This window comes from Fictibacillus phosphorivorans, from assembly GCF_023715845.1.
In the GTDB taxonomy this organism is placed as follows: Bacteria; Bacillota; Bacilli; order Bacillales; family Fictibacillaceae; genus Fictibacillus; species Fictibacillus phosphorivorans_D.
The window spans coordinates 57,672-114,617 of sequence record NZ_JAMBOR010000012.1; the positions used below are offsets into that span (position 1 = coordinate 57,672).

General features: G+C 39.4%; 66 protein-coding genes (1 of these 66 cut by a window edge). 8 read left to right on the forward strand and 58 right to left on the reverse strand.

All coding sequences use genetic code 11. The annotated features are described in order from the left end of the window. Positions 1-1,197, reverse strand: the 5' portion of a protein-coding gene (locus tag M3206_RS10725) for a DEAD/DEAH box helicase (protein WP_251312520.1). 1,086 nt of this gene lie to the left of the window's left edge; 1,197 of the gene's 2,283 nt are visible here — the first part of the coding sequence; it begins with the start codon at positions 1,195-1,197; the stop codon falls past the left edge of the window. A 185-nt stretch (positions 1,198-1,382) separates the two neighbouring features. On the opposite strand from M3206_RS10725, the gene M3206_RS10730 reads away from it, so the two are divergent. Next, positions 1,383-1,808: a VOC family protein gene (locus tag M3206_RS10730; RefSeq protein WP_251312521.1), complete on the forward strand. Its 426-nt coding sequence runs from the start codon at positions 1,383-1,385 to the stop codon at positions 1,806-1,808. A 91-nt stretch (positions 1,809-1,899) separates the two neighbouring features. On the opposite strand, the gene mutM is transcribed toward M3206_RS10730, so the two are convergent. Further along, complete coding sequence (gene mutM / locus M3206_RS10735) at positions 1,900-2,703, reverse strand: DNA-formamidopyrimidine glycosylase (protein WP_251312522.1); 804 nt, start codon at positions 2,701-2,703, stop codon at positions 1,900-1,902. A 100-nt stretch (positions 2,704-2,803) separates the two neighbouring features. Beyond that, positions 2,804-3,634, reverse strand: coding sequence for a tryptophan 2,3-dioxygenase (gene kynA, locus M3206_RS10740; protein ID WP_251312596.1), 831 nt, complete (start codon positions 3,632-3,634; stop codon positions 2,804-2,806). A 204-nt stretch (positions 3,635-3,838) separates the two neighbouring features. Here kynA and M3206_RS10745 point away from each other — a divergent pair, with 204 nt between their 5' ends. Next, on the forward strand, positions 3,839-5,119 hold the full coding sequence (locus M3206_RS10745) for an aminotransferase class I/II-fold pyridoxal phosphate-dependent enzyme (protein WP_251312523.1): 1,281 nt from the start codon (positions 3,839-3,841) through the stop codon (positions 5,117-5,119). Between the two features lie 78 nt (positions 5,120-5,197). Here the strand turns inward: M3206_RS10745 and M3206_RS10750 are convergent, their stop codons facing one another. From M3206_RS10750 to M3206_RS10760, 3 genes are all read right to left on the reverse strand, one after another. Beyond that, positions 5,198-5,386, reverse strand: a complete 189-nt coding sequence (locus tag M3206_RS10750) for an alpha/beta-type small acid-soluble spore protein (RefSeq protein ID WP_251312524.1) — start codon at positions 5,384-5,386, stop codon at positions 5,198-5,200. A 133-nt stretch (positions 5,387-5,519) separates the two neighbouring features. Next, positions 5,520-5,708: a hypothetical protein gene (locus M3206_RS10755; protein ID WP_251312525.1), complete on the reverse strand. Its 189-nt coding sequence runs from the start codon at positions 5,706-5,708 to the stop codon at positions 5,520-5,522. 100 nt (positions 5,709-5,808) lie between these two features. Beyond that, positions 5,809-6,726, reverse strand: a complete 918-nt coding sequence (locus tag M3206_RS10760; protein ID WP_251312526.1) for a rhodanese-related sulfurtransferase — start codon at positions 6,724-6,726, stop codon at positions 5,809-5,811. A gap of 229 nt (positions 6,727-6,955) precedes the next feature. Between M3206_RS10760 and M3206_RS10765 the strand changes: the two genes are divergently transcribed. Then, a complete protein-coding gene (locus M3206_RS10765) occupies positions 6,956-7,726 on the forward strand; it encodes a LysM peptidoglycan-binding domain-containing protein (protein ID WP_251312527.1) in 771 nt (256 codons plus the stop codon). A 179-nt stretch (positions 7,727-7,905) separates the two neighbouring features. On the opposite strand, the gene M3206_RS10770 is transcribed toward M3206_RS10765, so the two are convergent. From M3206_RS10770 to racA, 4 genes are all read right to left on the reverse strand, one after another. Further along, a complete protein-coding gene (locus tag M3206_RS10770) occupies positions 7,906-9,096 on the reverse strand; it encodes a DEAD/DEAH box helicase (protein WP_425590729.1) in 1,191 nt (396 codons plus the stop codon). Between the two features lie 5 nt (positions 9,097-9,101). Next, positions 9,102-9,641 (reverse strand): hypothetical protein, encoded by a 540-nt coding sequence (locus M3206_RS10775; protein ID WP_251312529.1) that lies wholly within the window; start codon positions 9,639-9,641, stop codon positions 9,102-9,104. Between the two features lie 52 nt (positions 9,642-9,693). After that, the gene (locus tag M3206_RS10780; protein ID WP_251312530.1) at positions 9,694-10,059 is read right to left on the reverse strand and encodes a YppE family protein; all 366 of its coding nucleotides are present in this window, start codon (positions 10,057-10,059) and stop codon (positions 9,694-9,696) included. 66 nt (positions 10,060-10,125) lie between these two features. Continuing rightward, the gene (gene racA, locus M3206_RS10785) at positions 10,126-10,635 is read right to left on the reverse strand and encodes a chromosome-anchoring protein RacA (RefSeq protein ID WP_251312531.1); all 510 of its coding nucleotides are present in this window, start codon (positions 10,633-10,635) and stop codon (positions 10,126-10,128) included. A gap of 215 nt (positions 10,636-10,850) precedes the next feature. Between racA and M3206_RS19000 the strand changes: the two genes are divergently transcribed. Continuing rightward, complete coding sequence (locus M3206_RS19000; protein WP_285876912.1) at positions 10,851-10,985, forward strand: hypothetical protein; 135 nt, start codon at positions 10,851-10,853, stop codon at positions 10,983-10,985. A 44-nt stretch (positions 10,986-11,029) separates the two neighbouring features. Here the strand turns inward: M3206_RS19000 and M3206_RS10790 are convergent, their stop codons facing one another. Beyond that, entirely contained in the window at positions 11,030-11,986 is a 957-nt protein-coding gene (locus M3206_RS10790; protein ID WP_251312532.1) for a DUF2515 family protein, read from the reverse strand. Between the two features lie 131 nt (positions 11,987-12,117). Between M3206_RS10790 and M3206_RS10795 the strand changes: the two genes are divergently transcribed. The 3 genes from M3206_RS10795 to M3206_RS10805 all read left to right on the forward strand — a co-directional run bounded on the left by M3206_RS10795 (position 12,118) and on the right by M3206_RS10805 (position 15,741). Further along, entirely contained in the window at positions 12,118-12,363 is a 246-nt protein-coding gene (locus M3206_RS10795; RefSeq protein WP_251312533.1) for a glutaredoxin family protein, read from the forward strand. Between the two features lie 71 nt (positions 12,364-12,434). Further along, positions 12,435-13,067 (forward strand): Holliday junction resolvase RecU, encoded by a 633-nt coding sequence (recU, locus tag M3206_RS10800; protein ID WP_251312534.1) that lies wholly within the window; start codon positions 12,435-12,437, stop codon positions 13,065-13,067. Between the two features lie 67 nt (positions 13,068-13,134). Continuing rightward, positions 13,135-15,741, forward strand: a complete 2,607-nt coding sequence (locus tag M3206_RS10805) for a transglycosylase domain-containing protein (RefSeq protein WP_251312535.1) — start codon at positions 13,135-13,137, stop codon at positions 15,739-15,741. 45 nt (positions 15,742-15,786) lie between these two features. Here the strand turns inward: M3206_RS10805 and M3206_RS10810 are convergent, their stop codons facing one another. From M3206_RS10810 to M3206_RS10900, 19 genes are all read right to left on the reverse strand, one after another. Next, positions 15,787-17,052, reverse strand: a complete 1,266-nt coding sequence (locus M3206_RS10810; RefSeq protein WP_251312536.1) for a glycosyl hydrolase family 18 protein — start codon at positions 17,050-17,052, stop codon at positions 15,787-15,789. A gap of 55 nt (positions 17,053-17,107) precedes the next feature. Beyond that, positions 17,108-17,464: a YpoC family protein gene (locus M3206_RS10815; protein WP_251312537.1), complete on the reverse strand. Its 357-nt coding sequence runs from the start codon at positions 17,462-17,464 to the stop codon at positions 17,108-17,110. A 162-nt stretch (positions 17,465-17,626) separates the two neighbouring features. Continuing rightward, positions 17,627-18,286, reverse strand: coding sequence for an endonuclease III (gene nth / locus M3206_RS10820; RefSeq protein ID WP_251312538.1), 660 nt, complete (start codon positions 18,284-18,286; stop codon positions 17,627-17,629). A gap of 63 nt (positions 18,287-18,349) precedes the next feature. Then, positions 18,350-19,063 carry a DnaD domain-containing protein gene (locus tag M3206_RS10825; protein WP_251312539.1) on the reverse strand — a complete coding sequence of 238 codons (714 nt, stop codon included), beginning with the start codon at positions 19,061-19,063 and terminating at the stop codon, positions 18,350-18,352. A 100-nt stretch (positions 19,064-19,163) separates the two neighbouring features. Next, positions 19,164-20,456: an asparagine--tRNA ligase gene (gene asnS, locus M3206_RS10830; protein WP_251312540.1), complete on the reverse strand. Its 1,293-nt coding sequence runs from the start codon at positions 20,454-20,456 to the stop codon at positions 19,164-19,166. 68 nt (positions 20,457-20,524) lie between these two features. Beyond that, the gene (locus tag M3206_RS10835; protein ID WP_251312541.1) at positions 20,525-21,715 is read right to left on the reverse strand and encodes a pyridoxal phosphate-dependent aminotransferase; all 1,191 of its coding nucleotides are present in this window, start codon (positions 21,713-21,715) and stop codon (positions 20,525-20,527) included. Between the two features lie 18 nt (positions 21,716-21,733). Further along, positions 21,734-22,219, reverse strand: a complete 486-nt coding sequence (locus tag M3206_RS10840; protein WP_251312542.1) for a DUF5590 domain-containing protein — start codon at positions 22,217-22,219, stop codon at positions 21,734-21,736. A gap of 12 nt (positions 22,220-22,231) precedes the next feature. Continuing rightward, positions 22,232-22,402 carry a YpmA family protein gene (locus tag M3206_RS10845; protein WP_077364085.1) on the reverse strand — a complete coding sequence of 57 codons (171 nt, stop codon included), beginning with the start codon at positions 22,400-22,402 and terminating at the stop codon, positions 22,232-22,234. A 711-nt stretch (positions 22,403-23,113) separates the two neighbouring features. Then, complete coding sequence (dinG, locus tag M3206_RS10850) at positions 23,114-25,924, reverse strand: ATP-dependent DNA helicase DinG (RefSeq protein WP_251312543.1); 2,811 nt, start codon at positions 25,922-25,924, stop codon at positions 23,114-23,116. Between the two features lie 50 nt (positions 25,925-25,974). Continuing rightward, positions 25,975-26,358, reverse strand: coding sequence for an aspartate 1-decarboxylase (gene panD, locus M3206_RS10855; RefSeq protein ID WP_251312544.1), 384 nt, complete (start codon positions 26,356-26,358; stop codon positions 25,975-25,977). Then, a complete protein-coding gene (gene panC / locus M3206_RS10860) occupies positions 26,343-27,227 on the reverse strand; it encodes a pantoate--beta-alanine ligase (protein WP_251312545.1) in 885 nt (294 codons plus the stop codon). Before panC ends, panD begins: the two co-directional genes overlap by 16 nt. After that, positions 27,224-28,063: a 3-methyl-2-oxobutanoate hydroxymethyltransferase gene (gene panB, locus M3206_RS10865; protein WP_251312546.1), complete on the reverse strand. Its 840-nt coding sequence runs from the start codon at positions 28,061-28,063 to the stop codon at positions 27,224-27,226. The genes panC and panB overlap by 4 nt, the downstream gene beginning before the upstream one ends. A 230-nt stretch (positions 28,064-28,293) precedes the next feature. Further along, positions 28,294-29,280, reverse strand: a complete 987-nt coding sequence (locus M3206_RS10870; RefSeq protein WP_251312597.1) for a biotin--[acetyl-CoA-carboxylase] ligase — start codon at positions 29,278-29,280, stop codon at positions 28,294-28,296. Continuing rightward, positions 29,265-30,449, reverse strand: a complete 1,185-nt coding sequence (locus tag M3206_RS10875; RefSeq protein ID WP_251312547.1) for a CCA tRNA nucleotidyltransferase — start codon at positions 30,447-30,449, stop codon at positions 29,265-29,267. Before M3206_RS10875 ends, M3206_RS10870 begins: the two co-directional genes overlap by 16 nt. 7 nt (positions 30,450-30,456) lie before the next feature. Further along, on the reverse strand, positions 30,457-31,587 hold the full coding sequence (bshA, locus tag M3206_RS10880) for an N-acetyl-alpha-D-glucosaminyl L-malate synthase BshA (protein WP_251312548.1): 1,131 nt from the start codon (positions 31,585-31,587) through the stop codon (positions 30,457-30,459). Between the two features lie 10 nt (positions 31,588-31,597). Continuing rightward, entirely contained in the window at positions 31,598-32,290 is a 693-nt protein-coding gene (gene bshB1, locus M3206_RS10885) for a bacillithiol biosynthesis deacetylase BshB1 (RefSeq protein WP_251312549.1), read from the reverse strand. After that, a complete protein-coding gene (gene mgsA / locus M3206_RS10890; protein WP_251312550.1) occupies positions 32,287-32,703 on the reverse strand; it encodes a methylglyoxal synthase in 417 nt (138 codons plus the stop codon). Before mgsA ends, bshB1 begins: the two co-directional genes overlap by 4 nt. An 11-nt stretch (positions 32,704-32,714) precedes the next feature. Next, positions 32,715-33,518 carry a 4-hydroxy-tetrahydrodipicolinate reductase gene (gene dapB / locus M3206_RS10895; protein ID WP_251312551.1) on the reverse strand — a complete coding sequence of 268 codons (804 nt, stop codon included), beginning with the start codon at positions 33,516-33,518 and terminating at the stop codon, positions 32,715-32,717. Continuing rightward, on the reverse strand, positions 33,511-33,858 hold the full coding sequence (locus M3206_RS10900) for a nucleotide pyrophosphohydrolase (protein WP_251312552.1): 348 nt from the start codon (positions 33,856-33,858) through the stop codon (positions 33,511-33,513). The genes dapB and M3206_RS10900 overlap by 8 nt, the downstream gene beginning before the upstream one ends. 233 nt (positions 33,859-34,091) lie before the next feature. On the opposite strand from M3206_RS10900, the gene M3206_RS10905 reads away from it, so the two are divergent. Continuing rightward, positions 34,092-34,964, forward strand: coding sequence for a YitT family protein (locus tag M3206_RS10905; RefSeq protein WP_251312553.1), 873 nt, complete (start codon positions 34,092-34,094; stop codon positions 34,962-34,964). 33 nt (positions 34,965-34,997) lie between these two features. Here the strand turns inward: M3206_RS10905 and M3206_RS10910 are convergent, their stop codons facing one another. The 28 genes from M3206_RS10910 to M3206_RS11045 form a co-directional block, all read right to left on the reverse strand. Then, on the reverse strand, positions 34,998-35,678 hold the full coding sequence (locus M3206_RS10910) for a zinc metallopeptidase (protein WP_251312554.1): 681 nt from the start codon (positions 35,676-35,678) through the stop codon (positions 34,998-35,000). Between the two features lie 79 nt (positions 35,679-35,757). Further along, positions 35,758-36,552, reverse strand: coding sequence for a sporulation protein YpjB (locus tag M3206_RS10915; protein WP_251312555.1), 795 nt, complete (start codon positions 36,550-36,552; stop codon positions 35,758-35,760). An 82-nt stretch (positions 36,553-36,634) separates the two neighbouring features. Continuing rightward, positions 36,635-37,201 carry a DUF1405 domain-containing protein gene (locus M3206_RS10920; RefSeq protein WP_251312556.1) on the reverse strand — a complete coding sequence of 189 codons (567 nt, stop codon included), beginning with the start codon at positions 37,199-37,201 and terminating at the stop codon, positions 36,635-36,637. 58 nt (positions 37,202-37,259) lie between these two features. Then, positions 37,260-38,027, reverse strand: coding sequence for a menaquinol-cytochrome c reductase cytochrome b/c subunit (locus M3206_RS10925; RefSeq protein ID WP_251312557.1), 768 nt, complete (start codon positions 38,025-38,027; stop codon positions 37,260-37,262). A 40-nt stretch (positions 38,028-38,067) separates the two neighbouring features. Beyond that, positions 38,068-38,739 carry a menaquinol-cytochrome c reductase cytochrome b subunit gene (gene qcrB / locus M3206_RS10930; protein WP_251312558.1) on the reverse strand — a complete coding sequence of 224 codons (672 nt, stop codon included), beginning with the start codon at positions 38,737-38,739 and terminating at the stop codon, positions 38,068-38,070. A gap of 3 nt (positions 38,740-38,742) precedes the next feature. Then, positions 38,743-39,246, reverse strand: a complete 504-nt coding sequence (locus M3206_RS10935) for a ubiquinol-cytochrome c reductase iron-sulfur subunit (protein WP_251312559.1) — start codon at positions 39,244-39,246, stop codon at positions 38,743-38,745. A gap of 120 nt (positions 39,247-39,366) precedes the next feature. Beyond that, positions 39,367-39,831, reverse strand: a complete 465-nt coding sequence (locus M3206_RS10940; RefSeq protein WP_251312560.1) for a YpiF family protein — start codon at positions 39,829-39,831, stop codon at positions 39,367-39,369. 132 nt (positions 39,832-39,963) lie between these two features. Then, positions 39,964-40,515, reverse strand: coding sequence for a ReoY family proteolytic degradation factor (locus M3206_RS10945; protein WP_251312561.1), 552 nt, complete (start codon positions 40,513-40,515; stop codon positions 39,964-39,966). Positions 40,516-40,701: 186 nt separating this feature from the next. Continuing rightward, positions 40,702-41,955 carry a tetratricopeptide repeat protein gene (locus M3206_RS10950; protein WP_251312562.1) on the reverse strand — a complete coding sequence of 418 codons (1,254 nt, stop codon included), beginning with the start codon at positions 41,953-41,955 and terminating at the stop codon, positions 40,702-40,704. Positions 41,956-41,993: 38 nt separating this feature from the next. Next, positions 41,994-42,287, reverse strand: a complete 294-nt coding sequence (locus M3206_RS10955) for a hypothetical protein (protein ID WP_251312563.1) — start codon at positions 42,285-42,287, stop codon at positions 41,994-41,996. A 40-nt stretch (positions 42,288-42,327) separates the two neighbouring features. Beyond that, positions 42,328-42,822 (reverse strand): hypothetical protein, encoded by a 495-nt coding sequence (locus M3206_RS10960; protein ID WP_251312564.1) that lies wholly within the window; start codon positions 42,820-42,822, stop codon positions 42,328-42,330. A gap of 371 nt (positions 42,823-43,193) precedes the next feature. Next, complete coding sequence (gene hisC, locus M3206_RS10965; RefSeq protein ID WP_251312565.1) at positions 43,194-44,297, reverse strand: histidinol-phosphate transaminase; 1,104 nt, start codon at positions 44,295-44,297, stop codon at positions 43,194-43,196. 15 nt (positions 44,298-44,312) lie between these two features. Then, positions 44,313-45,119, reverse strand: coding sequence for a tryptophan synthase subunit alpha (gene trpA, locus M3206_RS10970; RefSeq protein WP_251312566.1), 807 nt, complete (start codon positions 45,117-45,119; stop codon positions 44,313-44,315). Then, positions 45,112-46,320 (reverse strand): tryptophan synthase subunit beta, encoded by a 1,209-nt coding sequence (gene trpB, locus M3206_RS10975; RefSeq protein ID WP_251312567.1) that lies wholly within the window; start codon positions 46,318-46,320, stop codon positions 45,112-45,114. Before trpB ends, trpA begins: the two co-directional genes overlap by 8 nt. After that, positions 46,298-46,942 (reverse strand): phosphoribosylanthranilate isomerase, encoded by a 645-nt coding sequence (locus M3206_RS10980; RefSeq protein WP_251312568.1) that lies wholly within the window; start codon positions 46,940-46,942, stop codon positions 46,298-46,300. Before M3206_RS10980 ends, trpB begins: the two co-directional genes overlap by 23 nt. Further along, complete coding sequence (gene trpC, locus M3206_RS10985) at positions 46,932-47,705, reverse strand: indole-3-glycerol phosphate synthase TrpC (RefSeq protein ID WP_251312569.1); 774 nt, start codon at positions 47,703-47,705, stop codon at positions 46,932-46,934. The genes M3206_RS10980 and trpC overlap by 11 nt, the downstream gene beginning before the upstream one ends. Next, entirely contained in the window at positions 47,695-48,723 is a 1,029-nt protein-coding gene (trpD, locus tag M3206_RS10990) for an anthranilate phosphoribosyltransferase (RefSeq protein WP_251312570.1), read from the reverse strand. Before trpD ends, trpC begins: the two co-directional genes overlap by 11 nt. A 358-nt stretch (positions 48,724-49,081) precedes the next feature. Further along, a complete protein-coding gene (locus tag M3206_RS10995) occupies positions 49,082-49,861 on the reverse strand; it encodes a CheR family methyltransferase (protein ID WP_251312571.1) in 780 nt (259 codons plus the stop codon). Positions 49,862-50,034: 173 nt separating this feature from the next. After that, a complete protein-coding gene (ndk, locus tag M3206_RS11000; protein ID WP_251312572.1) occupies positions 50,035-50,478 on the reverse strand; it encodes a nucleoside-diphosphate kinase in 444 nt (147 codons plus the stop codon). 89 nt (positions 50,479-50,567) lie between these two features. Continuing rightward, a complete protein-coding gene (locus M3206_RS11005) occupies positions 50,568-51,533 on the reverse strand; it encodes a polyprenyl synthetase family protein (RefSeq protein ID WP_251312573.1) in 966 nt (321 codons plus the stop codon). A gap of 22 nt (positions 51,534-51,555) precedes the next feature. Continuing rightward, positions 51,556-52,383: a menaquinone biosynthetic enzyme MqnA/MqnD family protein gene (locus M3206_RS11010; RefSeq protein ID WP_251312574.1), complete on the reverse strand. Its 828-nt coding sequence runs from the start codon at positions 52,381-52,383 to the stop codon at positions 51,556-51,558. 6 nt (positions 52,384-52,389) lie between these two features. Continuing rightward, positions 52,390-52,980 carry a UbiX family flavin prenyltransferase gene (locus M3206_RS11015; RefSeq protein WP_251312575.1) on the reverse strand — a complete coding sequence of 197 codons (591 nt, stop codon included), beginning with the start codon at positions 52,978-52,980 and terminating at the stop codon, positions 52,390-52,392. Next, positions 52,977-53,810: a UbiA-like polyprenyltransferase gene (locus tag M3206_RS11020; protein ID WP_285876928.1), complete on the reverse strand. Its 834-nt coding sequence runs from the start codon at positions 53,808-53,810 to the stop codon at positions 52,977-52,979. The genes M3206_RS11015 and M3206_RS11020 overlap by 4 nt, the downstream gene beginning before the upstream one ends. A gap of 46 nt (positions 53,811-53,856) precedes the next feature. Next, positions 53,857-54,561: a demethylmenaquinone methyltransferase gene (locus tag M3206_RS11025; protein ID WP_251312577.1), complete on the reverse strand. Its 705-nt coding sequence runs from the start codon at positions 54,559-54,561 to the stop codon at positions 53,857-53,859. A gap of 4 nt (positions 54,562-54,565) precedes the next feature. After that, on the reverse strand, positions 54,566-55,267 hold the full coding sequence (locus tag M3206_RS11030; RefSeq protein WP_251312578.1) for a heptaprenyl diphosphate synthase component 1: 702 nt from the start codon (positions 55,265-55,267) through the stop codon (positions 54,566-54,568). 182 nt (positions 55,268-55,449) lie between these two features. Next, positions 55,450-55,668, reverse strand: a complete 219-nt coding sequence (mtrB, locus tag M3206_RS11035) for a trp RNA-binding attenuation protein MtrB (RefSeq protein WP_066241872.1) — start codon at positions 55,666-55,668, stop codon at positions 55,450-55,452. 14 nt (positions 55,669-55,682) lie between these two features. After that, positions 55,683-56,249, reverse strand: a complete 567-nt coding sequence (folE, locus tag M3206_RS11040) for a GTP cyclohydrolase I FolE (RefSeq protein ID WP_251312579.1) — start codon at positions 56,247-56,249, stop codon at positions 55,683-55,685. A 196-nt stretch (positions 56,250-56,445) separates the two neighbouring features. Beyond that, positions 56,446-56,718: an HU family DNA-binding protein gene (locus M3206_RS11045; RefSeq protein ID WP_188402037.1), complete on the reverse strand. Its 273-nt coding sequence runs from the start codon at positions 56,716-56,718 to the stop codon at positions 56,446-56,448. Positions 56,719-56,946: the final 228 nt, after the last annotated feature.

The window sequence follows — 56,946 nt, forward strand, 5'->3', positions numbered from 1 at the left end:
TATAACAACACTCTCATCCTGCCTTCTTCCAGCTCTTCCAGCCTGCTGCCATGCACTGGCGATCGATCCAGGATACCCCGTTAGAATACAAGCATGGAGCTGACCAATATCTACCCCAAGTTCAAGCGCATTTGTTGAAACAACTCCCATGATTTCTCCATTTCGAAGTCCTTTTTCAATAGCACGGCGCTGTTTTGGGAGATAGCCACCCCGATACCCTTGTATTGACTTGTTGCCAAATTCTTTTTTAACCAGTTCTTGCAGATAGGTAAGCAAGATTTCAACTCTAACCCGACTTCTCGCAAATACGATGGTTTGAATGTGATTTTCTAAGAACAGCTTAGCCAAATTCCGTGCTTCCAGAGTGGCACTCCTTCTTACATTAAGCGGTTTGTTAACAACCGGAGGATTATAAAATAAAAAATGTTTCCTTCCTGATGGTGCCCCGTTGTTGTTAATCAATGTTATTTGATTACCTGTAAGCTGTTCGGCCAGCTCTTTTGGGTTAGCAATTGTCGCTGAGGTACAAATAAATATAGGATCACTTCCGTAAAAATTACAGATACGTTTTAAGCGCCGAATAACATTTGCCACATGACTTCCGAATACACCTCGATAGGTGTGCAGTTCATCGATCACTACATATTTTATGTTTTCGAATAAGGCTACCCATTTTGTATGATGAGGCAAGACAGCAGCGTGAAGCATGTCAGGATTCGTCATCACGATGTTTCCTGCTTTTCTAACGACCTGACGAATATTTGCAGGGGTATCTCCGTCATATGTATAGCTTTTTATGTCTAACCCCATTTCATCTATCAGTTCATTAATTTCTGACTTTTGATCTTGAGCAAGTGCTTTTGTAGGAAAAAGGTAGAGCGCCCTTGCTTCTGGATTATTTGAGATCTCTTGTAGAACAGGCAGGTTATAACAAAGTGTTTTACCCGAAGCTGTAGGTGTAACGGCAACAAAGCTTTCCTTTCTAAGCGCTGTTTCATAGGCAGACAGCTGGTGAATATACAAAGAAGAGATCCCTCTATTTTGAAGAGCGGATTGAATAGTTGGGTGTAAATTTTCCGGGAGCGGTACATATACCGCGTCACGGGGTTCTATGGTTTTCCAGTGTACAATTTGTTTAGACATTTCCGGATCACGCAAAACGTCCATAACTTGTTGAATGGATTTTTTTCGAAACATGGCTTTCACCTCACTACCTATTCTAACGAATATCTGTTCGCAAAGAAACAGGGATTTCATATAGGATATTCTTATCTTTAAGACATTTTTTCGTTAACTGGACAAAAGAATGTAGTCTTCTGGTATTTCTCAGTGATAAGATTGAATGGTGCAACCGTAAAAAAATGTAAATGGGAGTGAAAGAAATGTCAGTCGATGTTTATCTTACTTTTAATGGGAATTGCCGAGAAGCTGTAGCGTTTTATGCAGACGTTTTCAAGACAGAAAAGCCTCAAATTATGACATTTGGAGAAGCGCCTCCGCACCCAGACCACGAACTTCCAGAAGAGGCTAAAAATTTAGTCATGCACACTCGTCTACAAATTGATGGAAGCAATGTCATGTTTTCGGATACATTTCCAGGAATGCCTTTCACAGAGGGAAATAACATCACCCTTGCCATTGTAAATGAAGATGCTGATCAAATACGATCCATGTATGAAGGTTTAAAAGAAGGCGGAAACGTTGTGATGGAACTTCAAGAAACATTCTGGAGCAAACTTTATGGACAAGTTACAGATAAATTCGGTATTCACTGGCAGTTAAATTATGATAATGGAGAGAGTTTCTAACTCCCCCATTCATGTAACAAAAAACAATTAGAGCCCTCGTAAAACGAGGGCTCCTTATCATTAATATCCTATTGCTTACTGTCGATCATAATTACCTTTGACAGCTCGGGCAATAAAATGATTTAAGTGTTGAACTTTCTACCCGTTCAATTTTAGTACCGCAGCGAAAACAATTTTTCCCTTCCCTTTCATAGACGAGGCGTTGATCGTTATATCCTCCCGTTTTCTCATCACCTTCATACATCGGATGATCCATATATCCTCCGGTGTCAATTGCACCCTTTAATACAGTTTTGATTGCACGGTAAAGTGATCTTCTTTGTTCTCCTGTAAGATCTTTTGCTTTTTTAAGAGGATGTAGTTTGGCTTCAAAACCAATCTCATCTGAATAACAGTTCCCGATTCCTGCAATGAATTTTTGATCAACGAGTATAGGCTTTAGTCCTCCTGTTTTCTTGCTAATCATCTTATCAAAATCTTCTAGACTCAATGAAAGGGGTTCTGGTCCAAGTTTTGTCATTTTCTCTTCTAGTTCCTCGTTTGTTAAAAGGTGAAGATAACCTAATCTTAATCCGATAAAGTAAAGTTTGAGATCACCAAAAGATAAAATGACTTGTTTCGTCCTATCAGGAGAATTCCTGTCCTCCCCTAAGAACATCGAGCCCCCAAGCATTAAATGTAAAAGCAGGTTCTGGCCAGAATTTAACTCAAAAATAAGATGCTTCGCTCTTCTTTTAACACTAGAAATCGTTTTTCCCTGGACATGGGAAATGAAATCTTTAACAGGTTTATTTATGGATTTTTCTCTATTGATCTCCACATCAGTTATGGGTTTATTGATGATATTGTGACTAAATAGGTTACGATATGTTTCCATCTCTGGCAGTTCCGGCATATTCTTTAGCTCCTTAAGGGGTTCCTTTCTTTATTATTTTGCAGGGCATACATTTTATGTACGAAAAAAGGGACGGCCCATTTAGCCATCCCTTAATACCTTATATGCTGGTTCTTAAATCCCAAAGCTCTGGAAAGAAACGCTGATCTAAAACTTTTTTCAAGTAATTTACACCAGAGGATCCACCTGTTCCTACTTTAAATCCAATAATGCGTTCAACGGTTTTCATGTGACGGAATCGCCACTGTTGAAGCCAGTCCTCAATATCTACTAACTTCTCTGCCAACTCATAGAGATCCCAATACTTTTCAACATTTTTATAGACTTCTAGCCATGCTGCTTCAACAGAACGATTATATTCGTAACGTTTAGTAACATCGCGGTTTAACACTTCATCATCAATGTTTAGCCCTGCTTTTGCAAGTGCTTGAATAGATACGTCATATAAACTAGGTGTATGAAGAGCTGCTGTAAGCTGTTCATGCAAATCTGCATCTTTTTTATAGATTTCTAAAATGTGAGGTGTTTTATATCCTAAAGCAAATTCAATCATGCGGTATTGATAAGACTGAAACCCAGATGCCTGTCCAAGTTTATCTCGGAACTCCATATATTCTGCTGGAGTAAGTGTAGACAGAACATCCCATGATTCGATGATTTGAGATTGAATCTTTGATACGCGAGCAAGCATTTTAAAAGCTGAATGCAGATTTCCATTTTCAATTGAAGAAATCGCTGATCTAGTTTCATGCAAGATTAATTTCATCCAAAGTTCACTCACTTGGTGAATGATAATAAAAAGCATTTCGTCATGATGGCCAGAAAGTCTTTTTTGACTTGATAAAATTTGATCAAGCTTAAGATATTCTCCATATGTCATCTGATTAATAAAGTCCGTATAAATCCCTTTTTCCGATTCTTTACTGTCCATTTTTTTCTGTTCTGTCATTTGATCCACTCCCCATAGGACATTATAGCTCTTTTTTTGTCAACGCTTTCATTATACCGTATAAAAGCTATTTCTATTACCATTTCTAAAAAGGAATTTTTTAAAAATTTTTATCGAAAATTGAAGGTTTTTGTAAAAAATTACCGAAATAAAAAACAACGAAAATAATAATGGGGAGGTTTTCTTGTGACGCAGCTTCAAACAAAGTATAGGGATATCTTTGATAAATGCAAAACGAATGAAGGTTATTTCGGTGACTTTAGAGTTTCACATGATCAATATTTTGTATCGCCCATTTTAGATTCTGTCCCTGGAACAGAGATGTCGTTTAATGGAGAAAAAAAGATTATGTGGGCAACAAATAACTATTTGGGATTGGCAGAAAACGAAGAAATAAAAAAAGTTGCCGTGGAAACAGCAGAAGAATGGGGAGTCAGTGGTCCGATGGGCTGCCGCATGGTAAGCGGCAATACGCGAGAACATGTTCTACTTGAAGAAGAACTCGCTTCTTTCGCGGAAAAAGAGTCTTCTATTCTTTTTAACTTTGGTTACTTAGGTATTATCGGCACGATTGCTTCACTTGTTGGAAAAGATGATATCATAATCATGGATAAACTATGCCATGCTTCCATCATAGACGCAGCTAAATTAGCTGTAAGCGACCCACGAAATCTTCGTGTTTTCCGCCATAATGATATGAACAGTCTTGAAAAATTATTAAAATCCGTAAATAAGAATAGAAAAGGCGGTGTCCTCATTCTCACTGAAGGAGTATATGGAATGACTGGCGACATCGCAAAGTTAGATGCCATTTGTGACCTAAAAGAAAAATATGACGCACGTCTTTTTGTTGATGATGCTCATGGGTTCGGTGTAATGGGACCATGCGGAAAAGGTGTCGGTGAGTATTTTGGCGTTCAGGATAGAGTAGATATATACCTATCTACCTTTGCTAAAGCCTTTACTGCTATTGGCGGTGTCTCAGCGGCGAGCAAGGAAGTCGTAGATTGGATCCATTATAATGCAAGAACACAAATCTTCGCTAAAAGCTTGCCGATGGTTTATGTTAAAAGCCTTCGTAAAACTTTAGAACTCATTTCGTCTGGTCATGACCGCCGACACCGACTTTTCCAGGTATCACAAAGCCTCTCTAACGGTTTAAAAAAATTAGGTTATTTTGTCGCAGATACTCCTTCCCCAATTATTTCTGTTTATGTTCCTGGGGGCGACCTTCAAATGGGACTTCATTGGGTTAAATACTTACGTGATAACGGGTTGTTTCTTCAGGCAGTCATGTATCCAGTAATTCCAAAAGGATTGTTCATGTTCCGAATCATACCTACCGCAAGTCACACAGAAGAACAAATTGAAACAACACTTCAAATTTTTAAGAGATTACGTGATGAACATAATTTGAAGCTGAACGTTAATCTAAATGCAGTAGACCGGATCTATGCAAATAGTTAAATGAGAAAGGCTTGTGGTGATAAAAATTAAAAACCCGGGAGAGAATCCCGGGTCTTTTCTTACAAGGAGGTTGCTGGATTAACGAAGTCCGCCTAGCGCTTGAGCTACAAGACGCTTAGTGATTTCGCCACCAACAGATCCGTTTGCACGAGAAGTTGTGTCTGGTCCAAGTTGTACTCCGAACTCAGCAGCGATCTCTTGCTTCATTGCATCAAGAGCTCCTTGTGCTCCAGGAACTACGATTTGGTTGCTTTGGTTACGTGCCATGCGATTTCCCTCCTTTGGGAGATAATATGTACGGAAAAGACAGAGTTGTTTTTCCGTTAAGAGTAGTATGAGTTAATTTTGAAAACCTATTCATAGAAAAATAAATTTTTTTCAAAAAAAAAACAAGAACTTGTTATAAGTCCTTGTTTTGCTTCTCTTTACTTAATAAATCCTCTTCTATTAATTGAGCTTTTTGTAATTCTCTTGCAGAATGCTTTTTAAAAAATACAACGGTTCGCCAAGCAAAAATGGTGAAGATGGCGAGTGTTATAAAAGCAGGTATATATTCTAGTTTATTCTCCGGAAACACAATTGGTAGCATTTCTTTGCACCCTCTCGTAGACATTACGCTTTATTATAACAAATTAAAAGAGCAAATGAAAAGACCAGCAAAAATCAACCGGTTTGTTTATACTACCCTCTTAGTTTGAAAAACTTCCTGCCTCTAGTTCTTTCACATATCGATTCCAAGGATGCTCGTAACATTCCTTGCTGCATGAACGTCTATGTTCCTCCTCGCACGCTTCACACATTAATAAGTGCTTATTACATTCAGGGTTTCCACATTTTACATAACGTTCTTCAGGATTTCCACAATGATAACATTTGCCGACAACCGCTTCTTCTCCTGTGCGATTGACAGGTACGGAGATTCGTTCGTCAAATACATAGCATTTTCCATCCCAACGTTTCCCTTTTGTTTCTGGGTCATAACCGTAGCTAATTATACCCCCTTCTAATTGAGAAACATCTTTAAATCCTTCTTTAATAAGAAAACCAGAGAACTTTTCACAGCGAATTCCGCCTGTGCAATACGTCAAGACTTTTTTATCTTTAAACTGACTAAAGTTTTCTCTTACCCATTGAGGGAGTTCTCTAAATGTCTCTACATCTGGTCTAATCGCATTTTTGAAATGGCCAAGATCGTATTCATACGTATTGCGAGCATCTAAGATTACAACGTCTTCCTGCTCCATAGCTGCAAGCCATTCTTTTGGAGAAAGATGTTTTCCGGTAGTTTCATTTGGATTAACATCATCTTCAAGACTTAAATGAACGAGTTCAGGTCTCACCCTTACTTTCATCTTTTTAAATGCGTGAGTTTCTGAAGGTTCTATTTTAAAGACCGTGTCTGCAAACCTAGGATCATTCTTCATATCGTCCATATATTTATTGGTTTGTTCGACTGTTCCGGATACTGTGCCGTTTATCCCTTCATGGGCAACTAAGATCCGACCTTTCAATCCAAGCTCCTTACAATATGCAAGGTGTTCTTCTTTAAAAGACTCTGGATCATCTATGGATACATATTTGTAATATAGCAAAACTTGATATTGCATGATTCCACCTACTTCAGTTTCTTAAAAAATCCATTCTAATCATAACAAATTACTAAAAAAATAAAAATACTGCTAACAGTATCACTCAAAATCTTTTAATTTATCATAAAAGAGCTATACATTTATTTACAAAAATTCTCTTCCATTCCCAGTTGTTTCAGCGCTTTCATTGTGTGAATATTTTATTAGTGGGATTCGTTGGAGGAACTGGGGATTTCGGAGGATACTTATGCGTTTAAAAATTGCTGCTTTAAGTCTTTCTGCTTTTCTTTTGATGGGGTCTGCAACATATGCAGCGACACCTTATGTGGTTAAGCATAATGATACTCTTTGGAGTATTGCTCAAGATAAAAATGTAAGTATGAAGAGTGTGATCGGAATGAACTTATTAAAAAGTTCATCGATTTATGCTGGACAAACTCTTTATGTTCCAACCTCTTCAAAACAATATACCGTTAAAACAGGAGACACATTATATAAAATCGCTTCGGCGTCAAATGTTAGTCTATGGGCAATTAAACAGGCAAACCCTCAAGTACGGCAAATTAACTGGGTTTATCCTGGACAAGTTCTAGATCTTCCAGCTTCGGCTGTACAAAAATCTGCTGCACCTGCCTCAGCTCCATCTTCCGTTGGTGCATACGCTACTCAAGTTTCACAATTGGTGAATCAAGAGCGTCAAAAAGCAGGACTTGCCCCATTAACACTTGATGCTGAACTTTGTAACGTCGCTTTAGTGAAAGCTAAAGATATGATTGCTCATAATTATTTCGACCACAATTCACCTACTTACGGTTCACCTTTTGACATGATGCGCAACTTTGGTATCGATTACACTGCAGCTGGTGAAAACATTGCAAAAGGCCAGACATCAGCCCAAGCCGTTATGAACGATTGGATGAACAGCCCAGGCCATAGACAAAACATATTAAGCTCTAACTATGATTTAATCGGGGTTGCTTATTATGAAGGAGCCTGGGTACAACTTTTCAAAAAATAAAAGTCTTTCAATCGAATTCCACAAAAAAAGCATGCAGCTTGGTAGCCGCATGCTTTTCTATTTACTTATAAGTGATACTCGAAATGAGAATATAAAAATTCTCTCGTTTCCAAAGTTCCTCTCTCCTTTAAAGAGAGATTCTATCTTTTGAAGCTTAAATCCTTTTTAGTAATGGAGGTTTAAGAATTCCTTTTCTTTGGCGTTGACTTTTTAATTACAGGTTTCCCATTTTTATGTTGAGAATTATTCTGTACCTCTTCTATAACGACATTCCCTCTCTCCAAAAGCTGCTTTTGCAGTGGAACATTTAGATTTGATGTCCATTTTTTCACAGATGATAATTCAGCTTTTGTTACGAGGGAAACAACGGTTCCCTCCTTACTCATTCTTCCAGTTCTTCCTGAACGGTGAACATATTGTTTAATATCTTCAGGAAGCTCAAGGTGGACGACGTGTGTCACATCAGGAATATCCAGACCGCGCGTCGCAACATCAGTAGTTAACAGTACAGGGATTTTGCCTCGTTTGAAATCATTTATTACCTTTTGTCTTTCCTGTTTTGTTGAATTACCAGCAAGAACACCAAGTTTAATCTTCTTGTATTCAAGTTTTGAAGCGAATTCATCCATCTTTATAGAACTGTTGACAAAAACCATCGCTTTAATTCCAGGTGTATGACGGATCAGCTTTCGAAGGTTATCCACCTTATCACGGTATTCCGATACCATAAACGTATGTGTGACCTGACTAGCTGTCTCTTGTTTATCCACTTTAATAACGATAGGTTCGACTGCTAATTTACTTGACCAGTCTTCTGTTTTTTTATTAATGGTCGCTGAAACAAACACAAGTTGGCGATCTCTTAAAGTTGCATTAATTACCTGTTCAACATCGTTGTTAAAGCCAGCCTCAATGATATGATCTGCTTCATCGATAACAATCGTTTTTACTTCATGGACCTTCAGTTTTTTATTCTGTATCAATTCTTTAACTCGTCCGGGTGTTCCAACGATGTATTGAGGTTTTTTCTTTAATTTATCAAGCTGTCTCTGCATGTTGGCTCCACCAATCAAAGAAGCTCCACTTAGTCCGCTATTTTCAGTGAACTTCTGGCAAACTTCATAGATCTGCATAGCAAGTTCTCTTGTCGGTGCAAGAAATACGACTTGTGCATTTTTAATTTCTGGCTTTAACTTTGCAAGTGCTGGTAAAGCATAAGCAAGAGTTTTCCCTGTTCCAGTCGGCGATTCAATAACAACATCTTTATTCTCTAACAAACTCGGAATTGCTCGCTCCTGAATATCTGTCAATGATGTGAATCCACTCTTATTCCACGCGTTTTGGATAAATTCCGGAAAACTATGTATCAATTGTGTCATTTTTTATACCCCTTAAAATATTCATTCATTTCTTTCATAGACGCAATAACCTGTTCAAGAACGATAGAAAAACGTTCAGGTTCTTCTTCAGAAAAAGGCTTTTGCAAGTGTATGGAGACCGTATTACTGAATACGTTTCTAGATTCTCCATATATATAGGTAAGTTTTTGCTGAATATCTCCTTTTAAATCGCCTTCATACCATTTTTTTAAGATGGATTGTAGTTGTTTACAATCTGTTTCAATTTCATAGACCGGTGTTTCTATATTTATGGAAAGCTTGCTGCCCGCTCCTTCAGGATTATCTTTTAATTTTTCAGTAGCGTAATTTTCTAGATTAGCCGTTAAAGTAAGGTTTCCTTTAAAAGACCGGCTAATTTCCGAAACTAAAAAATCGATTGAGTAATGTCTGCTGATTACGGCAAGATCCACTAAATCTTTTCGATCTACAATTTCTATCGCGCCAGCAAAATCTAAATCATATACAGCACCTTCTAGCACAACCTTTAGATTATCATAAACCGATGGATGATACATCTTGCTCGCTCCTTTATTTAAAAAGTAAATTTAATGTACGGTACGTGAAATTTTATTTCCCCTGTTCATTTAATTGCTCTTTCATTTGATTTAGTACATATAAAACCGATTTTACCATTTCCGTGATGCGTTTATCTTTCATGTTTTTTTGAAAAACATAAACGCCCAAGTAACCGATGTTTTCAGCTGCGGTTTTGATCTGAATGGGATATAAGTATTTAGGTTTATTCGTGATGACCCATTCTCGCGCGAGCGGCTCCCATTCTTTTACTCTAGAATGAATGCGGTCTGCAAACGGCTTAACTTCACTATAAAAATCAGCTTCTGCTTCTCTTACCTTTGTAACCGTTTTGTAAATATGAAACGCTTCATTGATATCAGCGATTAATTCTGTGGTTTTATCGTATAAAGTGCTCATAAAAAAAGTCCCCCCATTCTTTATATCGTACCAAAGAATGAAGAGACTTACACTTTTCATTTCGTTTTATAAAGTAAACAGACTCACAAACCAGTTCTTTTTTGGTTTTTCTTTTACATAAAGTTTTTCTTCAGGGTAATTGTTCTTCAGTATAGCTACCTCAAGGTCCTGCAGCCGTGCTTCCATGTTTTCTATCTTCTTTATAAGTTCTTCTAGTTCGGAAGCATGCTGAAGCATTTGGTAAGATACAACAGAATCAGCTTTCTCTTCCACTTTTTTTTCTAGTTCTTTAATGGCTTTGTTTAGACGATCAAACTTCTCTTCAAACTGGGTTGGCAGTTCTACGGATTTTTCGGATGTTTGCGAAGACTGGATTTGAATATCATTCATCAGTAATCCATTATCTAGCTGAGCCTTGATCTCCCTCAACTGCTCGATGTCTTCCTGTTTGAACAAATAATGGCCATGCTCGTTCTTCTCACATGGAATATTAAAATGTCTAACCCAACGCTGAACTGTTGTCGGATTCACCCCAAGTTCTTCAGAGACAGTTTTGGTCTTCAGCACCATTTCCATTATGAATCCCTCCCCGTTTTCTTGTAGGAACTAATTTCGTTCTGTATCCTCCTAACCCCTTCATACGTGACAAAACTAGTTTTTATTCGGCAAAGAAAGTGCAAAAACACTTAATTAACTTTATTTCGACAGCTAATTGTTGATTGTTTGTATATTCGGTCGCTTCTACCGTAAAACTAATAAAAGTTCACGCTTGTAAAAGGAGGTGCACAATAATGAACGAAGAAAGCAAACAGCAGCAAAGACAAGATCAGTACTCACAGCAGCAAGGAACTGAAAAAACAGAACAGAAGCAAAACACAGGTTATGGTGATAAAAAACTAGAAGGTCCCGATATTCCTAGCACGTAACATTAGAAAAGACGGCATATTCTTGCCGTCTTTTTATTTGCTTTTTAAAGATTTTGAATCCATTCCTTTAGCAGGATACCCATTTTAATCTGTCTCTGTTTTTGTTTATACCAATCTGTAAGGTAAGGTTTTTCTATATTCTTAGATGGTTTATAAAACACCTCCAGATTCATTCCATTTCGATACCAGTCTTTCATTGTCTTCCTATGATGATTAACAATTGGATAGACCATTCTAAGCATTGGAGTCTCCCTGATTTTTTTTGGATACACAAACCGTTCAAAATCATGTCTCGATCCCGTATGGGTCACTGCATCAGAGAATCGGATAATCTCTTTACTCCATCGCGATTCAAATAAAAGGGAGTAAAGCATCTTCCCTGTTTCGATTCTCTTTTTAACCGATTTAAATCCATGAACGGAAATTCCGTATACATCTCCGGACAAGACTGGAAATAGTACCGTACTAAAATGCATATAGTCTTGAAGAAGAAAAGGGATCTTTTTGAATACCCTCATTCTATAAAAAGGATGTCTGATCAGAGGTTTTTCAATCACATGCTGTTCATTGATGATTAATGATGTGCATAATCGCTTTAGATCTTTCTCGATCCAAAAGCGGTGCCATTCTTCTTTCATAAATGAAGAAACATAAAAGCAATCAAGGAGATCAAATAAGGGAACTCCTTTCTCCTTGCTGTACTCATAAAGAAGCAGCTGAGGAAAAGCATCCTGGAAGATCAGCCAGTTTGCCCGTTCATATGTATAAAATAAATGTTTCCTAGTATCTCGAGACAAGAACCTTGGAAGCCATTCTCCTTTTAGATCACACATGCTATAACCTGCATTCCTTGAAACAAGGCTAGCGAGCATGGCCCATCTTATCTCAGGGTTTCTTTTAAAAAAAGAGGCATAACTTACGGTACGTGAAATATTATCACGATTTTGTGAAATCGTCTTTTTGCAGATCATTTTAATAATATCCGGATATTGCAGTTCCACGCTGTACCTCCTATGTTTTTCCTTATTCTTTTATCGTTAGCTTCAGCATTATAAAATATTTGTATCGCGTACGAAAAAGGAGTAAACTAATCTTTATGAAAGATGCAAATTGGAAAAAGGAGGCATAAACATTGGAGAAGAAAGTAATCATCTACACACAGGAAACATGCCCTCCGTGCTTCGCAGAAAAAGAGTGGCTGAAAGCAAATGATATCGAATTTGAAGAACGCGACATACGAAAAAACCAAAGCTATATGAAGGAAGTCATGGATCTGGGTGCTTCTGCTACTCCTGTAACTGTGATCAGCACAGAAGAGGGCAAACAGGTCATTATGGGTTTTAAAGAAGATGAACTTTCTGTACTATTAGAAAAGTAAACTAAACGCGGCTATGTGTATCTATTTTCGTAATAATGCGCATAGCCATCTTTCATTAAAGGAGATGAATCATGGGGACTTTTCATTATCCAAATGGTAAGAAAGCGAATTCTGTTATCAAAACACGTCCGTCTTCCCCCTCTTCTGTTAAAAAGGAAGTATCGTATAGCAACAGAGGAATGTCGCTAGAAGACGATATCAATCAAAGCAATCAATTTTATCTTTTAACGAATAAAGCGATCATTCACAAAAAACCGACTCCTGTTCAGATCGTGAATGTTGAATATCCGAAACGATCTGCGGCGGTCATTCGTGAAGCATATTTTAAACTCGCCTCTACAACCGACTACAACGGTGTGTATAAGGGAAGATATATTGACTTTGAAGCAAAGGAAACTAAGAACAAGACGAGTTTTCCGCTCAAGAATTTTCATGAGCATCAGATCACACATATGCAACAGATTTTAGATCATGGAGGAATATCGTTTATTATTCTTCGATTCTCCTCTACCGATGAAAGCTTTCTTCTGGATAGCTCGTATCTCATTCATTATTGGAAGGAACAGAACATGGGGAGAAAATCTATACCTAAGGGTGAAATAGAGGAAAAAGGACATTCTATAACTAACGGGTATCAACCTAGATTGAACTATTTAGAAACAGTGGACCGTGTCTATTTCTCTACTCCCCTTGATTGTTCATAAACCACGAATAAGGCACGAATATTGATATAATGTTAGTTTTTTATGAAGGTGAAAGGTTGGTAAAGCTATGTCAAATGATTACCGAAGCCGGCAGGAACGAAGAAAGTCATCTAAAAATGGCTCCAGTCCGGCGAAGAAAACGAAAATGCCAAGACGCAATTGGAAGAAAACGCTCCTCTTGCTTGCAGTTATTTTAGGATTATTAGGACTATTAACCGTAGGCGTCATTGCAGCGACTTCTCCAAAACTTGATCCGAAGAAGCTAGAAACTCCTGTCTCTTCCAAGATCATGGATATGAACGATAAAGAAGTTTCGCTTGTTTCCGGACAAGAAAGAAGAATCAGAGTAAAGATAAATGAAATTCCTGAACCTGTTCAAAATGCATTTATCGCAACCGAGGATGTGCGTTTCCGTAAACATAGCGGTATTGACGTAAAACGGTTATTCGGTGCAGCATTCGCGAACGTAACACAAGGATTTGGGGCTGAAGGTGCAAGTACGATCTCTCAGCAAGTCATTAAGAACACGATTCTGACTAATGAAAAATCCCTTACGAGAAAGATCCGTGAAGCTTATCTATCTGTTCAGTTAGAACAGAAGTATTCGAAGAATCAGATTCTAGAAATGTATTTAAATAAGATTTATTTTGGTAATAGTGCATACGGAATTGCAACAGCTGCAAAAACTTATTTCAACAAAGATGTTAGTGAGTTGGAAGTACATGAGGCTGCTTTATTAGCAGGTTTACCTAAAGCACCTAGTTATTATGATCCGACGAAAAACCCAAAAGAAGCTGAACAACGTCGTAACGTTGTCTTAAACTTGATGGCGCAGCACAAATTTATTTCAAAAGAAGAAGCAGAAAAAGCCAAAAAGATTTCTGTTAAAGAAACGATCAATCCTGGTAAAGTGAAAACAGAAACACGCCCTTATGACGCATATATCAAACAGGTCATGGATGATCTAAAGGCTATCGAAGGGTTGGATGAAGCTGACATCTATTCTTCTGGTCTGAAAATCTATACGAATCTCGACCCAAAAGCTCAGCAAGTTACAGAAGATGTATTAGCTGCTAAATTAAAACCAGAGCATGAAAAACTACAGTCAGGTGTAGCCATTATCGATACAAAAACAGGTGCAATACGTGCTGTCGGCAGCGGCCGAGGAGACGAATTAAGTAACCAATACTCTACTCGCATTACTCGTCAGCCAGGATCCACAATCAAACCTATTCTTGATTACGGTCCAGCTATCGAGAACAAAAAATGGAGCACAGCTCACATGCTGAACGATAAACCGGTGAAGATCGGTGATGTTACGATCAACAACTTTAATAAGAAAAACGTCGGTGACATCACGATGCGCCAAGCACTTGTTGAATCCAAAAATACAACAGCTGTACAGACATTCCAAGAAGTAGGTCCTGAAGAAGCTACCGATTTCGCTAACAAACTTGGATTCGATCTAAATCCAGATACGACTTACCCATCGTATGCGATCGGCGGTTTTGAAAAAGGAATTTCACCACTAACGCTTGCTGGTGCCTATCAAGCATTCGGAAACGGCGGTGTTTATACGAAGCCGACAACGATCCGTAAAATTGAGTTCCCAGACGGCAAAGTCGTTGAAGTCGACCCAGAACCGAAAGCAGCCATGAAAGATTACACGGCTTATATGATCACAGATATGCTAAAAGACGTTATGAAACGCGGAACAGGTACCCAAGCCAACGTGAGCGGATTAAATATAGCAGGAAAAACAGGAACGACTAACTTCCCTAAAGATATCCGTGATAAATACGGCATGCCGAGCAATGCTACAAAAGATGCTTGGATGGCCGGGTATACGACCACATATACCACAACGGTTTGGACAGGATACGATAACTACCAAGATGATAACGGTAATGCATTGTATCTCGATAATACAAAAGACGATTATTCAAAACAGATCTTTAAAGACATCATGAGTCAGCTCAAGCACAAGAATACAGACTTCAAGAAACCTAAATCTGTTATTGAAGTTCCTATGGAAAAAGGAACCGGAAAACGAGCAAGTGAGTTTACACCGAATTCCGAAAAAATTATCGAACTGTTCGTTAAAGGTTCTAAACTGCCAGATGTAAGCGACAAGTTTGAGAAAGCTACTGGTATTGAAGGACTTGAAGCAAAATTTGATGAAAAGAAAAATGAGATTGAAGTTAAATGGAAGTATAAGAAAAAAGAAGGTGTTACCTTTAAGGTCTTTGCAAGCTATAATGATGGACCTATGCAGGAAAGAGCAACGATCAACGATACGAAATTTGTTGTTCCATCCCCTGCTCCTGGTAAATACACGTTCCAAGTGATAGCAGTAGACAGTGAAAACAACACTGAAAGCGAACCTGCGACAACATCAATCACAATCGAAGCACCGGAGGGAGAACAGCCACCGCAGCCGCCTAGTGAAGGCGAGCCGGGAACACCTCCACCTGGTGAAGGCGAACCAGGCACACCTCCTGGTGAAGGTGAACCGGGTACTCCACCGCCTCCTGGCGAGGAACCTGGTACAGAACCACCTCCTGGTCAAGAACCCGGAACTCCTGGAACCCCTCCTCCTGGTCAAGGTGGAGGTGAAGGAGAAGGAGAAGAGGAAGGCGGCAGAGGCCTTCAGTTCCCTCCATTCAATCAATAACAAACAAAAAACAGCCAGATGATCAGGGTGATCATCTGGCTGTTTTTATGATTTTATAAGATATCGGTCTACTAAGTAGTTCCAGAACACAGGATACCCGAATGATAAGTTCCAGAAGCTCACGCCTGCAAACCCATATTGATCGACGATATCAAATTTTGCTTTCATACTCCTTAAATCTTCAAACCACACGATATGTTCCTTCTTATCTTTATCCCAATATCTAAAGAATGGCGCTTCATCTTTTCTGCTGTACTTAATGGCTGCACGCATTTTACCTGCAAGTTGTGTTGCCTGAACAGGATTCAATGCTTTAGCAAATTCCCCTCCTGGTTTATAAGGAAGCTTCCAGTCGTACCCATAAAGATTTATCCCCATTAATATCTTCTTCGGATCGATTTCACTTACCGCATAATCCAGTACTTCCTTTACCGAAGAAATTGGACTCACGGCCATCGGTGGTCCGCCGCTGTATCCCCATTCATAAGTCATCAGAATAACATAGTCCACGATCTCCCCATGAGCTTTATAATCATGGGATTCGTACCATTCACCTGTCTGTGTGGCACTGGTCTTTGGTGCTACTGCTGTCATCACGATATAATTCTGCTGATGCATCTTTTGTGTAAGTGTCCTTAAAAATTGATTATAAGCTTCTTTATTCTTCTTTCCTAAGAACTCAAAATCAACAGATATCCCTTGATATCCTTTTTCCTTCATTATAACTAAAGAGCGATCGATCACTTTATTCGTGATGTCTTTATTTGTAAGAATCGCTGTACCTACCTCTTCACTGAACTCCCCATCTTTTATATTTGTTATAGACAGGATTGGTTTTACGTTTTTATTTTTTGCCTCTTTTAAAAAGTCAGTATCATCCAAAGACTTAAAATCGCCCTTTTCATTTACCTCATAACTGAACATTGTAAGATAACTCAAACCCTTTGCAGCATCAGCAAAGTTTTGTTTCGCTTTTGGAACGGGCTCAGCAAATACATTTGTAATCAATTCTTTTTTTGTTCGCTGAGGTACATTTAATTGCTTTCCGGCAATGAGATTCGCATCGGTGACACCAGGGTTCGCCTGTTGTAGCTGTTCAACAGTTACCCCGATCATATCCCCGATCTCTTTTAGTGTATCTCCAGGCTGAACAGTATACGTAAAAGGTGTAGGAATAAATAACGTCTGGCCAACAGAAAGTATATCTTTCGACGTCAGCCTGTTTACCGTAGCGAGCTCTTGCCAAGGAAGTTTGTAATACTGTGAAATCTTCCATAAGGAATCGCCTTTTTTTACAACATGAATCTGCATGATACCCCTCCTAGAAACCTCTCATGCTCTCATCATATGTCCAATTGACTTGTCCTTATGTTTTCCCCTTAAAAAGTATGACACTTTTCTTTTCCCATTCTGAAAATAATTCACTTAACTGAATAAAAGATTGGTAATGGTCTAGCTGTTCCTCGATGAATGAAAGTCGTTCTTTAGCGTTTACTGGCAGTCGATCAAGATTTTTTAAGTTGTCTTTCCAGTTAATTACCATCCTTTCATCTGTCATCATTTTGTTACCGTAAAACAACGCTCTGATGAACTGCTTAAAAGAGTACTCCATCGGCTTCTTTGCACGATTTCGGTCACGATTTTTGAAGCATTCTGTAATAAAAGGATTAGTTTCTTTCCACTCATTAAAAACCTCTGTTAATTGCTCCCTGAATTTGTCCAAATTGAGCTTCCTCCTTTTTGTAACAAAGTTTACTCACATAAAAATCTCCTATGATCACATAAAAATTAAGATCTATTACATAAAATTTACAAATATATCCGTTTTTGATTAAGAAAAAACTGACTCTATCTATTTGAGTCAGTCTGTGAGTATTTAAAGAAATCATTTCTTCTTCGCTTTCTGGTTCATCCGCTTTTTTCCTTCACGGCATATCGATAGGAGTGGACATTCCGGACAGTTAGGGTTCTGTGCCTTACAATGATATCGACCAAAGAAGATCAGGCGATGGTGTGTTGCTCCCCATAATCTTTTTGGAATCTTCCTCATCAGTGTTTCTTCCACTTGCAAGACAGAATCTTTCCATCTGCAGATCCCCAGTCTTTTAGAGACGCGTTCTACATGGGTATCGACCGCAATGGCTGGAACATCATAAGCAACAGAAACGACGACATTTGCTGTTTTCCTTCCAACACCCGGAAGCTTAATCAGTTCATCACGGTCTTTTGGAATCTCTCCACCGTACTCGTTAAGCAACCGTTCACATAATTTTTGTATGTTCTTCGCCTTATTGCGATAAAGTCCGATGGATCTGATATCGTCTTGTAGCTCTTCGAGAGAAACATTGAGGTAATCTTGAGGAGTCTTATATTTTTCAAAAAGTTTTGGTGTTACCTTATTTACAAGGGCATCCGTACATTGTGCAGATAGCAGGACGGCTATCGTCAACTCGAACGGATTGGAGTGATTCAGCTCACAATGAGCGTCCGGAAACATATCCTCGATCTGTTCCAGACAAAATTGAATCTGAGCTTTGTTTAACACGATGGCATTCCTCCTGTAATGAAAAAGAAGACCCCTTTAATCAGGGTCTGTTAGTTTTTACGATTATGATTCAAGCCAATTATAGACCGGTCGTTTTAATTCATTGTCTTTTCTTATTTTATCGGATTGACCAGACTTTTGCAGTTGACGAACACGGAACTTCTCTCCATACTGCTTTGCCGCTTCTGGTGTCTTGATGCCGTTTTTCTTCCATTCAAACAGAATGCGGTCAATGTATCTAAAGTTTAGCTTACCTGATAAAACGGCTTCCTTTAATGCGGTTAGTATGAGCTCTGGAGATTGCCGGTCTTCATCCATCCAAATCTTTATCGTTTCAAGTTCCATCGGAGAAAGCGGCCGTCCGAATTCTTTTTCGAACAGAACAAATACATTCTGTTCCAGTTGTTCTTTATTGGTCTCTTTCTGAATCTGTTCTTCTTCTTTTAAAGTTTCCATCAGTCTGTTCCATAATGGTTGCAATGTATACGCCTCAAAATAGACGCCTTTTTCTTTATCCTCGTATTGATCCATTCCAAGAAGCCCTCTTCCTACTAGCGTACGAAGCATAGAAGACATCTCATGTGATGAAGCCGTCATCCGCTCCGCCAGTTCTACCGGAGTAGGAAAATAGTTTCCCGATTCTATAAAGACATGAAGCTGTATAAACAACATACACTCAGTGTCTGAAAGTCCAATCTTCTTATATGATTTTAAAAGCATGTTTGGTATGCTGATAGAGCCTTCTGACATCCATTTCTCAAATAACTTTCCGTTCACTTGCAACACCTCTTGTACCATTATAGCATAAGAACTTACGCTACTTTTTTATAACGCTAAGAAAAAAATCTCCCTAATGCAGGGAGATTTTTCATATTTATTAAGGATACAAACGGTTCAATAAACGAGGGAATGGAATTGTCTCACGAACGTGTTCCGCTCCAGAGATCCATGCTACTGTTCGCTCTAAGCCAAGACCAAATCCGGAATGTGGCACGCTTCCGTATTTTCTTAGCTCAAGATACCACTTGTAAGCATCGTCTGTTAATCCATGCTCCTCGTAACGTTTTTCCATTAGTGATAAGTCGTCGATACGTTGGCTTCCTCCGATAATCTCTCCATACCCTTCAGGAGCGATCAAGTCAGCACATAATACGACATCTTCTCTGTTTGGATCTGGTTTCATATAGAAAGCTTTAATGTCTTTAGGGTAGTTTGTGATAAATACCGGCTTATCAAAGCTCTCAGCAATGGCTGTCTCGTGAGGAGCACCAAAATCATCACCCCATTCGATATCATCAAATCCTTTTTCCTTTAAAAGTTTGATGGCATCATCATACGAGATACGTGGGAAAGGAGCTTTTACGTTCTCTAATTTGGAAACATCTCTTCCTAGCGTCTTCAACTCATTTTCACAGCGCTTAAGAACAGATTGAACGATGTGCGAGATGAACTGTTCTTGAATTTCAAGAGATTCTTCGTGTTCAACGAATGCCATCTCAGGTTCGATCATCCAGAACTCGATCAAGTGACGGCGTGTCTTGGATTTTTCAGCTCGAAAAGTCGGTCCGAAAGAATATACTTTTCCAAGTGCCATCGCTGCAGCTTCCATATAAAGCTGTCCGCTTTGAGAAAGATAAGCATCTTCTTCAAAGTATTTCGTATGGAACAAAGATGTTGTTCCTTCAGCAGAGCTTCCTGTAAGAATCGGAGGATCTACTTTTATAAAGTCATTGTTATAAAAGAATTCATTTACAGCATGGATGATTTCGTTTCTGATCTTTAAAATGCTGTGCTGACGCTTTGATCGAATCCAAAGATGACGGTGATCCATCAAGAATTCTGTTCCATGCTCTTTCGGAGTGATTGGATAATCCACCGCTTGATGCAACACTTCAACATCCGTTACTTCAAGTTCCACACCAAGTGGTGAACGCTCGTCCTCTTTTACCTTACCTGTTACGTAAAGACTAGACTCTTGAGTCAATCCTTTCGCTTTTGCAAAGATTTCATCGCCCACTTCGCTTTTTACAACGACACCTTGAACGAAGCCTGTTCCATCACGCAACTGCAAGAAAGCAATTTTACCTGAAGAACGTTTATTCGAGAGCCAAGCACCAATGGTTACAGACTCACCAACATGTTCATGTAGCTTTTTAATAGTAGTTTTCACAAAATGTACCTCCACTGTTTCTAAAATCAGTCTATACTAAAAAATTATGAATGACCGCTCACAGAAAATCAATCTTTCTTTGAATGTCGGGTGATAAAACGTTCAATTCGGTCCAGCGCTTCCATGATCGTATCTAGTGAAGTCGCATATGAAAGTCGAACATTTTCAGGAGCACCAAATCCGGATCCTGGAACTAAAGCTACTTTTTCTTCCTCTAAGATCGCTTCCACCCATTCATCTACAGATCCAAAACCTGTCATCTCAACAGCTTCTTTCGCATTCGGGAACAGATAGAATGCACCCTTTGGTTTTACACAACTAATGCCAGGAAGAGTGATCAGGCGTTCATAAACTTTGTTCAATCGCTCTTCAAAAGCTTTACGCATCTCTTCAACAGGCTCTTGTGTCCCATTGTATGCCGCTAGAGCACCATGCTGAGAAATAGTGGTTGGATTCGATGTACTGTGACTATCCAAGTTTGTCATAGCCTTAATGATCTTAGCGTTTCCAGCTGCGAATCCGATTCTCCATCCAGTCATCGAATGTGACTTTGAAAGACCATTGATGATAATCGTCTGCTCTCTTAGCTCTTGAGAAAGTTCAGCAATAGATGTGTGCTTAGCACCGTCATAAATTAGTTTTTCGTAGATTTCATCAGAAACGATTAACACGTCTTCTTGAAGGCAGACTTCACCAATCGCCTTCAGCTCTTCAGCTGTATACAGTGAACCCGTCGGATTGCTAGGAGAATTTAATATTAACGCTTTTGTCTGTTTTGTGATTGATGCTTTCAAATCTTCTGCTGTAATCTTAAATTGGTTCTCTTCTTTTCCTTCTACATAGACAGGCTCTCCACCTGCAAGTTTCACTTGTTCAGGATAACTTACCCAATATGGTATAGGGATGATCACTTCGTCACCCTCATCGATAATTGCCTGGAACAAGGAATAAAGAGAATGCTTCGCCCCTGTACTCACGATAATCTCAGATGTATCATAAGTGAGTCCTTGATCCTGCTTTAATTTGTTCGCGATTGCTTTTTTAAGAGAAAGCAGACCGCCAGAAGCTGTATATTTTGTATGTCCTTCTTTCATAGACTGATAAGCAGCTTCAATAATATGTATAGGTGTGTTAAAATCCGGTTCCCCTGCGCCGAGGCCGATTACATTGTGCCCCTCTGCTTTAAGTGCGTTTGCTTTTGCTGTAATAGCTAGTGTTGTTGAAGGAGTCAATGCCTCCACTCGTTTTGCAAGTTTCATTTCTATATCCCTCCGCTTTTACTGTTCTGATTCTTTAAGACGGTAGATCTCGTACCGTTTTCCTGTTTCAAAGTATCCATAGTAATACGTATAACGATCTTGATCATCGATGTAGACGACCTCCCATAACGGAATCTCATCTTCCATGCCTAATCGACTGTCAATAATCTTAACCGCATTTTGGTTCTTTTTCACATAATCAATCATTTGTTTTTCTGATAAGCCTTCTTTTGCCTTTTCGGAATAAATCTCTTTATCACTGCCTACCCAGGCAATCATGTCAGTTCCCTGGTCATTTTTGCCCTCTACTACATAGTAGGTTTCATTTTTAAAAAAGTGATCTATATTTGTAACTGTTTTGAGATTTAATTCTTTTTTGGCAAGTTCAATGGCTGCAGCTTCTTTTTTCTGCTGCTCGGCAAACACTCCGTTATAAAGATAATAGGCCTGCCAGCTTGTCAGAATCAAAATTCCAATAATAATAAGTATCCACTTTTTTCCCATATTTCAGCCTCTCTATGTGCGATAGATCGTAAATATCATCTTCTCTTTATTCTCGTCATCTAACGCAAGCCCAAACATTAAATCTTGGTGCTTTAATGTTTTGTTCAATTCTGAAACAACTTTGTACAAATCACTAGATTTGTCCACCTTAACTGTAGAAAGAACCTCAATTTTACTTTCCATCGTTCTTCCTCCTATACTTTGAAACTTATCCCTGTTTACTATATCAGAAATTCTTTTAAAGTGGTACTTTAGAATGCCTAAATAAAGGAGAAGATTCAACCATACAGGGCGCTTTTTTTAGTCAGGTTTACCTTTGTTGCTTTTGATAGTTGTTAATTTCCGCTGCAGGACTCGCTTTCCTCAGGGTGTGCGGTGAGCCCGTTTGCCGCTAAGCGTCATTAAAAGGTCTCACCTGTCCCACTCATCCTGTATGCGTCTCGCCCTTCCACTCCAATTAACACGCAATGATGAATATTACATATCTCATTTGATGCAACAAAGAGAAAGTCACATCTTTCTAAAATCTCTTCTCTAAGTAGCTGTAAGTTTTCAAACCTTAGAGATGATCAAGACTTATCTCTTTCAAAGCAACATTCAAAAATAGCAACTTTCAGAGCCGTTTAGATCGTTGATTTTGGTGTTTCTCTTTTTCTTCTAAGGAAAGTTGATTGGAGCGCAAGGTGCGAGACTCCTACGGGACGAGCGGTCAGGTGGAGACTCCTATTGGCGAGTAGCGGCAGGAGGCTCACCGCACGCCCCGTGGAAAGGGAGCACCTGGAGCGGAAATCAACTACTTTCAAAATCCTCTTAGAAATTATACAAAACAACCTTTCCCATAAACGAAAAGCCAACATCACAAGCTTAAATCTCCTTGTGTGTCAGCTTTTTTATTTAATCCATCCATTCCCTGAGTTCTTCAACCAACTCGTTCACCGGTTTAATGGAAACGGGCAGTTTAGGCAAGGATTGAATGAACGATTTTCCGTAACGCGTCTCAATCATCCGTCTGTCAAAAACAAAGACTGCCCCTTTATCTCTACTGCTTCTTACCAATCGGCCGAAGCCTTGTTTGAAGCGAATGATGGCTTGAGGAAGTGAAAGATCATAGAAAGGATTTCCACCTTCCGCTTTTAATTTCTCACTTTTCGCTGCCATTACAGGTTGATCTGGAGGTGTAAACGGAAGTCTGATAATGACTAGACAGGAAAGATCATCCCCTGGGATATCGATTCCTTCCCAAAAACTGCTTGTCCCGAAAAGAATAGCGTTATCAAACCGCTGAAAATTCTTAGTCAGCCTTGCTCTGCTCCCGCTGTCAACCCCTTGTGCAATCAACATGAACTCTTCCTGGTCCATCATGGATTTAAAAGCAATATGTGTTTCTTTTAACATTTCATATGAAGTAAACAGAACGAGCATACGGCCTTTCGTCACTTTTGCGATCTCGTATAAAGAGGTTGAAATCTTCGCTACAAACGTTTTTTGATCGACCTCGTTAATGAGTGGGATATCGGTCGGAACCATCAGCTTCGCTTGTTCCTCATATTTAAAAGGAGATGGAAGCTGTGCGTTCAAAGGACCGAAATCGAGTAATCCAAGGCGTTCGGAAATATAACTGAACTTGTTTCTTACACTCATTGTTGCGGATGTTAAGACAACACTGCTTTTCTTACCGAAAAATTGATCAGCTAGAATCTGATCGATCTCAACCGGTTTTGCAAAAAGGGTAACGGCATGTCTCGGGCCTTTTGATTCTGCTTCCATCCAATATACTTCCTCTGATAGCGGACAAGAAAGTAGGTGATGAAGCACTGTAGCTTCATCCTGCAGATCATTTAGAACGCCTTCAATATCGACTAAGAACCCCTTTTGTTTCACGGTGAGATGTTCTTCAAACTGATCAAACTTCTTTAGCAGTCGTTTAACAGGCTTCACCAGATCTCCAATATACTGTTTCGTTCTCTCTTCCATCTCAAGAACTGGTTCAAAGAGGGCGGATTCTATATCTTTATGCGAATAACGAAGTGTATGTTTTATTATTTCTGATGAACGTGCAGATTTCGCTTTCGATAAGCAAATCGTTTTGATTTGTTTAAAAAGGTCATCAAGTTCATTTTTCGTATCTTGAAACAGATTGTCCCATTTTGCTAAATAGGTTTCATACTTTGGAACTTCCAAAAGATCAGATAGTTCTCTTAACGTATTCATCATCCCTTCACTTTCTGTTAAAGATAGTCTGTCTAGAAGTTTAATGAATGTAAAATAATCGGTTTCTTTACCAAAATGATCACTCACTACTTCTTCAATATGATGCGCCTCATCCAACACTGCCTCTTTATAAGAAGGAAGCAACTGTGAGTCAGATTTTAAATCTGTAAAAATTAAAGCATGATTTGTAATGACAAGATCAGATTCATGAGCGGCTCTTCTTTGCTTATGATAATAGCATCTCGAAAACCAAGGACAACGATGATTCAAGCATGAATTCGCATCGCTCTTTACTGTATTCCAAAATAGTTTTCCGCCGGATGCCATGGATAGTTCTTCAACATCCCCCTGCTCTGTTTCAGTCAGCCATATGATCAATTGCGCTTTGGTAAAGTTCGTATCATAATTGTCTTCCTGATGATCCTGAAGCGTGTGTTCAAACTTCCTCAAACATAAGTAATGATTTCTGCCTTTTAATAAAGTTGCTGTGAAATCAAAGGGCATGATTTTCTTTAATAGAGGCACGTCACGTTCCAACAACTGCTGCTGCAATTGAACGGTGTGTGTTGAAACCACGATAGGACGTTCGTTTTCCTTTGCAAAACGAACACCTGGTATGAGATAACCTAGCGATTTTCCTACCCCAGTTCCTGCCTCAATAACGAGATGCTGATTCGTATGAAGAGCTTCGTCAACAAGCTCTACCATCTTTTGCTGACTCTCACGGATCTCATAATTAGTCATATGCTTTTGCAAACTTTGTTCTAAATCAGAAGCATCTACACCCTCAAGAGCATCATAAGATTCATTCACAGCAGGTTTAGAAGTCTTCTTAAGAGCAAGTTTCCGGTAAAAATCATATGTTTCTTCGTCCGCTAAAAACACGGACTTATCACTGATTATATCCCTTACAATATTTTCAAGTGAACTCTGCAATTTTTTCAAAAATGGAGTTAGACGTTCGAGTGTCATTAAAGGTAAAGCTTTAAGCTTCTCTAATAGATGTATGAGAAGCATGGCCGTAACTTCTGCATCGCTATCGGCTTGATGCGGATTATCATGTTTGAGACCTAAGTATTCGGCAAGCATTCCGAGCTGATAGCCATCTGCCCCTAGAAGAAGCAATCTGGACAGTTCAACAGTATCAATAAGTGGCATAGATAGCCTGGAGTAACCGCAACGGTCGAGCTCCCCTTGCAAGAATGAATAGTCAAACATTACGTTATGTGCAACAAAATAAGCCCCTTCAAGCATCTGAAGGAGCTTTGGCGCTACTTCTTCAAATAACGGAGCATCTTTGACCATATCATCATTGATGCCTGTTAATTGTTCAATAAAAGGGGGGATGGGAACGCCTGGCTGGATGAACGTAGAATATCTGTCCGTTATCTGTCCTGCCTCAACGACGACCGCTCCGATCTGGATAATCCGGTCTCCTCTTGTTGCTGAATTTCCTGTTGTTTCAAAATCGATAACGACATATCGACGTGTCATAGCCTCTTCACCTCATTCCCCTGGGCTAACAAAAAATCAGTTGTACTTAATTAGTAGACGGTAGCCTCAGGTTCAACACCGAGCATTTCTTGTATCTTATTATTCTTGTCCATGATTGCCACTTTTGGCTGATGGTTCTTAGCTTCTGCCTCATCAAACATGGCATAAGAAATAACAATAATCGTATCTCCTTCCTGAACGAGTCTTGCTGCAGCACCATTTAAACACATCACGCCGCTTCCTCTTTTTCCAGGAATAATATAAGTCTCAAAACGAGCACCATTATTATTATTTACAATTTGTACTTTTTCGTTCGGAATCATATCAACTGCATCTAAAATATCTTCATCGATCGTGATGCTTCCAACGTAGTTTAAGTTTGATTCCGTTACAGTTGCACGGTGTATTTTAGCTTTCATTAATGTACGGAACATGTTTCTTCCCCACTTCCTTGTTTCACTAATACGTTATCTATAATAACATTATCAATTAATCGAGCTTTGCTGAATCTAACACTTAAAGCGATGATCAGCTTCTCGTCATCTTTTTCAGGAGGAAGTAGTTCAGGGTACGAGAGAACTTTACAGTATTCCACCGTTCCGACCGTATGTTCCTCCAAGTATTTTATCATCTTTTGTTCTGTCTCACCACTATCACAGTCCGATAACCAGCCTTGAGCTTTTCCTAAGCTTTGATACAAGTGATGAGCTTGTTTTCTTTCTTCTTCTGTGAGATAAACATTTCGTGAGCTCTTCGCCAGTCCATCTGCTTCTCGTTTTGTTTCACAACCAACGATCTCAATTGGAAAATTAAAATCATCCACAAGACCTTGAACGACCGCAACCTGTTGAGCATCTTTTAAGCCGAAAAACGCTTTATCCGGTAATACGATGTGAAACAGTTTAGTAAGAACGGTTGCCACTCCGTCAAAATGTCCGATTCTGCTTTTTCCACAAAGAGCATCCGTTCTTCTGTTTACTGAGACCGTCACAACCGGTTTATCTGGATACATTTCCTTTGTGTCCGGACAAAAAAGTACGTCAGCCCCCGCTTCTTCAGCTAATTTTTTATCACGTTCGATATTCCGCGGATAACGATCGAAATCTTCATTCGGTCCAAATTGCAACGGATTGACAAAAATACTTACGGCAACAAAATCAGACTCTTGCTTCGCACGTTCAATTAAGGAAAGGTGTCCTTCATGAAGATACCCCATAGTAGGCACAAATCCAATTGTCTTCCCTGTTCTTTTTACTTCCTTCATATTGTGCTGCATCTCTTTGATGGTTTTTACGATGATCATAACTTAACGCCTCCATACAAACGGTCGATCGTTTCTGCTTTCATGTTAAAACTGTGGCTTTCCTCAGGGAACTTTATCTGCTGTACATCTTTCTTGTATTTCTCGAGTCCTCTGACCATCATATCTTTAACATTTCCGTAAGATTTCACGAATTTAGGGATATGATGAAAACCGTACCCGATCATGTCATGGTAGACCAACACTTGACCATCTGTATGTTTTCCTGCTCCGATTCCTATAACGGGAATAGACAGTTTCTTTGCCGCAATCTCAGCAAGCTGCTGAGGCACACATTCTAGTACAATCGCAAAGGCTCCAGCTTTTTCTATCAACAAACATTCTTCTAAAAGTCTATTTGCCTCTTCTTCTTCTTTCGCTTGTACACTGTAACCGCCTATGACTCCGACCATCTGCGGAGTTAGCCCTAGATGTCCCATCACAGGGACACCCGCGTTCGTTAATGCTTCTATAGTAGAAATGACTTCTTTTCCGCCTTCAAGTTTTACAGCAGTTGCGCCACTTTCCTGCATGATTCTTCTCGCATTGTTCAGTGTGACGTCGATGGATCCATGATAGGTCATAAACGGCATGTCTGTGACAATAAACGTATTCGGCGCCCCGCGTTTTACTGCTTTCGTGTGATGAATCATATCTTCCAGCGTTACGGGAATGGTAGAATCGTATCCTAATACGACCATTCCTAAAGAATCTCCGACTAATATGAGATCCATCTCAGCCTTTTCACAGATCACCGCTGATGGATAATCATATGCCGTTACCATCGAAATTTTTTCGCCTTCTCTTTTCATCTTGAGAAAACTTTTTGTTGTTTTCATCCTTTTTAGCCTCCCTGTTTTTTAACAGGGCCAGAGTGCAAAAAAACCTTCTTCCAAATAGGAAGAAGGCATAGGAAACATCCCTAGACGTTTTGATTGTTTGCTCCCTCTGTCCCGGTCCTGATTTTGGATCTAGGCAGATATATGGTTGGTTTTAAAAAAAGCTAACGGTACAGTGCAGTTCCGCTGTGTGGATACCGCCTATAAGATTATTTTATCACGTACCTGACTTAGTGAGAAGGAAATTCGATATCCGCTGAATAGATCGAATGGATCACTCCATTGTCATCTTCAAGCAGCAGGACACCTTCATCTGTAATTCCTTTTGCGTAGCCAGTTATAGATCCCGTTACAGATCTTGCTGTTATTCTTTTTCCAAGACTGTATGCGCGTGCTTCCCATAGCAGCTTTATTACAGCAAATCCTTTATCGAGGTAGCTTTTGTATAAGTTTTCTATCTCTTGCAATACGACCCCAGCTATTTCAGCTCGTTTGTATGTTTTTCCGCCTTCAATCGCAAGGCTTGTTGCAATTTCTGAAATTTCTTCTGTAAAGTGTTTCTTTTCCTGATTAACATTCATCCCAATTCCGACAATCACAGAATGAATGGAATCCGCTTCCGCTTGAAGCTCTGTCAGAATTCCTGCGATTTTCTTTCCTTTGATCAATAGATCATTCGGCCATTTGATAGCTGCTTCCAAACCAGTAACTTTTTCAACGGCTCTTGATACAGCAACAGCAATAAGCAATGTAAGCTGCGGAGCTTTTTGAAGTGGAATTTCCGGACGAAGGATGAGACTCATCCAGATTCCCGATCCTGACGGAGATTGCCATGCCCTTCCCAGCCTTCCTCTTCCACCGGTCTGCTCATCAGCAATCACGATGCTCCCTTCAGGAGCACTTTCTCTTGCTAAATTGTGTGCTATTTCCTGAGTGCTTTTAACAGATGCCTTATAAGTAATCTTTTTTCCGAATGATCCTTCACCTGTATAAAGAGAGACTTCCTCTGCCGTTACAAGATCAGGAGAAGTGAGCAGGCGATAGCCTCTTTTTTGTACAGCTTCAATGGAATAGCCTGATTTTCTAAGCTCTGATATATGTTTCCATATGGCTGTACGTGAGCAGTTCAATCTTTCACTGATCTGCTGACCTGAAACAAATTCACCTTCATTTTCAGCCAGCATGTGTAATAATGCTTCTCTCATTCTTTCCCCCACCTTCTGACCCAATCCCTGATCTCTCTTTTAGAAAGAGAGAGTTTACCTTCAACGATCTCTTTTTCTAGGTCGTTAAAGAGTTGTCCTAACCAAACCCCTGGCGTTTTTTGCTTGATCCGCACGATGTCCTCGCCGTTTAAAGGAATATCATCTCTTGAATGAATGTTGATCTCCTCTGCAAGGCGTGTCAGTTCTTTAGCTTGTTCCTCATAGGGATCATTTTTAATAAGACACCTTAGCTTTAGCCCGGATAGTGCGGTAGTTAATCCCATATTATACAAATCGATTTTTGTCCACTGATCTTTTTTATACGAAAAAATAATGGCTAAAACCGACTGAATCACCTTATTGGGCAGCTTCCATTTCTTTAAGAAATCTCTTTCATCGTCCACTTTAGATAAAACGGTTACTGCCGCCCATCTTTGTTCTTCCGTTTCTAAGGAACTCCAATCAAATGACAGCATGCTCCCTTCAGAAATTTCTTCTATAGGATAGGGGAGATAAAGAAACACGCAGCAAACTTTCATAAGCTGCAATGCTTTACCAGCCCTTTCACCCTCCAGCAGTTTCTTGAACTCAACCGTTATTCTTTCTGTAGAGATTCGTTTTAAAAGGGGTGCGTTCTTTTTAAGTGCTAGTGTTGTTCGCTCTTCAATATGCATATCATACGCACTCATAAAACGAAATGCCCGCATGATACGAAGCGGATCTTCAGAAAGCCGGTGATCAGGTTCTCCTACCGTTCTAATCTGCATGTTTCTTAAGTCTTCTCTTCCCTCGAATGGATCGATAACCTGAAAATCTTTATCCATGGCCATGGCGTTAAAAGTGAAATCTCTTCTAGACAGGTCTTCTTCTAAGTCTGTTACAAACCAAACTTTAGAAGGTCTGCGATAATCCTCGTATTCGCCTTCTTTTCTGAAGGTTGTCACTTCGTAAGAAACATGATTATGTCTTACGATGACCGTTCCATGCTCAATGCCGACTGGAATTGTTTTAGGGAAGATTGCCTGTATTTCTTCAGGCTTCGCACTTGAAGCGATGTCTATATCTTTAATCGGTCGACCTAAACAATAGTCCCGTACACATCCGCCTACAAAATACGCCTTATAACCTCTTGATTCAATCTGATCAATCACATAAGAAGCTTCCTCAAATAATTTGTTCATGTGAACCTCAACCCTTTACTAAAGAGTTATAGATTTCTTCATACTCACTCACTATTTTTTCAGATAAAAAGTTTTCTCTAACGTGCAAAACAGCATTTTCTCTAAATCGGTTAAGTTTATCCTCATCTCTTAATAAGGAGATCGCTTTAGCAGCTACAGCATCTGTATCTCCTACTTCAACCATATACCCGGTCTCACCATCCACGATCACTTCGGGTAACCCTCCGATGTTTGTCCCGATTACAGGTACTCCACAAGCCATCGCTTCTAATAAGACTAGTCCGAAACTTTCCTTTTCTGATAAAAGCAGTTTCAGATCACATATTGAGAATAACTCTCCAACGTTCTCTTGTTTCCCTAAAAATAACACATCATCTTCTATATTAAGCTCACTAACTAGTTCACAAGCAACTGTAAACTCCGGACCGTTTCCGATCAGTAACAACTTTGAGTCCATTTCATTTCTAATCTTGTAAAAAGCTTGGATCACATCCTGAATCCGCTTTACGGGTCTGAAGTTTGAAATATGTACAATTACTTTTTCATGATCTTTTATTCCATATGTTTGTTTTAGCTCTAGATGATTGTCACGTCTGTAATAAACTCGTTCATCGACAAAGTTATGCACAGGAATGATTTCTTTTTGCGTCTTCAAGAGCTGCTCTGTATCTTTTTTTAACTGATGTGACACGGCCGTTACGCTATCAGATTTTTCGATGCCGAATTTAATCATCTCACTTAATGAGGGATCGTAACCCAACACCGTGATATCTGTTCCATGAAGTGTTGTAACAATTTTAATATGATCATCTAACATCTGTTTTGCGAGGACAGCACATACGGCGTGCGGCACAGCGTAATGTACATGCAGTATATCTAGCTTCTCTCGTTTTGCTACCTCAGCCATTTTGCTTGCTAGAGCAAGGTCATAGGGTGGATACTGAAAGACCGAATACTGGTTTACGTCTACTTCATGGAAAAAAATGTTTGGATAAAACTTTCCAAGACGGAAAGGTAAGCTCGACGTGATAAAGTGTATTTCATGGCCTCTCTCTGCGAGCATTTTACCTAGTTCAGTAGCCACCACCCCTGACCCTCCGACTGTCGGATAGCAGGTGATCCCGATTTTCAACTTCATAACGAACTCCTTATAAATTTTTGGTCACATACGTCTGTTCTGGAATAAATCCTTCTGCATAAAGGGTACCCGCTTCAAGTCCAAACAGTTTGTCCCTTGCTTCAACACGTTCGATATATCCGTTGGTGAGTGGTGTATCTACACTCCCTGCACGTTTAACAAACTGAGAAGGATACGCTTTTAAAGCTTCTATCTTGTAAGAATACGAATCACTAACATCCATAAAAAGAGACGGTCTTTCCGTACTGTTTATAAAATAATAGAAAATGTTCCTTACTTTATGTGCATTTCGTTCATTTGGATCTTTAATATTTTTAATCCCAGCTGAGAAGACCGCTTCTTTTACAAGCTTAGCGCAATTCCCATGATCTGGATGACGGTCAACCCAATAAGGGGCAAATACATACTCCGGTTTGTACTTTCGGATGCAGGAAACCATTTTTAAGATGAACGCTTCGTGTAGGTACAAACCTCTGTCTGGAAGCTGAAGATTCACTCTTTCTTTGACACCTAAAATATGAGCAGCTCCCTCCGCTTCTTTCTTTCTGATTTCTACACTGCCGTTCGATGAGAGCTCGGCTTCAGTTAAGTCACAGATGATGACTTCACGGCCACTTTCTGTCTCTTTTTTAATAGCTGCCCCCATTCCTATCTCTACATCATCTGCATGTGCGCCGAAAGCTAACCAGTTTTTTAGGCTCATATGTTTTTAGACTCTCTTTCATCGATTATTCTGCGCCAGTCCAAGTCACCACGTTCAAGTGCTTTTACAAACAGTTCTGCAGAAGCTAAATTTGTTGCTAACGGAATCTGATAAACGTCGCACAGACGCATTAATGCTGAAACATCCGGTTCATGCGGCTGAGCGGTTAAGGGATCTCTGAAAAACAATACCAGATCCAGTTCGTTTTCAGCGATAAGAGCACCGATCTGTTGATCGCCCCCTAAAGGCCCTGACTGCAGTAAATTAATAGAGAGGTTTGTAGCTTTGTTTATTTTAGAGCCTGTCGTTCCAGTAGCGAATAAAGTATGTTCGCTCAAGATTTCTTTATAAGCGATTGAAAAATGAATCATATCGTTCTTCTTTTTATCGTGCGCAATAAGAGCGATTTTCATGTTTACACCTCTTATTCCATAATGTTTTCAAGACCATAGACTAAACCATCGATATGCATAACACTCTCAACAGCCATTTTTACTCCTGGCATGAAAGAGGCTCTATTCATAGAATCATGGCGAATCGTGAGCAGTTGCCCCTCACCGCCAAACATAACTTCTTGGTGAGCAACTAGACCCGGCAATCTCACACTGTGAATTCGAATCCCTTCAAGTTCTGCACCTCTAGCACCTTGTAAATCTTCCTTTTCCCCAGGATGCCCTTGTCTTTTTTCTTCGCGCACTTCTGTAATAAGCTGAGCTGTCTTAAGAGCAGTTCCTGACGGAGCATCGAGCTTTTGATCATGATGCTTCTCAATAATTTCAATATCAGGAAGATATTTTGCAGCCATCTGTGAAAATTTCATCATTAAGATAGCTCCTATCGCAAAGTTTGGAGCGATTAAAGCACCCGTATTCTTTTCTTGAGCGAGCTCAGTCAGCCTCTCTAGATCTTCATTTGAGAATCCTGTTGTTCCAATGACTGTTCGCAATCCGTGGTTAAGTGCCATTTCAAGGTGTTTCTTTCCGATATCAGGACGTGTCAAGTCAACCAATACATCCGCATCTACAGATTGGATGCATCGTTCTAAGTCATCATAGACAGGCGCTTCCATTGAAACAGGGGCTCCTTCTAAATCTTTTACTTGCAAGCCGTCATTTTTAGAGTCTACTACAGCTGCAAGTTTAAAATGAGAGGTAGCTTCGATCATTTTTAAAGCTTCTGTGCCCATCTTTCCGCGAGGGCCTGCTAAAATAATTTTTATTTTATCCATTGTTTCTCTCTCCTTCATCAATACGTGTCCATCTGTCTTTATCTCGGGTTTGAAATTTATTCATGACAGTACCGAGCGCTTCATCTAAATCTATATGAAGTGAGTTTGCAAGACATATTAAGACAAAGAACATATCTCCAAGTTCATCTTCTACTGTTTTTGCATCTTCTGATGACTTTTTCGGTTTTTCGCCATAATGATGATTTACTTCACGAGCGAGCTCACCCAGTTCCTCGGTTAATCGGGCAAGCATAGCAAGAGGGCTGAAATATCCTTCTTTAAACTGTGATATGTATTGATCTACTAAGTCCTGGCTTTCTTTTAAAGTACGGTTGGCCATGTTGGAGACCCTCCTTATCGTTTTCGTTCAACATATATGTTATCGGTATTTTTTCTGTTTGACAAATTTCATGAAATATTGATTATAATAGGAATGCATGTTTCAAATAAAAGGCTGTTTTTGTAAAATGTTGTTGCCCCCAAATTTTTATAAAAGAAGTGCAACAAATACAAAATGATCATTTATGAAAAGCCATAAAGAAACAACTTCATAAGACAGAAATGAGGCATTCTATGATCTATCCTATCAAACTAAAAAATATTCTTTTCATTCTCTTCGGATCTGCTATTTTCTCTTTTGGGATTGTTCATTTTAATATGACGAATAATCTAGCTGAAGGTGGTTTTACCGGGATTACCTTAATTCTCTATTTTTTATTTTCAATTGATCCTTCTTATTCTAACCTAGCGTTGAACATCCCTCTATTCTTTGTAGGATGGAAGCTGCTCGGCAAAAATTCGTTCATCTACACAGTTGTAGGAACGGTTGCTGTGTCTGTCTTTTTATTCATTTTCCAGAGATACTCTTACATAGTGATAGACCTGAAAGAAGATATGACACTCGCTGCTCTTTTCGCAGGTGTATTTATCGGAGTGGGTCTAGGAATCATATTCCGCTACGGAGGCACAACCGGCGGAGTTGACATTATCGCTCGTCTTGGCCATAAATTTTTAGGCTGGAGTATGGGGAAAACCATGTTTATTTTCGATTTTATGGTAATCACCGTTTCTCTTATTTACTTAAATTATCGTGAGGCGATGTATACACTTGTTGCCGTATTTATAGGAGCTCGTGTGATCGACTTTATGCAAGAAGGGGCTTATGCGGGTAAAGCCGTGATGGTTGTTTCAGAGAAAAATGCTGAGATTGCGGCTAATATTATGAAGGAACTCGACCGAGGGGCAACGTTATTGAATGGTAAAGGAACCTTTACCGGACAGCTTCGTGAAGTTCTGTATTGTGTCATTGCGAAGAACGAGATTGTCCGATTAAAGCAAGTGATTGAAAGAATCGATCCACATGCCTTCGTAACGGTAAACGATGTCCATGAAGTTATTGGAGAAGGATTCACTCTTGATGAAGATAAAAACCCTATAGGAAGATAAAAAAACTCCCGATGAGACATCGGGAGTTTTGTATTAATCGTCTTGGTTCATGCCTATGAACATGAATATAAATCGAGCTAATTCCAGCAACGCTACTAATGCGCCGGCAACGTATGTTAGAGCTGCAGCGTTTAACACTCTACGTGCACCACGTTCTTCATTGTTACGAATCATACCTGTTGAAACGATCTGATCCATCGCACGTGAACTTGCATTGAACTCTACCGGTAATGTTACAAATTGGAACAATACTGCAGCTGACATAAAGATTATTCCCAGCAGAAACAAGTTTGTTGCTTGGAAGAAGATTCCGCCTAATATCAATAAGAAGGAAAAATTCGATCCGATGTTAGCAACGGGAACAAGCGCGTGTCTGAAACGAAGAAAAGCATAACCTTCAGCATCCTGAATAGCATGGCCTACTTCGTGGGCTGCGACAGCAGCTCCTGCAATCGAATTTCCATAATAATTATCTTCTGATAAACGTACTACTTTGCTGCGAGGATCATAATGGTCTGATAGCATCCCTCTAACAGGTTCTACTTGAACATTATACAAACCATTTTCATCTAAAATTTGTCTTGCTACTTCTGCACCGGTTTTACCTGTGCTGTTAGCTACCTTTGAATACTTCTTGTACGTACTTTTGACTCTCATTTGCGCCCAAAGGGGGACAATGAGCAAAATAGCGAAGTAGATTAAAAATCCACCCATCTTTGGCATTCCTCCATATATAAAGCTTTTGTTACCTTTATTTTACGGTTAAGCTCCTTTACTTGTCAAAGAATCCGCATTATCTCTTATCAGGCACACGGAGCTCCTTTTCCTTATCACCTTTATATTTTCTCCAACCCACATAAATTAATGTTGATGAAATAATTCCACCGATCGAAAAGATCAGCCAAAACAACGATGGTTCTGAATTATCATTTTTAGCAAAAAACAGAGCTTCAAAATCTGCAGCAGCTGCTTCAAGATTTTTCTGATGTTCAACATCTGTTAAGATATTATTTCTGTTTGCATCTACATAAGAAACGTGTTCGTCCAATTTTTCGATCTTATCTGAACTTAAATCGACCATCAATGCCGGTCTTACAGTTTCATATCGTTCTAACAGAAGATTTGCGGCCTGGTGAAACCCTGTTGAGTTTTTATTTCCGATTTCTTTTTCCATCGTAATAAATGGTTCTAGCATCATGAGGCCTGTCTTTTTCCATAAAGGTTCATAATTGGTTTGCAGGGCATCCACAAGGAGTCGGACTTCAGTGAGTTTATTCAGCTTCTTCTCTTTTGTCCATTCCGGATTCTGTAAGGATGTTATCGCATCAGAAAATGTGTATTCTACGAGACGTTTCTGATCAGGCCGTAAAGCCAGCACGTCTTCAATATGTGTAATATTTTCTGAAGTGAATTCTAGAACGTCTGCTGCCTCTTGATACTTTTCAACTTTTCCTAGTTCCCATATCTCGCTCGTTAGTTCATTTATTTCTGACCAATCTTTAATAGATGTATGATTCGATGCATACACAGGCATCGCAGCGAAAGAAACGATACAAAAAACGAATAATATCCATCCTACCCTTTTCATCTGTTGTCCCTCCTGTACCCTTATACTAAAAAGTATGAGAGTTGGGACAAGGTTAGACCTATTTTAAGGCATTAACAAAAAGCTAGAATTTTCTCATTCGCCAGACAAGAAACACAGAAAGGGCAGAAAGCCAAAATGTGAAATAACCGATCATATCTTGATAAGGAGATAAAATCGTATATCTTGGCATCATGTCAAATATATAATCTATAATCTCGTTATGAAAAAGCCAAAGAGCTGCTGCGCCTACATGCCAACCTTTAATTTTATAAAAAGGAGCATAAAGAAGCCCTTGCACAGCCATTCCAAGATGAGAAAAGATAAGCATAAAATTAATAAAATTTAAGGGAGGACCGACCACTGCTCCACCTAGGTTCATTCCTACAGCCCAAATACCATATTTAAATAACGAAGCTGCTGCAAGTGCTTCTATAAGACCATTCTGTTTCTTTAACAAAAAACCAATTAGAACAAACACAAAGAATAGTGAAGCGGTCGGACTATCCGGAACGAACGGTAGAAAATACCAAGGCGTTTCAATCAACTGATATTTGTACCAATAATACCCATAAATCGTACCTAAGATATTGACGAGCAGAAGGGTCATTAGAAACCATCGTTCTTTGATGATTGCGAAGATCCACGACATGTTTATGCTCCTTTACTTTTAGAAAAAAAGCCGGCCCTTACCGAGCCGGCTTTTTACATTATTTCTGTTCAAGTTTTGAGATGAATTCCGCTAATTGCTTTAGCTCTTCATCTGATCCTTTAAATGCATTTGGCGGCATGCCTGGCGGCTTACCTTCCTTAGCGATTTTCATGATTTCTTCAGGGCTCAAGCCTGTTCCAACCAATGATGGAGCTGCTGCCCCACCTGTCAGTGTGTTGCCGTGACAACCAACACAGCTCTGCTTTTGGTAGATTTGATATCCTGGATCATTTTGGTCAAAGCTTACGTCAACAATCTTACCTTGCGTTTTTGCTTTTTCCCAATCATGAGTCACAACGGATTCCCATGTTAAATATGTAACGGAAATCAAACCTAACAGCATCAAACCAGTCGCAATTGGACGTCTAGAAGGACGTCTCTCTAATCCTGTATCTAGGAATGGTGCTAACATCAAGGCACCGAAGGCTAGACCTGGAATAATTACTGTACCAATTAGAACATAATCCCCTGCCGCATACTTGTACTTCAAGAGCTGGTATAAAAATAAGAAGTACCAGTCTGGTAGAGGAATATATCCGGCATCAGTAGGATCTGCTTTTTTCTCCAAAGGAGATTCATGAACGATAGTCAATACAAGGTAACCGATTAAGAAAACGGCACCAACCATCCACTCTTTTAAAAGAAAGTTTGGCCAGAATGCTTCTGTTTTTCCTGGGAACTCCGAATAATCTTTTGGTATATTCGGTTTGCGCTCAGCAGGAACTCGAGAATCTCCGACAAACTTCATCCCTTTTCCGCGATGCATATATTTCCCTCCTTTGCTCTCTTTTCATCATTGCTAGTTTTTACAACGGTCCGGAAATACCTTGTTTACGGATCATTAGGAAGTGGGCACCCATTAAGCCTAATAATGCTGCAGGAAGGAAGAATACGTGAATTGCAAAGAATCGCGTAAGCGTCTGTGCTCCAATAATCTCTCCGCCGGCAAGGAAAGTTTTAGCGATCGGACCAACAACAGGAATAGTTTCAGCAATCTGAATCCCTACTTTTGTCGCAAATAGCGCTTTCATATCCCAAGGCAATAGATATCCTGTGAAACCTAAACCTAACATAACAAAGAAAATAAGTACTCCGACAACCCAGTTTAATTCTCTAGGCTTTTTATAAGCTCCCTGGAAGAATACGCGCAATGTATGTAAGAACATCATTACGATAACAAGGCTTGCGCCCCAGTGGTGCATTCCGCGTACGATAACTCCAAATGCCACTTCATTTTGCAGGTAATAAACGGATTCCCAAGCATTCACGATATCAGGTACGTAGTACATAGTTAAGAACATACCTGAAAGAATTTGAATAACCGTGATAAAGAAAGTTAATCCGCCGAAACAGTAAACAAACGCAGAGAAATGATGTGCGGGGTTTACGTGTTCAGGTACTTCATGGTCTGCAACGTCTCTCCAAAGCGGCGTAATATCCAGGCGCTCATCTACCCAGTCATAGATCTTTTGTAGCATTCATTACGCCCCCTTTCTTGGTTTTGCCTTTCCTAAGTAAAGCTTTCCATCTTTCACCTGGCTCTCATATACATCAAGCGGTGCTAGAGGTGCAGTACCCTTAACATTTGTTCCATCCTTCGTATAGCGCCCTAAGTGGCAAGGACAGAAAAACTGATTAGGGTGTGATGGATCTGTGTTCCAGTCGACTGTACAGCCTAAGTGTTTACAGATTGGAGAAAGTGCGATAATATCACCGTTCTTCGCTTTATAAACCCAGGCAGATTGAGTAACATCAGACTCGTACCAGCCATCTTTTTGTTTGATTTTAAAGTCGAAACGCTTCGGTTCGTTCGATAGCTCTTCTATACTCGTAACCGCTACCATTTTTTGATCTGAACCCTCTTTTAAAATCGGATCAAGGGCGAAACGGACCATTGGCATAAGCATGCCGGCAGCCATAAATCCGCCAACGCCAGTTAATGTGTAGTTTAAGAACTGACGTCTTGAAATATCTTCCTTTGACATTGTTTTCCCCCCCTTATGCTGTAAATAACGGTCCCTCCGGACTTTTACACACATATTACTAGGACATAAACATGATAGCTTAAGTTGTCTTTTACTGTCAATATGAACATGAGTTAATTATCATGAATTTATGCCCCGCTGCCACTCGTTAAAGATGAGTTGAAAAAGCGGTTTCACTTGTTCTTTGATCACTTCATGTCTATGTTTTTCATCCATACTTTCAAGAGGCAGTGCCGGAACCCAAAAAAGCTGCCCGGTAATAGTATGTTCAAATTCCTTCCAATACACATCACTCGTCATTAAAAAGATGTGTTTAAAGTGTCCCGAGGCTGTAGCATGGTCTATCAAACTTTTTAGTTGCTCAATAGGACCATGCTCTTTCAGATATGTAAAATTAGGAGATAAAAACATCCTTCCGTGAAGCTGCCGTTCTATTTCTGTGCAGAGCATCTCTGTATATTCACCCATTGTTACAGTGCTCTTAAAATTCTGTTTAAAATCGAGTGGGGTTAATGGGATTAATAAACTATCAACATACTCCCCAGACTTTAAAAATACATCTGCATCATTTGTCTTCCATCTCATCATTAAGTCTCCTTATACTATTCCTTATTCTGCTTTTATATCGTATCACAACTCTCCTACTTTTAATGTGATTCTATAGAAAATAAGCAAACACAAAAAAGGATGACTCCGTTTATGAGTCATCCTTTCCAATTAAGAGGGCTGTTTTTCCAAATTCTTTAGTTCTGTCGTCCACTTCGTAAAACTATCATAATCTTTTTGATCTAATGCTTCGTCGATTTTAGCCATGATATCGTTTTTACGATAAGTTTCAATAGACTTTTCGAGGATCATCTCCGCCCATATACCGTACTTTTTGTCCATGGTCATGTTCTGAGGCAAGTGCGGATTCTCTTCCAGCACAGAGGCATATTCAGGCGTCAGTCTTGAAGCATTAAAGTTAAGCTCTAAGTAAATCTCTTCTTCTTGATTTAAACGTATATCATGGAAAGACTTTTCTGCATCCGTTGTTAAAACATTTTGTTTGTAAAAACGGAATGGAACACCATCTGTACATTGAGTTGACATGATAATTGCTTTAGGACAATATTCAGCCTTTTCTACGAAATGCACTTTTTCCATCAACTGGTCATCACTCACTAAATAATTTAAAAGCCATACACATTCGCGCTTCTTTAACTGATAATGATTAAGGAACCATTTGATAAAATCCTTCTTCTCAAGGACCGAAACGGTGCTGCTCATTGCAATCCCCCCATCATTCAAAACACGTCTAATTTATTTAGGCTGTTTTCTGTAAGACTGTAGCTCTTAGATGTTTTCTTCCTAATCCACTATTATCGTAGAGCAACATATCCTCGAAAACTGCCTTTATTTATAATATTTATATTCTCTCATTGCTCTTAAAATCCTTCTTTGCTTCAGAAAGTTTTAAAATTCTTCCAACCGGTTCAATGCTTCCTCAATATCCGCTCTTTCAGGGTTCTTTTTTAAGATCGCCCTCATGATATTTTTTGCTTCTCCCTGTTCTCCCTCTTCTAATAAGAAATAAGCATACTCTTCTAAAAACACAGGATCATCCTGAAAAAGCTGTGCGGCTTTTTCATACCACTTGAACGCTTCTTTAAATTTTTCTGTTTCCTTATGGGCTGTCGCAAGATGCCAGTACATAAGCGGAATCTCTTCTTTTGTTTCTGCAAGAGGTTTATAGAGACTGATGATATCTTCATATCTTTCTTCACGTAAATACTGATCACCTAAACGCAGCAGAGGCTCAATTAGAGCAGGATTTAATTCAAGTGCTTTCTTTACCCATTCTTCGCCTTGCTCTGGGTAATGCATCTTATAAGCGAGTCTGGCAGCCTGTAAGTAAATATTTTCGTTATGCTCATCCCTCTTCAATCCATCTTGAATCACTTGATATGCCTCTTCTAAGGCTCCTTCTTCCTCATAAGATTCTGAAAGTACACTGTATAGCGTCGTATAGTCGGGATCCATATCCTTCAATTCTTCTAGAACCGAGATCGCTTCTTTAAACTCACCTGCTTTAAATGCGGTAACACCGTGCCCGAACATGCTATAAAGATCTTTATGGTGTTCAAGTCCTTTTCTGTATAACGGGAGTGCTTCTTCAAATTTTCCAGCGCGGCTCAATGCTTCTGCATATTTTAATGGAAGATCTTCAATTTCTCCTTGTTGATCTATGGCGTTTTGAAAAAGTGGCAAACTTGAATCAAATTTACCCTGTCTTAAGTAAAAGTCACCTAATGCATATGAAAGTACAGGGTGATCCGTATCTTTTTGATAGGCATCTTTTAATTTTCGTTCCGCAACTTCAGTTAAGCCCATCCCTTCATAAAGGTCTGCTTGAAGAATTAATGCCCTCAAGTACTCTTCATCGTTCTGATCAACCTGCTCTAAATAGCTAATTGCTTCTTCATCCATACCTTCATCCAGATAGCATTCGGCTAAGGATACGAGGAGTTCTCCCTCACCAGGATACTTCTTCAGCATATTATTTAAGATGTTCATCGCTTTTGAAGTGTGGCCCCAATCCAGATATAACTCAGCAATCTCAAATTGTTCTGCATCTTTTGCATCATGTTCTAATTGTTCTAATAGAGACATGCCTTTTTCTACGTCTCCATGTTCTACTAGTCTAATCGCATCTTGGATTGTGTTCAATGCTTAAAACCCCTTTATCCCATGTTTTCTTGTGCCTATTATACACGAGATACAGGAGATTCTCCAAAACGACGAGGCTGCGTAATGACAATTTCTTTTCCATAGCCTTGCTTATTTTCATTTTGGCTCTCAGAATGGACAATCGTTCCTCTTACTACGACTGACATCACCTTTTCTTCCATGCCTTCTGTTGAAAGAAGGCAATAATCTGCGTCGCTTCCAGAGAACAGTCCGCCTTTTTGCGGATAAATGCCTAGCAGCTTTAAGGACGGAAGAGGAAGCAGTTCATCTTCTTTCAATTCTTTATAAAGCGTAGGTATCTGCATTTTCAAGGAAAGTTCGTTCCATTTTTTGTACCATAAATCTTTTTTCTTATCTTCTATATAAAAAGGAAATCTCGGACCATACTACTTGTGTCAGCTGATTGAAATCTTCACAGACCAACTCAATAAAAGGGATTTTTTTCTGTCTGCAAAAACGGACGATGTTTGGAGTGATTTTTTCTGGCGATAGTGAGAGACCGATACAATAATCGATCGAACTTGATATGAGCAGGTGCCGTGTTCTTTTTAACTCGCGTTCCGCTTCGTGAAGGTAGTCTATCCTGGCTGAAGTTAATAGTGTAGTCGTGCCACGCTGTGTTTTCTCAGCTACCTGTTTCCTAACATCCTCTACGGCCATTTTATTGATCGACAAGAGAGGCGTAATATGACCAGGTATCATCTTAAAACCATGCATCAACATTTTCATTACATTCATTCTAAGAGGCCCTTGTGATACGTATGATATTTTTTGAGAATCCACAAGATAAGAAAGGACCGTATTTGTACCAAGGGATTCTAAAGGGCGCACAATAATATATCGCATAGCTCGCCTCCTTTACCTCTTTAAGACAAGCTATGATTCTATGAAGAAATATATGATAAAAGAAGACTCTTTTCTCATCTTTTGATACGGGTTTCTATTAATTAGGTCTAAATGACGACACAGGCAATAACTTCCCTTAACTCCCCCATCTTCACAAAAAACACCTCCTGCCAGCAGCAAGAGGTATTTTAGCCTTAAAATAAACAAAAAAAGTCCTGACATGTAAGCGTTGTCAGGAAAGAATAATATGGATAGGAGTGGAGAGAAACCATATTAACTACATTATAAATAGACAATTCTGAAAATGCAATACTTTTTTGAAAATTATGAAAATAGCCCGAGTATTAACGATATAACCCGGGCTATTAATTCTAATTTATACTTTTTACCAATGATTCGATATATGCCTCCAGATGTCCGATGATCTCTTTGTTGTGTTCTTCTTCACCGATCGTGATGCGAAGCATGGTTGGAAAACCGAGTGCACTGCCTGAGCGTACAATATAGCCTTTTTTAAGCAAGTAATTAAATGCTAGATCGGCATCAGATTTTACATCAATCAGAATAAAATTAGCTTCTGACGGATAATAAAGCAGTTTTTTCCTTTCACAAAAAGAATAGAAGAGTTCTAACCCCTCTCTATTCTTTTGTTTACACTGACCGATAAAATCCTCATCCTCCAGTGCTCCTATTGCTGCAACTTGAGCAAGTCTTGATGTATTAAATGGTTCTCGAGCTGGCTCAATGCCTTTAATAATGGTTTTATCAGCAATACCATAGCCAATCCGCAGCGCAGCTAAGCCATGTGCTTTAGAAAAAGTTCGCAGAATAACGAGGTTCGGATAGTTCCTTAAATGATTGATCGTATTCGGATAATCACTGGCTGAAACATATTCAAAATAGGCTTCATCACTAACCACAATAACATCAGAAGGTACCTTATTCATAAACTGAACAAAATCCTTTTCAGGTATATAGTTCCCTGTGGGATTGTTTGGATTGCACAACCAGACGATCTTTGTCTGTTGGTCAATTTCATTAAGCATGGCATCTAGATCATGATATCCGTTGATTACCGGAACTTCTCTAATCTCTGCTCCTTCAATAACGGCATTATGACGGTATTGAGGAAAAGTGGGAGCAGCCATTACGGTGTTCGTTTCTGGAGATAAGTAAGCTCTACAAAGAATTTGAACGACTTCATCTGAACCATTTCCAAATATAAGCTGTTCTTGTTCAACCCCTAAATAACCAGATAAATTTTCTCTAATCTCAGCTGAATATCCATCCGGATAAACATGAAGATTTGAGAGTTCTTCTTTTATCTTTTCTTTTGCTAGTGGAGAACACCCATATGGATTTTCATTGGAAGCAAGTTTGATTATTTTTTCTAATCCTAATTCCCGCTTTACTTCTTCAACAGGTTTACCAGGTTTATAGGGCTGTAACGTTAACAATTGTTCTTTCGGCTGCATTTTCCCACTCCTTTTCTAACGGGTATAAACAGGGAGTAGCGATTCGATATACTGTTTAAACGTTCCAATCGCTTCTTCTCTGTTCGTAATCAATTCATTCTCCAGCGATTCAATCTTTTTTACAATAGCGCTCCCTATGATAAATCCATCACTTGTACCTTCAAATTGTTCAATTTGATCTCGTTGTGATAATCCAAACCCTACTAAAACAGGAACAGCTGAATCTTCTTTAGCAGTCCTTAGGAAATCGTTCAATCCATCACGGAACTCACTTCTGATTCCTGTCACTCCAAGTGAAGAAATGCAATATAAAAATCCATCTGCTTCTTTTGATAGTTTTGAAAGCTTCTCTTTATTAGTAGTTGGAGCAACCAATGAGATCAATGCGAGGTGATGAGCTGAGCACATTTCTTTTAAGTAATAGCTTTCCTCATAAGGAAGATCTGGCACCAAGAGGCCGTCAACGCCATTCTCTTCAGCTAAAGTCATGAAACGATTTTCTCCTAATTGTAACAAAAGATTGTAATAAGTAAAGATGATTACTGGAATTTTCAGACCTCTTTCCCTTAGCTTTGAAACAAGTTTGATCGTTTTCTCCAAGTTCATCTTCTGCTTTAATCCTCTCATACCTGCCCGCTGTATAACGGGTCCGTCAGCAAGTGGATCTGAGTAGGGCACGCCAAGTTCTAGAGCTGCTGCACCGCATTCTTCCAATGCTAAAGAAAGTTCAATAGTCGCCTCTTCACACGGGTCTCCTGCCATAATATAAGGAACGAATCGATAATCAGAAGAATTTTGAAAATCTGTCCATCTCTTATTCATATTGATTCCCTCCTTCGACTTTCTCCATTAGTGTATGAACATCCTTGTCACCTCTGCCTGATAGGCAGACGACCACCGCTTCATCTTTTTTCATATTCTTAGCAAGCTTAAGGCTATATGCTAGTGCATGGGCACTCTCTAGCGCACATAAGATACCTTCGTTTAAGCATAGAGATTCTAAGGCTTCTAAGGATTCTTGATCGGTTACAGCATCATATCTTACTCTTCCGGTTTCATGAAGATAAGCATGTTCAGGTCCTATTCCAGGATAGTCGAGCCCTGCAGAGATCGAATAAGGTTCTGTAATTTGTCCTTCTTCGGTTTGCAGGAGCTTTGTTAGAGAACCATGTATCACGCCGTTAGTACCCTTTGAAAGGGTAGCAGCATGCTCATTGGTTTCAACACCTTTGCCAGCAGCTTCTACACCAAAAAGAGGTACGTCTTTATGGATGAACGGTGCAAACATTCCGATTGCATTGCTTCCCCCGCCGACACATGCTATAACCGCATCGGGCAAGTTGCCATCACTCATCTGAACGAACTGATCCATCGTTTCTAACCCGATCACCTGCTGAAAATTCTTTACCATTTTAGGATAAGGATGTGGACCAACAGCTGAACCGATAAGATAGAACGTATCTTCGACAGATGCCACCCATTCCCTGATCGCTTCATTCGTAGCGTCCTTTAACGTTTGACTGCCGCTCGTTACCTCGATGACTTCTGCACCAAGAAGCTTCATACGAAAAACATTCAACGCTTGTCTTCTGATATCCTCTTTTCCCATATACACTTTGCAGGATAAGCCGTATTTAGCAGCGACAGTCGCAGCAGCTACTCCATGCTGTCCTGCACCGGTTTCAGCGATGATTTTTTTCTTGCCCATTCTAACGGCTAATAGTGCTTGTCCGATTGCATTATTGATTTTATGCGCTCCTGTATGATTAAGGTCCTCACGTTTCAAATAAATCTTAGCGCCTCCATTAACCTCTGTTAATCGTTCAGCGAAGGTTAAAGGAGTAGGTCTCCCTGAATAAACCGCAAGTTCATGCTGAAATTGTTTTTGAAACTCTTCGTCATGTAAAGCTTCTTCAAATGACTTTTCAAGTTCTTCTAAAGCAAACATTATCGTTTCAGGCACATATTTTCCGCCAAAATTACCATATCTTCCTCTATGATCAGGTACGATTGCTGCTGACATCTAACATCATCCTTTCGAGTTTTTCTATACGATCTTTGCATTTCTTCCCATCTGATTCTATTCCACCACTCAAGTCAATACCGTGGGGGTTACAACGAAGCAAATTGTGAATATTCTCCGGTGTAATTCCTCCTGCTATGAAACATGGGATATTTTCTTTTTTCGCGAATGACATAATTTCCGGAACTCTCTCCCAAGAAAACGAGGTTCCTGTACCTCCAAATTGACCCTTCGAAAGGGAATCTACAATAATTGCATCTGCATATTTTCCATATCGCTCAATCTGTTCAGATATTGCTTCACTATACGGAATGGCTTTATAAATCAGCTTTTTAGTCTGTTTTTTTAAGGTAGCTATCGTATTAACCGATTCATTTCCATGGCATTGAATAATATCAAGCGGTACTCTTATTGCAGCCGCAACCATTTCTTCTATTGGACTGTCCTGAAATACTCCAGCTATCTGTTTCCGCTTCTCATGAGACCGAACCCAGGACGATACCTCCTCTGGTGATACTTTTCTTTTGCTGTCTGCAAAAACAAAACCAATCATATCAGCACGAGAGGATGAGAGAAGCAGGTAGTCTTCTTCAGTCTGACAGCCGCAATATTTAACGTACATTACGATAGATCTCCGTTATTTTCTTTTCGATAGAATCAGCGCGCATTAGTGTTTCTCCTATAAGCATTCCGTTTACACCGTTGTCTGAGAGACTCTTTACTTCAACATCTGTTTTGATGCCACTTTCACTTATCACTAACGATTCTTTACTTATATAAGGAAGCAGTGAAAAAGTATGATTGATGCTTGTCGTAAAGTTTTTTAAATCACGGTTATTGATGCCAATCATGGACGGGTTGCAGATTTCATAGACTTGCTCAATCTCCTCTTTCGTATGGACTTCTATCAAACACTCAAGACCGCATTCCTCTGCAAATTCATAGAGTGACTTAAACCGCTCTTTCGTTAAACAAGCTGCAATCAGCAATATCGCATCTGCCCCATGTTCAACACTCTCTACGATTTGTCTTTCGTCGATGATAAAATCCTTTCTTAACAGCGGGATAGAAACGTGCTTTCGGATTTCTTTTAAATATTCAAGACTTCCTTGAAAGAACTCCGTATCAGTGAGTACTGACAGACAAGCCGCTCCAGCTTTTTCGTATTCTTTTGCAATTTGTATAGGGTCAAAATCCTCTTTAATGATCCCTTTAGATGGCGATGCCTTCTTCACTTCTGCAATTAATGCCGGCTTTTTTTCCGAACGAAGCAGGCTCAAAGCAAATGGACGATGGTTTCTAGTGGTAAGATCTAGTTGTCCTGATCTTGCAGGAGGAAGAACATCTATCTCTTTTTCTTTATGTTGGATGATTTTAGTTAACAAGCGCTTTCTCCTCCTCTTTATTCATCGCTAACAGGTGTTTATACGCTGTACCTGAGCTCAAGCACTGCTCTATTACTTCAACACCATCTTTTATCCTGTTCACACGGTTTGAAGCAAATAATGCTGCCGCCGCATTTAATATCACGATATTTCTTGCTGATTCATTTCCTTGTCCTTTTAAAATGGAGATAATAAGTTCTGCACTTTCTTGTTTATCATTGACCGTAATATCTGTTAACTGCCCTCTTTTCAGGCCAGCTTCTTCGGGGGTAAAGATAAAGTCAATAACTTCATTGTTTTCAACTAAGAACATTTTTGTTTCGCCGGTGATCGAACATTCATCCAGCCCGTCTTTTCCTGTTACTAATACTGCTTTTTTAGTACCGAGCTTCTTTATCGCTTCTGCCATTGCTCTAGCCGCATTCTCGTCACTTACCCCGATCAGCTGATAAGCTGGTGACATTGGATTTAATAACGGTCCGACTATATTAAAAATTGTCCTGAACGGCAACTGGCGCCTTAAATGTGCAACTTTTTTTAGCGCGGGATGAAAATAAGGGGCATGTAAAAAAGCAATGTCATGTTTATCTAACTGGGTGTTTGCTTCATAACTGTTCGTGGCTACTTTAATACCCAGTGCATCTAATACATCTGAACTGCCGCTCTTAGATGTGACTGCTTTATTGCCATGCTTCGCTACTTTTATGCCTAGTGAGGACAAGATGATGCTTACCGCAGTAGAAATATTGAAGGTCGATGCTCCATCACCGCCCGTTCCACAAGTATCCATTACTTCATCATTAGACTTACGATTAATCTGTTTAGATAGTCTGCGTAAGGCTTTAACAAAACCTGTGATCTCTTCAGCGGTCTCTCCACGATAACTCATCAAGCTGAGTATGGAGATGGCTTCAGCATCAGTAACACTTCCGTTGACGAGGCTTTCCATAAAGTAGCAAGCTTCGTTCTCTGTCATCGTTTCTTTTTTCATTAATTTTTTATTGAGTGATTGAATCATTAGAACTCCCCCTTAAATGAATTGTTTTATCAGTACATTGTAAAAACAATTGCTTTTCAAGGTGGGGTATGAAAGGAAAATATCATAAAATACACCTCCGTATAGTACGGAGAGTGAGGGGTTATGAAGAGGACGATTTCTTTATGGAACATGTACTTTTCTAAGTAAGGATATAAAAAAGCCATGCAGAAATAACCCGCATGGCATATGTACAATTCCATTCTCGGCTCTGCTCCACTCAAACTCTCTCAACTTGTCTCAACTATGCTCAAAATATTCTAAACAATTGCTCTAAACTTACATGATACATTAAACCATTCATATTCATCTGTCAACCAATAGAAATGAAAAATACGAATCATTTCTCTTTTTTTCTATAAAAGAATGGTTCCTCTGTTTCTAATGCGTACAAGCCAGGATTAAAGATTTGTTCTGTGCTTCCCACAAATAAAGTTCCACCCGGACGCAAAGCTTTACTGAACTTTTCATATAGAGCCGTTTTTGCTTCCTCTGTAAAATAAATCATCACATTCCGGCAAACGATTAAGTCAAAATCATTTCCGCACGAATCAGATAGCAGGTTTTGCTTTTTAAAGGCTACATGTTTCTTTAGGTCATCACAAACCCTATAGCCTAATTCTTGTTTTGAAAAATACCGCTTCTTTTTTAAAAGGGGTACATCCTGAACAGCTTTCTCCAAATAATAGCCGTTTTTCGCATGTTCTAAAACATGTTCATCTAGATCTGTCGCTAAAATAGAAAAATTCGAGATTCCACTTGTTTCAGAAAGGATCATCGAAAGGGTGTATGGTTCTTCCCCTGTCGAACAGGCAGCACTCCATACTTTTAGGGATGAGCGTTCCTCCAAGAGTCTTGGTAAGATCTTTTGCTCAAGCACTTCCCACCGTGAAGGATTTCGATAGAATTCAGAGACGTTAATCGTCATTCTATCTAAAAATTCTTCCCGCATATTTTTGTCGGCAGATAACGATTGATAATAATCTGAAAATGTACGGAAAGATCTTTTCTCCCTTAATGCGATCAGTCGCCTTTTCATTTGAGCTTCTTTATATTTGGACAGGTCAATCCCTGTCATTTGCCATATATTTTTTTTAAAGCCTTCATAGTCCAAGTCCATCTATTTCTCTCCCGATCATCTTATGGTGCTTTGTTCACCATTCTTATCCCTTATATCGGCGGACTTCAAACTTTTTTCATAACATCATCCATTAACAGGTAGCATCGTATTCTTTTATATAAAAAATAACCGGCACAATGGCCGGTTAAACGCTTTCATTTTATAATAAAAAATTAAATCCAAACAGAAACTGTTTTTTCGTAAGAAACAAGTTCTTCTTCTTTAAAGAATAACCCGATTTCGCGCTCTGCACTTTCAGCAGAATCTGAACCGTGGATCACATTGTTGCTTACTTGCACTGCATAATCACCGCGGATTGAACCCGGAGCTGCTTCAGCAGGATTTGTTTTACCCATCATGTTACGAGCCGTAAGAATTACGTCTTTACCTTCCCAAACCATTGCAAATACAGGTCCAGAAGTAATAAAGTCTACAAGCTCTCCGAAGAAAGGACGATCTTTGTGCTCACCGTAATGTTCTTTAGCGAGGTCTTCAGAGATGTTCATTAACTTTGCACCTACTAATTGAAAACCTTTCTTCTCAAAACGGGATACGATTTCTCCGATTAACGCACGTTGAACGCCATCTGGTTTAACCATTAAAAACGTTTTTTCCATGTATTCCCTCTCCTATCATCTATGTATAGTATATGCGGAACAAGTTCCCCAGAGAAATCGTACCAAAAATTTTAAAAATTAGCAATGGCTCAAAATTTCCGACCCGCAATATAATCTGCTACTCTTAGAAGACTCTCCCTTGCATCCGTGTCGGGCAGTGAGCGTGCAGCATCTTTTGCGCGATTTAGGTATTTTTCGGAGATTTGGGATGCATACTCGATCCCGCCAAGACTTTTAATATCTTTTAATAATTCTTTAAGAAGGTTAGAATCTTCATTTTGATAATAAAGGTTCAGCTTTTCTTTCACTTCCGGATATTGTCGGATCGTAAATAACACTGGAAGGGTGATGTTGCCTTGCTTCAAGTCACTTCCAGCTGGTTTGCCAAGCTGCTTTTCTGATGCGGTAAAATCTAAGATATCATCCGTGATCTGAAACGCCATACCAACACAATAGCCGAACTCATACAGTAATTTTTGAAGTGAAACATCCGCTCTTGAAGTAATCGCTCCTAACTGACAGCTTAAAGCAATGAGCAGAGCGGTCTTTCGTTTGATACGCTTAAAATATTTTCTAATGTTTTGATTCGTATCAAATTGTTCGTTAATCTGTTCGATCTCGCCAAGGCACATCTCTTTCATTCCTTGTGCCAAGATCTGATGGGCACGTGGAATTTCGATATCGGTCATTAACTTAAGCGCAGATGCAAAAATATAATCACCTGTGTACATGGCTATCTTGCTGTCATACTTAGCCTTTACCGTCTTTCTTCCTCTTCTCATGTCGGCGTCATCTACGACATCATCGTGGACGAGCGAAGCCATGTGAATTAACTCCAATGCTGCTGCAGGTTTTTTAACTTGGTGAATGTTGTATGTACCAAACTGAGCAGAAAGCAGAACAAATACAGGGCGGATTCTTTTTCCCCCTGCTTTCAATAACTCCATGCCTGCTGTATGGATCATAGGCTGATCGGAACTAACCGACACGGCAAGCTGGTCTTCTATTTGCTGTAAATCTTTTTTTAAAAATGAGTATAGGTCTTTTAACTTCACTTTTATTTCACCCTATCGCCTGTTACTTATACGAAAACTTTAAGATAGAGGGTATTGTCTGCAACAATCCACACTCTTTAGCAAGCTGAAAATAAAGACTAAGTCCTTTTTCATGTTCGCCATCAAAACCGTAATTTAATCCCGTAAAATATGATTCCCAAAATGAAACAGTACCGCCATGCTCAATCACTACCCGCTCAACTAAAGGGGCAAAATTTTCTCTTAGACACCGCTCCTTGCTTTCTGTCATACTCTGAGCCACGTATGCGAGCAAACCTCTATTTTCTTTTTCCAACTCTTTACGGTATGCCATCACAGCAAAGATCATCGGAAGACCAGTCTCTTTATACCAGATTTCCCCTAAGTCGTAAACATGATAGTGTCTGTTCTTTCTTTTGGATGAAATGGCATCATCACCGATCAGAAGACAAGCATCAAACTGCTCCATCATTTTTTCAAAATGAGGTTGTTCAACCTGGAAAGAAGGCTCAATTCTATAAAACTTCTGCATGATGATCTTCAACAATGCCACTGATGTTTCAGAGCTGGACGTTAAAGCTATCTTTTTACCCCCTAATTCTTCTAACGGGAATTTCGAAAAGAGAAAGATAGAATTCACTTTTCCAAAAGCAGAAACCGACATGTCTGGGATCAAATTATAATGAGCTGCATTTTTGCCAAAAGAAAAAGAGGAAATCCCTCCTATGTCTACCTTTTTTTCTTCCATAAGGCGGTTGATTCTTGAAGGAACAGCTTCCGTTATCGTTACACCGTTCCCCTTCAATCGTTCTCTGTCTAAATAAAAGTATAGGGGTATGATGTTTGTATAGCTAATTTCCCCAATGTTCATATTCGATCAATCTCCCCAGCGTGTAAACAATTCATGGTGAACACCTAAATTATCTAATACTTTTCCTACAAGAAAATTCACTAGATCGTCCATCGACTTAGGCAAATGATAAAAGCCAGGCATGGCGGGCACAATCTTACCTCCAGCGTCCGTAACTTTCATCATATTTTCCAAGTGAATCCTATGAAGTGGTGTTTCTCTTGGAACTAAGATAAGTTTTCTGCTTTCCTTCAGCATAACATCTGCAGTACGTTCTAGCAGATTACCAGAAGCTCCATGTGCGATTCCAGATAGAGTTCCCATCGAACAAGGTATGATAACCATTCCATCGTTCTGATAAGAACCACTCGCTATAGGCGCATTAAAGTCGCGGAGCGTATGATAATGGAAACCTTCACTGCCATATGAAGCGAAGTGTTCTTCCAGACAAGCTTCCCGGTCCTCTGTGTTCCAAAGCAGCTCTTCTCTAAATACTTGCCATCCTGCTTCAGTCACAACGAGATGCACTTTGTGACCGCTCTTCAGTATTTCCTGTACGAGTCTAACACCATATACAGCACCGCTTGCACCGGTAATCCCTATTGTAAAAGTTTTCATAATAAAAGGTCCCCTATTGAAAAAATAAACATCACTACACTTAAAACGCCGTTCATGGTAAAGAAGGCCACATTCAGCTTTGATAGATCATGCGGTTTTACCAATGAATGCTCATATACCATGATGGCACCTGAAATAAAGACGCCTAGGTAGTAAATCCATCCCATGCCTGACACTACACCAAGTGTAATAAAAGCTATGAAACTAGCAACATGGAGCCATCTGGCAGTAATCAGTCCTTTTGCAACGCCAAAGGAAGAAGGTATTGAATATAGCCCATGTGATTTATCATATTCCGCGTCTTGGGTTGCATAAATAACATCAAAACCAGCTGTCCAAAAAAGCACACCGAAAAACAAAAGAAATGCTTCCTGGCTTAACGTGCCAGTTGCTCCAACCCATCCACCAAGCGGTGCCAGCGCGATTGTAATGCCAAGTACAATGTGACACAGATACGTAAAGCGTTTTGTATAAGAGTAGATGACAAGAAAAAAGACAGCAAGGGGAAGCAGCTTTACTGATAGGGCATTAAGTTGGTAGGCACTAACAAGCAGTAATGCAAGAGTCACGACGATAAATAAATATACTTCACCTATCTTTAAAAGTTTTGCAGGTATGGCTCGAGTCTTTGTTCTAGGATTTGCTCCATCAATCTCTGAATCTATCGCCCGGTTCAATGCCATAGCAGCACTCCTTGCACCTACCATCGCTAACGTGATCCACACCCATTCGAACAACGATGGCATGGTTCCTTCCTCAACGATATTTCCCATAATTGCACCTAAATAGGCAAACGGCAGAGCAAAAATGGTATGTTCAAATTTAATCATCTCTAAAATAATCTTAATTTTATTCCACACACTTCAACGCTCTCTTCTATTGCGGTTTTTTACCCGTATGCATGGCGGCTGCACCTAATGCATATGATTTCACTTCCACTTCGCTTAAACCTGCTTTTTGGAATAGATGCTTCAACTCTTCTTTCGTCAGAAAAGCTTCAGTGGACTCCTGCAGCCAAGAGTACTCTTGATAGCTTTTAGCGAAAATCTTTCCGAAAACTGGCATAATATACGTAAAATACAATTTAAAAACTTGTTTAAAGATAGGAACTGTCGGATGTGATGTTTCCAGACAAACAACTCTTCCGCCAGGCTTCACTACTCTTGCCATTTCTTTAAGTGTCTGAAAATAATCAGGTACGTTTCTGAGACCAAAACCAATGGTTACCACATCAAAGGTTTTATCTTCAAAAGGAAGTTCCATGGCATTTCCATGGATAAAGGTGATGTTGGGAAAGGAACGTTTCTTTAATTTTTCACGTCCGACCTTCAACATGTTCTCACTGAAATCAAGACCTGTCACATTCCCCTTTTCACCTGCAGCTTCCGCTAGCGCGAACGTCCATTCTCCAGTTCCACAGCAGACATCCAAACAATTATCGCCTGGTTTAACACGGATCCTTTTCATCGTGTCATTTCGCCATCTGTTATGCTGTTTAAAACTGATGAGGTCGTTCATGTAATCATATTGATCTGAAATCTTTTCAAATACAGAGTGAACCCGTTCTTCTTTGCTCAACATCGGATTAACCCTCTCCTAACATTAAGTCATTTTCAATACACTTATTAATGCTGCAGTCTTCTCGCTGGAAAACGAGTGGGACCTCTATCTTTTTTTCTCTTAAATCTGTTTCATAAGAATGTAATAATTCGAGTTGTTCCTCGTTCAGTAACATTCTCTGTTCCTTGCTTTGATAGCGGGATATGAGAAGATATCGTTCTATAAACGGGATATATTTTTCAAGACCGAATGATTCAGCAGCTTTTATATACAATAAGCTTTCAATTTGAACCACTTTTTTTATGTACTCTTTACTGCTTTTATGGATTTGGTGATGCATAGAAGATTTATGTTCATTTATTTGCTGAACAGCTAGTGATAGTTTTGCGATTAAATCTAAATTTTCGCACCGGGATAATAACAGGTAGTAAAGGCTGCTAAAATAATCGCCAGATAAAACAACGAGCTGCCTTCTCTTTTTATGTGAAGCGATGTCTTCATCGAGGATATTTTCATGCCGATCAAGTGCAGACTGTATCATAAGAATTGAACTAAAATATTCCGCTTCAACAGCAGGATCCAATTCAAGTTCACTTAAGAGACAATATGCAATAAATACTTTCGCTTCATCAAAAATAGGAGGTGTTAAAAACTTATCCACATAACGATGCTGCATCAGTAAACGTGTATGCTCTTTTAAACGTTGAATTTTTTCCATGTTGTTCATCGTATACCTCCAAAGATACAGCCTTAATACGCCTCATTATTATAACATAGTCGCCAAATATTTATGGAATCAATCAATATGACAGACATAAAGAAAACTAGGCTGACCGCCTAGCCTATCCCTCGGTAAATCTTTATCAAACTATTATACCGACGGTAAGTTAATTTAACTTTAAGCTATTCTTATGATTCTGTATCTACTTCACCATGCTTCGTGTATATAACGGCTTTTCCTCTAACTTTAACGGCAGAAGTGTGCTCAGTAAATTGTGCGATCATCACTTCACCTTTATCCAATTTTTCCGAATGATGGAATCTAGTTTCTGTTCCACGGGTTAATCCAATGACATTTACACCATTCTCTTTAGCTTTTATAACAAAAAAGTCAAATTCCGATTTCATTATTGGAAACCCTCCTAGTTTTTAATCAAGCTTAATACTTCGGCCCTTGCTGCTGCATCTTTCTCAAAGATACCTCTTACTGCAGAGGTAACAGTCATAGAGCCAGGCTTTTTCACTCCGCGCATCGTCATACACATATGTTCTGCTTCGATAACAACAATTACTCCATGTGGTTCAAGAGTTTCAATCAGGCTGTTTGCGATCGTTGAAGTGATTCTTTCTTGCAGCTGCGGTCTCTTTGTTACAGCTTCCACTGCTCTCGCTAGTTTGCTCAGTCCCGTAACTTTCCCGCCTTTTGGTATGTAGCCAATGTGAGCCTTGCCGAAGAACGGTACAAGGTGATGTTCACACATAGAATAAAAAGGGATATCTTTTACAAGTACTAATTCTTCGTGATCTTCTCCAAAAATAGTTGCGAAGTGCTCTTTTGGATCTTGGTTCAATCCTTGAAAAACTTCTTCGTACATTTTTGCAACTCTTTTAGGTGTATCTATTAAACCCTCTCTTTCAGGGTCTTCCCCAATAGCTTCAAGTATCATTTTTACTGCAATTTCAATTTTCTCACGTTGAACTCCTGCCACGCTATTTGTCCTCCAATTCCAATAACACAATAGCAAAATTTTAGCATACTGCTAAAAGAATAGCAAAAGGAGAAACCCCTTACAGCTAGAGTATAGTTGATTTCCACTCCAAGCTACACGCTTTCCAGGGAGGGTATAAAACAAACTAAAAAAAGACCGTGAACTAACTTCACGATCTTTTTGCCCTATGTATAAATTACTTAACAGCGTCCTTAAGGGCTTTACCTGGTTTAAAAGCAGGAACTTTACTTGCAGAAATCTCGATCTCTTGTCCAGTTTGTGGGTTGCGGCCTTTACGAGCTGCACGCTCACGAACTTCAAAGTTACCAAAACCGATAAGTTGCACCTTGTCTCCGCTTTGAAGAGTACCAGTGATCGCTTCAAAAACAGCGTCAACTGCTTTAGATGCATCTTTCTTAGAAAGCTGAGCTTGCTCAGATACTGTGTTGATAAGATCAGTCTTGTTCATTCCATTCACCTCCTCTCAAGGGAATTTCAACAGGTATATCGGTAGTGAAATACCTTATAAAAAGTATTATTTTCATATGTAATATACAGGATTTTACTTATTTAATCTGTGACAAGCCTTATATTATACGATTCGTTTAAAGAATTCAATCTTTTTTCGACGTTTTTAGTAATTCAACCCTTAAATTTCCTTATTTTTTGACCTTTTTTTACTAAAAATCGCGATTGA

Coding starts and splice junctions, on each gene's coding strand:
- M3206_RS10730 (WP_251312521.1), top strand. CDS start 1,383: ATGTCAGTCGATGTTTATCTTACTTTTAATGGGAATTGCCGAGAAGCT.
- mutM (WP_251312522.1), bottom strand. CDS start 2,703: ATGCCGGAACTGCCAGAGATGGAAACATATCGTAACCTATTTAGTCAC.
- kynA (WP_251312596.1), bottom strand. CDS start 3,634: ATGGACAGTAAAGAATCGGAAAAAGGGATTTATACGGACTTTATTAAT.
- M3206_RS10750 (WP_251312524.1), bottom strand. CDS start 5,386: ATGGCACGTAACCAAAGCAACCAAATCGTAGTTCCTGGAGCACAAGGA.
- M3206_RS10755 (WP_251312525.1), bottom strand. CDS start 5,708: ATGCTACCAATTGTGTTTCCGGAGAATAAACTAGAATATATACCTGCT.
- M3206_RS10760 (WP_251312526.1), bottom strand. CDS start 6,726: ATGCAATATCAAGTTTTGCTATATTACAAATATGTATCCATAGATGAT.
- M3206_RS10765 (WP_251312527.1), top strand. CDS start 6,956: ATGCGTTTAAAAATTGCTGCTTTAAGTCTTTCTGCTTTTCTTTTGATG.
- M3206_RS10775 (WP_251312529.1), bottom strand. CDS start 9,641: ATGTATCATCCATCGGTTTATGATAATCTAAAGGTTGTGCTAGAAGGT.
- M3206_RS10780 (WP_251312530.1), bottom strand. CDS start 10,059: ATGAGCACTTTATACGATAAAACCACAGAATTAATCGCTGATATCAAT.
- racA (WP_251312531.1), bottom strand. CDS start 10,635: ATGGAAATGGTGCTGAAGACCAAAACTGTCTCTGAAGAACTTGGGGTG.
- M3206_RS19000 (WP_285876912.1), top strand. CDS start 10,851: ATGAACGAAGAAAGCAAACAGCAGCAAAGACAAGATCAGTACTCACAG.
- recU (WP_251312534.1), top strand. CDS start 12,435: ATGGGGACTTTTCATTATCCAAATGGTAAGAAAGCGAATTCTGTTATC.
- M3206_RS10805 (WP_251312535.1), top strand. CDS start 13,135: ATGTCAAATGATTACCGAAGCCGGCAGGAACGAAGAAAGTCATCTAAA.
- M3206_RS10810 (WP_251312536.1), bottom strand. CDS start 17,052: ATGCAGATTCATGTTGTAAAAAAAGGCGATTCCTTATGGAAGATTTCA.
- M3206_RS10835 (WP_251312541.1), bottom strand. CDS start 21,715: ATGAAACTTGCAAAACGAGTGGAGGCATTGACTCCTTCAACAACACTA.
- M3206_RS10840 (WP_251312542.1), bottom strand. CDS start 22,219: ATGGGAAAAAAGTGGATACTTATTATTATTGGAATTTTGATTCTGACA.
- M3206_RS10845 (WP_077364085.1), bottom strand. CDS start 22,402: ATGGAAAGTAAAATTGAGGTTCTTTCTACAGTTAAGGTGGACAAATCT.
- dinG (WP_251312543.1), bottom strand. CDS start 25,924: ATGACACGTCGATATGTCGTTATCGATTTTGAAACAACAGGAAATTCA.
- panD (WP_251312544.1), bottom strand. CDS start 26,358: ATGTTCCGTACATTAATGAAAGCTAAAATACACCGTGCAACTGTAACG.
- panC (WP_251312545.1), bottom strand. CDS start 27,227: ATGATCATCGTAAAAACCATCAAAGAGATGCAGCACAATATGAAGGAA.
- panB (WP_251312546.1), bottom strand. CDS start 28,063: ATGAAAACAACAAAAAGTTTTCTCAAGATGAAAAGAGAAGGCGAAAAA.
- M3206_RS10875 (WP_251312547.1), bottom strand. CDS start 30,449: ATGAACAAATTATTTGAGGAAGCTTCTTATGTGATTGATCAGATTGAA.
- bshA (WP_251312548.1), bottom strand. CDS start 31,587: ATGAAGTTGAAAATCGGGATCACCTGCTATCCGACAGTCGGAGGGTCA.
- bshB1 (WP_251312549.1), bottom strand. CDS start 32,290: ATGAGCCTAAAAAACTGGTTAGCTTTCGGCGCACATGCAGATGATGTA.
- mgsA (WP_251312550.1), bottom strand. CDS start 32,703: ATGAAAATCGCTCTTATTGCGCACGATAAAAAGAAGAACGATATGATT.
- dapB (WP_251312551.1), bottom strand. CDS start 33,518: ATGGATAAAATAAAAATTATTTTAGCAGGCCCTCGCGGAAAGATGGGC.
- M3206_RS10900 (WP_251312552.1), bottom strand. CDS start 33,858: ATGGCCAACCGTACTTTAAAAGAAAGCCAGGACTTAGTAGATCAATAC.
- M3206_RS10905 (WP_251312553.1), top strand. CDS start 34,092: ATGATCTATCCTATCAAACTAAAAAATATTCTTTTCATTCTCTTCGGA.
- M3206_RS10910 (WP_251312554.1), bottom strand. CDS start 35,678: ATGGGTGGATTTTTAATCTACTTCGCTATTTTGCTCATTGTCCCCCTT.
- M3206_RS10915 (WP_251312555.1), bottom strand. CDS start 36,552: ATGAAAAGGGTAGGATGGATATTATTCGTTTTTTGTATCGTTTCTTTC.
- M3206_RS10920 (WP_251312556.1), bottom strand. CDS start 37,201: ATGTCGTGGATCTTCGCAATCATCAAAGAACGATGGTTTCTAATGACC.
- M3206_RS10925 (WP_251312557.1), bottom strand. CDS start 38,027: ATGCATCGCGGAAAAGGGATGAAGTTTGTCGGAGATTCTCGAGTTCCT.
- qcrB (WP_251312558.1), bottom strand. CDS start 38,739: ATGCTACAAAAGATCTATGACTGGGTAGATGAGCGCCTGGATATTACG.
- M3206_RS10935 (WP_251312559.1), bottom strand. CDS start 39,246: ATGTCAAAGGAAGATATTTCAAGACGTCAGTTCTTAAACTACACATTA.
- M3206_RS10940 (WP_251312560.1), bottom strand. CDS start 39,831: ATGAGATGGAAGACAAATGATGCAGATGTATTTTTAAAGTCTGGGGAG.
- M3206_RS10945 (WP_251312561.1), bottom strand. CDS start 40,515: ATGAGCAGCACCGTTTCGGTCCTTGAGAAGAAGGATTTTATCAAATGG.
- M3206_RS10960 (WP_251312564.1), bottom strand. CDS start 42,822: ATGCGATATATTATTGTGCGCCCTTTAGAATCCCTTGGTACAAATACG.
- hisC (WP_251312565.1), bottom strand. CDS start 44,297: ATGCAGCCGAAAGAACAATTGTTAACGTTACAGCCCTATAAACCTGGT.
- trpA (WP_251312566.1), bottom strand. CDS start 45,119: ATGAATAAGAGATGGACAGATTTTCAAAATTCTTCTGATTATCGATTC.
- trpB (WP_251312567.1), bottom strand. CDS start 46,320: ATGTCAGCAGCAATCGTACCTGATCATAGAGGAAGATATGGTAATTTT.
- M3206_RS10980 (WP_251312568.1), bottom strand. CDS start 46,942: ATGTACGTTAAATATTGCGGCTGTCAGACTGAAGAAGACTACCTGCTT.
- trpD (WP_251312570.1), bottom strand. CDS start 48,723: ATGATTCAATCACTCAATAAAAAATTAATGAAAAAAGAAACGATGACA.
- M3206_RS10995 (WP_251312571.1), bottom strand. CDS start 49,861: ATGGACTTGGACTATGAAGGCTTTAAAAAAAATATATGGCAAATGACA.
- ndk (WP_251312572.1), bottom strand. CDS start 50,478: ATGGAAAAAACGTTTTTAATGGTTAAACCAGATGGCGTTCAACGTGCG.
- M3206_RS11010 (WP_251312574.1), bottom strand. CDS start 52,383: ATGAACATTGGGGAAATTAGCTATACAAACATCATACCCCTATACTTT.
- M3206_RS11015 (WP_251312575.1), bottom strand. CDS start 52,980: ATGAAAACTTTTACAATAGGGATTACCGGTGCAAGCGGTGCTGTATAT.
- M3206_RS11020 (WP_285876928.1), bottom strand. CDS start 53,810: ATGATTAAATTTGAACATACCATTTTTGCTCTGCCGTTTGCCTATTTA.
- M3206_RS11025 (WP_251312577.1), bottom strand. CDS start 54,561: ATGTTGAGCAAAGAAGAACGGGTTCACTCTGTATTTGAAAAGATTTCA.
- M3206_RS11030 (WP_251312578.1), bottom strand. CDS start 55,267: ATGAACAACATGGAAAAAATTCAACGTTTAAAAGAGCATACACGTTTA.
- mtrB (WP_066241872.1), bottom strand. CDS start 55,668: ATGAAATCGGAATTTGACTTTTTTGTTATAAAAGCTAAAGAGAATGGT.
- M3206_RS11045 (WP_188402037.1), bottom strand. CDS start 56,718: ATGAACAAGACTGATCTTATCAACACAGTATCTGAGCAAGCTCAGCTT.